The organism is bacterium SCSIO 12696 (genome assembly GCA_024397955.1).
GTDB lineage: Bacteria > Pseudomonadota > Gammaproteobacteria > Pseudomonadales > Porticoccaceae > SCSIO-12696.
Map to the genome: position 1 here is coordinate 2018270 of CP073744.1, position 57671 is coordinate 2075940.

The 57671-nt window shown below is 54.0% G+C and carries 56 protein-coding genes (2 of these 56 running past the window's edge); 26 read left to right on the plus strand and 30 right to left on the minus strand.

Annotated elements, in window-relative coordinates:
• Positions 1–450, plus strand: the 3' portion of a protein-coding gene (locus KFE80_09280) for a creatininase family protein (protein UTW44586.1). It extends 393 nt beyond the left edge of the window; the window shows 450 of its 843 coding nt (coding positions 394–843); the start codon falls outside the window, past its left edge; its stop codon occupies positions 448–450.
• Between the two features lie 8 nt (positions 451–458).
• Here the strand turns inward: KFE80_09280 and KFE80_09285 are convergent, their stop codons facing one another.
• On the minus strand, positions 459–1154 hold the full coding sequence (locus KFE80_09285) for a glucosaminidase domain-containing protein (GenBank protein ID UTW44587.1): 696 nt from the start codon (positions 1152–1154) through the stop codon (positions 459–461).
• A gap of 175 nt (positions 1155–1329) precedes the next feature.
• A complete protein-coding gene (locus tag KFE80_09290; GenBank protein UTW44588.1) occupies positions 1330–1698 on the minus strand; it encodes a hypothetical protein in 369 nt (122 codons plus the stop codon).
• Positions 1699–1801: 103 nt separating this feature from the next.
• Here KFE80_09290 and aroE point away from each other — a divergent pair, with 103 nt between their 5' ends.
• The gene (aroE, locus tag KFE80_09295; GenBank protein UTW44589.1) at positions 1802–2620 is read left to right on the plus strand and encodes a shikimate dehydrogenase; all 819 of its coding nucleotides are present in this window, start codon (positions 1802–1804) and stop codon (positions 2618–2620) included.
• Here the strand turns inward: aroE and KFE80_09300 are convergent.
• From KFE80_09300 to KFE80_09315, 4 genes are all read right to left on the minus strand, one after another.
• On the minus strand, positions 2598–2852 hold the full coding sequence (locus KFE80_09300; GenBank protein ID UTW44590.1) for a YheV family putative metal-binding protein: 255 nt from the start codon (positions 2850–2852) through the stop codon (positions 2598–2600). The genes aroE and KFE80_09300 overlap by 23 nt on opposite strands.
• Positions 2853–2897: 45 nt before the next feature.
• Positions 2898–4391, minus strand: a complete 1494-nt coding sequence (locus KFE80_09305; protein UTW44591.1) for a CRTAC1 family protein — start codon at positions 4389–4391, stop codon at positions 2898–2900.
• Positions 4392–6143: a gamma-glutamyltransferase gene (gene ggt, locus KFE80_09310; GenBank protein ID UTW44592.1), complete on the minus strand. Its 1752-nt coding sequence runs from the start codon at positions 6141–6143 to the stop codon at positions 4392–4394.
• A gap of 65 nt (positions 6144–6208) precedes the next feature.
• On the minus strand, positions 6209–7639 hold the full coding sequence (locus KFE80_09315) for a DASS family sodium-coupled anion symporter (protein ID UTW44593.1): 1431 nt from the start codon (positions 7637–7639) through the stop codon (positions 6209–6211).
• A gap of 151 nt (positions 7640–7790) precedes the next feature.
• Between KFE80_09315 and KFE80_09320 the strand changes: the two genes are divergently transcribed.
• From KFE80_09320 to KFE80_09330, 3 genes are read left to right on the plus strand one after another with little or no spacing between them, the layout of a single operon-like run.
• A complete protein-coding gene (locus tag KFE80_09320) occupies positions 7791–8327 on the plus strand; it encodes a gamma carbonic anhydrase family protein (protein ID UTW46685.1) in 537 nt (178 codons plus the stop codon).
• Between the two features lie 52 nt (positions 8328–8379).
• Positions 8380–8598 carry a hypothetical protein gene (locus KFE80_09325; protein ID UTW44594.1) on the plus strand — a complete coding sequence of 73 codons (219 nt, stop codon included), beginning with the start codon at positions 8380–8382 and terminating at the stop codon, positions 8596–8598.
• A 21-nt stretch (positions 8599–8619) separates the two neighbouring features.
• Positions 8620–9201 carry a YceI family protein gene (locus KFE80_09330; protein UTW44595.1) on the plus strand — a complete coding sequence of 194 codons (582 nt, stop codon included), beginning with the start codon at positions 8620–8622 and terminating at the stop codon, positions 9199–9201.
• Positions 9202–9215: 14 nt separating this feature from the next.
• Here KFE80_09330 and KFE80_09335 read toward each other — a convergent pair whose 3' ends face one another.
• Positions 9216–9872, minus strand: coding sequence for a hypothetical protein (locus KFE80_09335; protein UTW44596.1), 657 nt, complete (start codon positions 9870–9872; stop codon positions 9216–9218).
• A 98-nt stretch (positions 9873–9970) separates the two neighbouring features.
• Positions 9971–11332, minus strand: a complete 1362-nt coding sequence (locus tag KFE80_09340) for an MATE family efflux transporter (GenBank protein ID UTW44597.1) — start codon at positions 11330–11332, stop codon at positions 9971–9973.
• 288 nt (positions 11333–11620) lie between these two features.
• Between KFE80_09340 and coxB the strand changes: the two genes are divergently transcribed.
• The 4 genes from coxB to KFE80_09360 are packed head-to-tail and all read left to right on the plus strand — an operon-like array spanning position 11621 to position 15906.
• Positions 11621–12772 carry a cytochrome c oxidase subunit II gene (gene coxB / locus KFE80_09345; protein ID UTW44598.1) on the plus strand — a complete coding sequence of 384 codons (1152 nt, stop codon included), beginning with the start codon at positions 11621–11623 and terminating at the stop codon, positions 12770–12772.
• Positions 12773–12783: 11 nt separating this feature from the next.
• Complete coding sequence (ctaD, locus tag KFE80_09350) at positions 12784–14340, plus strand: cytochrome c oxidase subunit I (GenBank protein ID UTW44599.1); 1557 nt, start codon at positions 12784–12786, stop codon at positions 14338–14340.
• A gap of 4 nt (positions 14341–14344) precedes the next feature.
• Positions 14345–14944 carry a cytochrome c oxidase assembly protein gene (locus KFE80_09355; GenBank protein ID UTW44600.1) on the plus strand — a complete coding sequence of 200 codons (600 nt, stop codon included), beginning with the start codon at positions 14345–14347 and terminating at the stop codon, positions 14942–14944.
• 32 nt (positions 14945–14976) lie between these two features.
• The gene (locus KFE80_09360; protein ID UTW44601.1) at positions 14977–15906 is read left to right on the plus strand and encodes a cytochrome c oxidase subunit 3; all 930 of its coding nucleotides are present in this window, start codon (positions 14977–14979) and stop codon (positions 15904–15906) included.
• Positions 15907–15963: 57 nt separating this feature from the next.
• Here the strand turns inward: KFE80_09360 and KFE80_09365 are convergent, their stop codons facing one another.
• Positions 15964–16182: a twin transmembrane helix small protein gene (locus tag KFE80_09365; protein ID UTW44602.1), complete on the minus strand. Its 219-nt coding sequence runs from the start codon at positions 16180–16182 to the stop codon at positions 15964–15966.
• 59 nt (positions 16183–16241) lie between these two features.
• Here KFE80_09365 and KFE80_09370 point away from each other — a divergent pair, with 59 nt between their 5' ends.
• Genes KFE80_09370 through KFE80_09390 form a run of 5 tightly spaced genes read left to right on the plus strand, consistent with a single transcriptional unit; the run spans position 16242 to position 20237 of the window.
• Complete coding sequence (locus tag KFE80_09370; protein UTW44603.1) at positions 16242–16970, plus strand: SURF1 family protein; 729 nt, start codon at positions 16242–16244, stop codon at positions 16968–16970.
• Positions 16963–17565, plus strand: coding sequence for a hypothetical protein (locus tag KFE80_09375; protein UTW44604.1), 603 nt, complete (start codon positions 16963–16965; stop codon positions 17563–17565). Before KFE80_09370 ends, KFE80_09375 begins: the two co-directional genes overlap by 8 nt.
• On the plus strand, positions 17562–18605 hold the full coding sequence (locus tag KFE80_09380; GenBank protein UTW44605.1) for a COX15/CtaA family protein: 1044 nt from the start codon (positions 17562–17564) through the stop codon (positions 18603–18605). The genes KFE80_09375 and KFE80_09380 overlap by 4 nt, the downstream gene beginning before the upstream one ends.
• On the plus strand, positions 18602–19519 hold the full coding sequence (locus KFE80_09385) for a heme o synthase (protein ID UTW44606.1): 918 nt from the start codon (positions 18602–18604) through the stop codon (positions 19517–19519). The genes KFE80_09380 and KFE80_09385 overlap by 4 nt, the downstream gene beginning before the upstream one ends.
• Positions 19520–19565: 46 nt before the next feature.
• The gene (locus KFE80_09390) at positions 19566–20237 is read left to right on the plus strand and encodes an SCO family protein (protein ID UTW44607.1); all 672 of its coding nucleotides are present in this window, start codon (positions 19566–19568) and stop codon (positions 20235–20237) included.
• A gap of 268 nt (positions 20238–20505) precedes the next feature.
• Here KFE80_09390 and KFE80_09395 read toward each other — a convergent pair whose 3' ends face one another.
• The 4 genes from KFE80_09395 to KFE80_09410 form a co-directional block, all read right to left on the minus strand.
• Positions 20506–21168, minus strand: coding sequence for a helix-turn-helix transcriptional regulator (locus KFE80_09395; protein UTW44608.1), 663 nt, complete (start codon positions 21166–21168; stop codon positions 20506–20508).
• A 132-nt stretch (positions 21169–21300) separates the two neighbouring features.
• On the minus strand, positions 21301–22107 hold the full coding sequence (gene znuB / locus KFE80_09400; protein UTW46686.1) for a zinc ABC transporter permease subunit ZnuB: 807 nt from the start codon (positions 22105–22107) through the stop codon (positions 21301–21303).
• Positions 22100–22885, minus strand: a complete 786-nt coding sequence (gene znuC / locus KFE80_09405; protein UTW44609.1) for a zinc ABC transporter ATP-binding protein ZnuC — start codon at positions 22883–22885, stop codon at positions 22100–22102. Before znuC ends, znuB begins: the two co-directional genes overlap by 8 nt.
• Positions 22876–23355 (minus strand): transcriptional repressor, encoded by a 480-nt coding sequence (locus KFE80_09410; GenBank protein ID UTW44610.1) that lies wholly within the window; start codon positions 23353–23355, stop codon positions 22876–22878. Before KFE80_09410 ends, znuC begins: the two co-directional genes overlap by 10 nt.
• Positions 23356–23473: 118 nt before the next feature.
• Here KFE80_09410 and KFE80_09415 point away from each other — a divergent pair, with 118 nt between their 5' ends.
• Both KFE80_09415 and polA read left to right on the plus strand, forming a co-directional pair.
• Positions 23474–24379, plus strand: a complete 906-nt coding sequence (locus KFE80_09415) for a zinc ABC transporter substrate-binding protein (protein UTW44611.1) — start codon at positions 23474–23476, stop codon at positions 24377–24379.
• 106 nt (positions 24380–24485) lie between these two features.
• A complete protein-coding gene (gene polA, locus KFE80_09420; protein ID UTW44612.1) occupies positions 24486–27227 on the plus strand; it encodes a DNA polymerase I in 2742 nt (913 codons plus the stop codon).
• A 222-nt stretch (positions 27228–27449) separates the two neighbouring features.
• On the opposite strand, the gene KFE80_09425 is transcribed toward polA, so the two are convergent.
• Positions 27450–28583 carry a GGDEF domain-containing protein gene (locus KFE80_09425; GenBank protein ID UTW44613.1) on the minus strand — a complete coding sequence of 378 codons (1134 nt, stop codon included), beginning with the start codon at positions 28581–28583 and terminating at the stop codon, positions 27450–27452.
• 272 nt (positions 28584–28855) lie between these two features.
• On the opposite strand from KFE80_09425, the gene KFE80_09430 reads away from it, so the two are divergent.
• The gene (locus KFE80_09430; protein ID UTW44614.1) at positions 28856–30184 is read left to right on the plus strand and encodes a serine hydrolase; all 1329 of its coding nucleotides are present in this window, start codon (positions 28856–28858) and stop codon (positions 30182–30184) included.
• Between the two features lie 84 nt (positions 30185–30268).
• Here the strand turns inward: KFE80_09430 and glmS are convergent, their stop codons facing one another.
• The 15 genes from glmS to mnmG all read right to left on the minus strand — a co-directional run bounded on the left by glmS (position 30269) and on the right by mnmG (position 45361).
• Entirely contained in the window at positions 30269–32098 is a 1830-nt protein-coding gene (gene glmS / locus KFE80_09435; GenBank protein ID UTW44615.1) for a glutamine--fructose-6-phosphate transaminase (isomerizing), read from the minus strand.
• Between the two features lie 116 nt (positions 32099–32214).
• Entirely contained in the window at positions 32215–33573 is a 1359-nt protein-coding gene (gene glmU / locus KFE80_09440; protein ID UTW44616.1) for a bifunctional UDP-N-acetylglucosamine diphosphorylase/glucosamine-1-phosphate N-acetyltransferase GlmU, read from the minus strand.
• A gap of 109 nt (positions 33574–33682) precedes the next feature.
• A complete protein-coding gene (locus KFE80_09445) occupies positions 33683–34108 on the minus strand; it encodes a F0F1 ATP synthase subunit epsilon (protein UTW44617.1) in 426 nt (141 codons plus the stop codon).
• Between the two features lie 22 nt (positions 34109–34130).
• Entirely contained in the window at positions 34131–35507 is a 1377-nt protein-coding gene (gene atpD / locus KFE80_09450; GenBank protein UTW44618.1) for a F0F1 ATP synthase subunit beta, read from the minus strand.
• A gap of 45 nt (positions 35508–35552) precedes the next feature.
• Positions 35553–36413, minus strand: a complete 861-nt coding sequence (gene atpG / locus KFE80_09455; GenBank protein UTW44619.1) for a F0F1 ATP synthase subunit gamma — start codon at positions 36411–36413, stop codon at positions 35553–35555.
• 65 nt (positions 36414–36478) lie between these two features.
• Positions 36479–38023 (minus strand): F0F1 ATP synthase subunit alpha, encoded by a 1545-nt coding sequence (gene atpA / locus KFE80_09460; protein ID UTW44620.1) that lies wholly within the window; start codon positions 38021–38023, stop codon positions 36479–36481.
• 16 nt (positions 38024–38039) lie between these two features.
• Positions 38040–38576 (minus strand): F0F1 ATP synthase subunit delta, encoded by a 537-nt coding sequence (locus KFE80_09465; protein UTW44621.1) that lies wholly within the window; start codon positions 38574–38576, stop codon positions 38040–38042.
• 12 nt (positions 38577–38588) lie between these two features.
• Positions 38589–39059 (minus strand): F0F1 ATP synthase subunit B, encoded by a 471-nt coding sequence (locus KFE80_09470; protein UTW44622.1) that lies wholly within the window; start codon positions 39057–39059, stop codon positions 38589–38591.
• A gap of 59 nt (positions 39060–39118) precedes the next feature.
• On the minus strand, positions 39119–39358 hold the full coding sequence (gene atpE / locus KFE80_09475) for a F0F1 ATP synthase subunit C (protein ID UTW44623.1): 240 nt from the start codon (positions 39356–39358) through the stop codon (positions 39119–39121).
• 57 nt (positions 39359–39415) lie between these two features.
• Positions 39416–40453, minus strand: a complete 1038-nt coding sequence (atpB, locus tag KFE80_09480) for a F0F1 ATP synthase subunit A (protein ID UTW44624.1) — start codon at positions 40451–40453, stop codon at positions 39416–39418.
• Positions 40454–40491: 38 nt separating this feature from the next.
• On the minus strand, positions 40492–40869 hold the full coding sequence (locus KFE80_09485; protein ID UTW44625.1) for an ATP synthase subunit I: 378 nt from the start codon (positions 40867–40869) through the stop codon (positions 40492–40494).
• Positions 40870–41038: 169 nt separating this feature from the next.
• Complete coding sequence (locus tag KFE80_09490) at positions 41039–41926, minus strand: ParB/RepB/Spo0J family partition protein (GenBank protein ID UTW44626.1); 888 nt, start codon at positions 41924–41926, stop codon at positions 41039–41041.
• A 12-nt stretch (positions 41927–41938) separates the two neighbouring features.
• Positions 41939–42730, minus strand: a complete 792-nt coding sequence (locus KFE80_09495; protein ID UTW44627.1) for a ParA family protein — start codon at positions 42728–42730, stop codon at positions 41939–41941.
• A 3-nt stretch (positions 42731–42733) separates the two neighbouring features.
• Positions 42734–43369: a 16S rRNA (guanine(527)-N(7))-methyltransferase RsmG gene (gene rsmG / locus KFE80_09500; GenBank protein UTW44628.1), complete on the minus strand. Its 636-nt coding sequence runs from the start codon at positions 43367–43369 to the stop codon at positions 42734–42736.
• A 108-nt stretch (positions 43370–43477) separates the two neighbouring features.
• Positions 43478–45361 (minus strand): tRNA uridine-5-carboxymethylaminomethyl(34) synthesis enzyme MnmG, encoded by a 1884-nt coding sequence (gene mnmG, locus KFE80_09505; GenBank protein ID UTW44629.1) that lies wholly within the window; start codon positions 45359–45361, stop codon positions 43478–43480.
• 532 nt (positions 45362–45893) lie between these two features.
• Between mnmG and rpmH the strand changes: the two genes are divergently transcribed.
• From rpmH to gyrB, 9 genes are all read left to right on the plus strand, one after another.
• Complete coding sequence (rpmH, locus tag KFE80_09510; GenBank protein UTW44630.1) at positions 45894–46028, plus strand: 50S ribosomal protein L34; 135 nt, start codon at positions 45894–45896, stop codon at positions 46026–46028.
• A gap of 34 nt (positions 46029–46062) precedes the next feature.
• On the plus strand, positions 46063–46455 hold the full coding sequence (gene rnpA / locus KFE80_09515; protein ID UTW44631.1) for a ribonuclease P protein component: 393 nt from the start codon (positions 46063–46065) through the stop codon (positions 46453–46455).
• Positions 46455–46721, plus strand: a complete 267-nt coding sequence (gene yidD, locus KFE80_09520; protein ID UTW46687.1) for a membrane protein insertion efficiency factor YidD — start codon at positions 46455–46457, stop codon at positions 46719–46721. The genes rnpA and yidD overlap by 1 nt, the downstream gene beginning before the upstream one ends.
• A gap of 2 nt (positions 46722–46723) precedes the next feature.
• On the plus strand, positions 46724–48370 hold the full coding sequence (gene yidC / locus KFE80_09525; protein ID UTW44632.1) for a membrane protein insertase YidC: 1647 nt from the start codon (positions 46724–46726) through the stop codon (positions 48368–48370).
• Positions 48371–48477: 107 nt separating this feature from the next.
• Positions 48478–49863, plus strand: coding sequence for a tRNA uridine-5-carboxymethylaminomethyl(34) synthesis GTPase MnmE (gene mnmE / locus KFE80_09530; protein ID UTW44633.1), 1386 nt, complete (start codon positions 48478–48480; stop codon positions 49861–49863).
• A gap of 481 nt (positions 49864–50344) precedes the next feature.
• Complete coding sequence (gene dnaA, locus KFE80_09535; GenBank protein UTW44634.1) at positions 50345–51841, plus strand: chromosomal replication initiator protein DnaA; 1497 nt, start codon at positions 50345–50347, stop codon at positions 51839–51841.
• 96 nt (positions 51842–51937) lie between these two features.
• Entirely contained in the window at positions 51938–53038 is a 1101-nt protein-coding gene (gene dnaN, locus KFE80_09540) for a DNA polymerase III subunit beta (GenBank protein ID UTW44635.1), read from the plus strand.
• Positions 53039–53104: 66 nt separating this feature from the next.
• A complete protein-coding gene (recF, locus tag KFE80_09545) occupies positions 53105–54220 on the plus strand; it encodes a DNA replication/repair protein RecF (GenBank protein ID UTW44636.1) in 1116 nt (371 codons plus the stop codon).
• A 38-nt stretch (positions 54221–54258) separates the two neighbouring features.
• Positions 54259–56679 carry a DNA topoisomerase (ATP-hydrolyzing) subunit B gene (gene gyrB / locus KFE80_09550; GenBank protein ID UTW44637.1) on the plus strand — a complete coding sequence of 807 codons (2421 nt, stop codon included), beginning with the start codon at positions 54259–54261 and terminating at the stop codon, positions 56677–56679.
• A 411-nt stretch (positions 56680–57090) separates the two neighbouring features.
• On the opposite strand, the gene KFE80_09555 is transcribed toward gyrB, so the two are convergent.
• A protein-coding gene (locus KFE80_09555; GenBank protein UTW44638.1) for an energy-coupling factor ABC transporter permease crosses the window boundary here: on the minus strand, positions 57091–57671 show its 3' portion. The gene runs 88 nt beyond the window's last position; 581 of the gene's 669 nt are visible here — the last part of the coding sequence; its start codon lies off the right edge, out of view; the stop codon is at positions 57091–57093.

The following is a 57671-nucleotide window of genomic DNA, read 5'->3' on the forward strand; positions in this document are numbered from 1 at the left end:
GCAACCTATAAGAAATTATTGGAAGAAATTGCGCTCAGCCTGAAAATTCATGGCTTCGAAAATATTGTGTTCATCGGCGACAGTGGTGGTAACCAAACCGGGATGCAAGAGCTTACTGCCGAGCTAAATCAGCAATGGAAAAAGGAGAAAACTCAGGTTCACTATATTGCGGAATACTACGACAACCCCCGCTGGTCGAACTGGTTAGAAGCACGCAATATCGTGGAAGAAAAAGACGGCATTCATCACGATTTTCGTCACACCGCCTTGATGATGCTGGTAGACCCAATGAGTGTGCGCATGCCACAGCGCGTAAACAGCGGTGATTTCTCAGTGAATGGGGTCAGCCTGCTGCCATTAGAACGCACCTTGAAACTCGCCAACGAGCTCACAGATTACCAAGTGAATATCACTGTCGAGGCAATTAAAAACAGCATCGACAAACAATAATTGCCCTACTACCGCTGACTTACCTCAGGGTTATCCAATTGCTGCCAGCGGTTATAGCGAATCATCTGTTGCAACTCCGCCGTGTACTCGGTGCCACGTGCGGAGTACTCCACCAAACCTGCGGCCAGCGCTTCACCCTGCGGTGGAGATTGCCGGGCGCGAATATCGCGCAATTGGCGGTAGCCCGGGTGGGAATTTAAGGTTCGCATATAGGCCTGTACCGAGCCGGCAATGGATGTGAAGCTGGCGACTTCGTAAGTAGCGCCCTCTGGCCGATGTAAGGGCACCACCCCACAACCGGGGTTAAAACACCACAGGCCAAACAAGTTATTCCCCTCCCGGGCAAAACGGGACGTGCCCCAGGCACTTTCATTGGCACCCTGGGCCAGAGCCAAAGAGGGAGGCAGTTTATCGACCTTACTTAACAGCTCTTGCCAAGTGCCTTTATCATCCAAAGAAAAGCCTTTTACCCGATAATCGCCCGCCAGTTTTTGCAGCCATCGCTGTTCAGACGCAGAGAATGTTTGAGACTTGCGAAACAGGCATTGCAGCGCTTTTCTCTGTGCACCAATACGATTATTTTCTGCTTCCACTAACGGCAGCAAATAACCCACAAATGCCTGTTTGCGTTCTGTACCAGCAGGTAAACTTCGAAAGTCTGGAGTAGAAGATTGAGTCTGCGTGTGGCTATCGTCTAACGGCAAAGAAGGCAGGCATAGTGCGCTTGAAGGCCTAAGTAACAGAGCGCTAACGATGATAGACAACGGCAAAAATAGCGGAGCTAGACGAACGAATTGGGGTAGAGTAAATAAGCGAATGGCACAAATTCCTTACTTTTTATATTTATGCGCCCTATTTACCCTCTACTAGAAGAAAAAATCAAGATTCGCGGTTACGCTTTAGATACTCACACTTCTGTAGCAGTGATTCTATTTCTGCCACACCATCAGAATTTAAGTACAACTGACCGTCGATATCCTCTGAAATGTAACCTGACCCTTCATGCCACACTTCGTCACAGCGTTCACGAATAGTATTGAGCTGACGATCACGAAGAGGGGTAGACAAAAAATCTTCCCACCAGTATGCATCAATCTTCCCAGAAACCATACGCAGTAAAACCTTCTCTACTTCCTCTACAGTGGTATCTGCACCGCCGCGAAATAAACGCGCAAGCAACGCAAATGGCGCCAACAAAGGTAGGAACAGAAAAGTCAGTGCGTTTTTAATAGAGTGATTAGCATGCATCTTATTCAAAGCCTAGAAGGGTGTGGGAGCAATAGCAACTTTGCACTCAAAAAAAACTGCAGTTACCAGTACACTTCGACCACTAACGTTGAATGAGTTCATTATGACCGATCAATACGCTGTTTTTGGTAATCCTATTGGCCATAGTAAGTCACCGCTGATCCATCAGGCCTTTGCCAAACAGACTAACCAGCCCATCAACTACAACGCTCAGCTGGTGGCCCAAGACGGGTTTGAGGCGGCGGCCGATGATTTTTTTGCCACTGGGGGGCATGGCCTTAATATCACTGTGCCGTTCAAACAACAGGCGTTTGAATACGCCAATACGCTCAGCGAGCGGGCAAAGTGCGCTGGAGCCGTAAACACCCTGGCACGGCAAGAGGATGGCTCCGTACTGGGTGATAACACCGACGGCATTGGTATGGTGACGGATATTACCGCCAACCTGGGCTGGCAGATCAACGCCAAACGGGTATTACTACTGGGCGCCGGCGGGGCGGTACGTGGGGTGTTACAGCCATTACTGCAGCAGCAACCTACCTCCATCACTATTGCCAACCGTACCGTCGACAAAGCCCGCCAGCTCGCGGCTGAATTTAGCGGCTTGGGCTCCGTCAGTGGGTGTGGCTTTGAAGAATTAAATGGGCAGGCATTCGACCTGATTATTAACGGCACCAGCGCCAGTATTTCCGGCCAATTACCCCCACTTTCCAAAGAGTTGCTGGCACCAGGCTGTGGCTGTTACGACATGATGTACGGCAACGAGCCCACGGTTTTTATGAAGTGGGCAACCACTAATGGCGCAGCTAACGTGGCCGATGGTTTGGGGATGTTGGTGGAGCAGGCTGCAGAGTCCTTTGCCCTATGGAGAGGCGTGCGCCCAGGTACCGAAGAAGTCATCAATCAGTTGAGGGGTCAATAAGACGAACCACCTGGGTTTCTCGCTGCTTTTCTTCGGCAGTTCGATTTACCCGGGTATCCAGCTCGCGAGGAGGTGCCTGAAGGCGCAACTGCTCTTTAAAACCACAGCTTACGCATTCGCGGAAATTGTCATCGCCTTCTTTGTAGGCAACCACCTTATCCATCTCACCGCAACGGGGGCACACTGCCCCGGCAATAAACCGGGGCTTGGTTTTTTCAGGGGCGTTCGACATAAAAGGCTACAGGGCTAAATAGCCGTCGATTATAACCCGCTATTATCACAGCGGGCGATAAACCTGCCCGGAATAATCCGCAGGACGAATATTTTCAAAGCGCCTGACCACACGACCCTTGGCAGTAAGCTCGGTGACTTCTACAGTTACCGGTGACATCTTTGCCAAACCAAAATGCAACGGCGTATTGCTCTGCGAGCAGTAACCACTGCCGGTATCGACCATACGGGTAGCCAATACTTTGCCACTGGCACTGTCGTAAAGGCGCACTTCGGTACCCGGTTTGGCAAACTGGCCCTGTTGATCTCGCAGAGAAACTCTGAGCGAATGCCCTGCCCGCTTTTTAGGAAGCTGGTTGCGATAAAGCTGATGGGTTCCGCGCTTATGGTTGCTCGCCAGGGCAAGGTCCAGATCACCGTCGCCATCAAAGTCGCCCCAACGTATGCCGTGGTCGGCATCGCGACGGCGAATCAAGGCGCTTTTATCCGCGGGTAATACATCCACAAAGCCATTGCCAGTATTGCGGTACAGGTAATCCTGTTCGGCGAATACCCCACTGAGATAAGCGTTAACGTACAGATCGATGCGGCCATCGTTATCGTAGTCGCCCCAGTCCACACCAACCCCGTGAAAATCCCCATCCAGGCCCTGGCTGGCAGCCACTTCTACAAATTTGCCGGCACCCTCGTTGCGATACAGCAGGTTGTTGGCGTAGGTGGCCACAAACACATCCAAATCACCGTCGTTGTCGTAGTCAGCGACACCTACACCGGTGCTGCCCACATTCAACGGGCGGCGTGGGCGATCCATATTCAGCGAGGCGGCAATATCGGTAAACCGGCCGTTATCGTTACGGTAGAAACCGTCCCGGTCGCCACTTTGGTTGGCCAGGAACAAATCCAGGTCACCGTCTTTGTCCATATCAAACCAGGCGGCTCCCACACTGCGCCGAGGGTCCAACAAGCCCACGGCTTTGCTGACATCGGTAAAGCGTCCGTTGTCGTTACGGTACAAGCGATTGGCCCGGTCGCGCATGCAAATATAGATATCCAGGTCACCGTCGTTGTCGTAATCGATCCAACTGCTTTGCCGGGTGGTGCCAATCAGGTCCAGGCCAACATCTGCGGCAACATCGGTAAAACCACTGCCATTGCCATCGTTCCGATACAGGCGGTTGCGCGTCTGAGTATCGCGACCATAGCCCACGTACAAATCGAGGTGGCCGTCTGCATTGTAATCACCCCATGCAAGCACCCGGGCATCATCAATATCCTGGTGCCAACCTACCTTTTCAGCCACATCGGTAAATTTGCCGCCGCTGTTTTGATACAAGCGATTGGGGCGGTTTTTAAAGGTGACGGCCAAATCCAGATCACCGTCGTTGTCGTAATCTGCCCAGGCCACAGACTGAGCACCCGGTGCAGCAAACAAATCCGCCTGAACCGCCTCAAAGTCCGGTGTTGCGGAGCCGGCATAAGCCAACCCAATAACACTGTTCAGCAGCAGGCCTGACGCTATATGTCTTTTTGAGTAACGCATTTACTTCACCCCCACGGTTTCTGCGCCGGGTCTGCGAGTGTCTGAGTACCCAAAAAATAACCCGTCGCGATAAAGGATACTTTGCAAACTGCCCATGGTTTTACTGGCTTTCACCGGGTGGCCCATGGCTGTTAGTTTTTCGACAGTATCCGGACTGATGCCAGGTTCCAGGCTCAGGGTATCCGGCGACCACTGATGGTGAATGCGCGGCGCGTGGGTGGCATCCGCCAGGTTCATCTCAAATTCCAAGACATTCAGAATCAACTGCATTACCGTGGAAATAATTTTGCTGCCACCGGGGCTACCGGTAAGTAAAAGCGGCTTGCCATCGCGTATCACAATGGCCGGCGTCATTGAACTCACCGGGCGGCGGCCGGGGCGAATCAGGTTGTCTTCGCTGCCCTTGAGGCCGAAGGCGTCGGGGATGTCCGGGCTCAGGGTAAAGTTGCCCAGATTGTTATTCATAATGATGCCGGTACCTTCGGCGACAACACCGGAACCAAAAGAAAACATCAAGGTATAGGTGTTGGACACCGCGTTGCCGTCTTTATCCATCACCGAATAGTGAGTGGTTTCGTCGCTTTCATAAGGAGTCAAGTTGCCAGGTGCAATGTCGCTGGAGGGGCGAGCGCGCTGCAACGAGATGCCCTTAGCCAGGTCTGCCGCATAAGCTTTGCTGGTAAGCGCGGCAGTGGGAATATCCACATAGTCCGGATCACCCAGGTATTTGCTGCGATCCGCGTAGGCCAGCTTCATGGCCTCGGCCATTACGTGGTAAGCGGCAGCGCTGTTCTGGCCCATGGCCTTGAGATCAAAGTTCTCCAGAATATTGAGCATCTGTACAACATGGGTACCGCCAGAACTGGGAGCGGGCATGGCATGAACAGTAGCATCACCAAAGGTGCCGCTCACCGGTTTGCGCTCTGCCACCCGGTAGCTGGCCAAATCGTCCATGGTAATCAAGCCATTGTTAGCCGCCATATCCGCGACCATGCGCTTGCCAATGGCCCCCTGATAAAACGCCTTGGCGCCCTTTTTCGACAGCTGCTCCAACGACCAGCCCAAATCTTTTTGGCGCAGGATATCGCCAGCCTGGTAGCTGCTGCCGTCGGGTTTGATAAATATCTTGCGGGTGGATGGGTGACTGGACAGCACTTTGTGCTTGGTGCGCAGAATGCTGGCCAGGTCGTCGGTAACAACAAAGCCCTGTTTGGCAAGCTTAATGGCCGGGGCGGTAACTTGCTTCCAGCTCATGGTGCCGTATTTTTTCAGAATCCACTCAAAGCCAGCCACCGTGCCCGGCACCGCCGAGGAGCGGTAGCTAAAGTGATAGTCTTCGCGGGAAACTTTGACTTTGTTGCCGTTCTCATCAATCTCGAAAAACATATCCGAGTGCGCTGCGGCCGGCGCCGTCTCCCGGTAGTCCAGAGCAAAGGTGCGATTTTCTTCGGCGACGTGTACCAGCATAAAACCACCACCGCCGAGATTACCTGCCCTGGGCAGGGTGACCGCCAGCGCCAGGCCAACGGCCACAGCTGCATCAATGGCGTTGCCGCCATCCCGTAAAATTTGCGCACCCACCTGACTGGCCAAACTGTTTTGACTGGACACCATGCCGCCACGGCCGATAACCGGGTGGTGGCGAGTGGTGTAATCCACAATAGCGGGCTGGTGTTTGGCCTCTGCAAACACCAGCGATGGCACAGCCAGCAGCAACGACAGTGCCGTTGCAACAATGCGCTTACAAAACATATTACCTACCTCTTTTCTAATGATTTTTTCGAAGCTCTTGCTCGACCACGTTTTTCAAATAGGGATCAACCCACCAGCAATTTGGGCACCAACAGATAGCTCAGTACGCTGATGACCACAATGCCAGCTATATTCACCCAAACCCCCGCCCTGGCCATCTGCGGAATACTGACTCGGTCGGTAGCGAATACGATGGCATTGGGTGCCGTCGCCACTGGCAACATAAAGGCGCAACTGGCCGCCAGTGCCATGGGGGCCGCCAACAACATGGGATCGAGCCCGGCAACTGCGGCGATACTGCCCATTACTGGCAACAAGGTGGCGGTGGTGGCGGTGTTACTGGTGAGCTCGGTAAGGAAGATCACCAAGGTCACCAAAGCAAAAATTAAAATCAGCATGTGGAAGGTCGTCAGCGCGGCCAGGGCATCCCCCAACCACTCGGCCAGCCCGGTGGCACTGACCATACTGGCCAGGCTGAGGCCGCCGCCGAACAGCAGCAATACGCCCCATGGAATCTGGGCGGCGGTATTCCAGTCCAGCAGGCGGGTACCTTTCTCATTGGCGCAGCCGGAGGGAACCATAAACATGGCGATGGCACCGGCAATGGCAATAATGACATCACTGAGGCCATCCAAACCGGGCAGCTTTTGCAGCAGCGGGCGCGTCACCCAGGCCAGCGCGACACAGATAAACACAATCGCAGTACGGGTTTCTGGCACCGTTATCTTGCCCATTCCGGCCAGCTCATCACGTACCACATCGCCCACGTTGTCGTTGTGCTGGATATCGAATTTGAAGGCCAACCGGGTCAGCAGCCACCAAGCCAGCGGCACCAGTACCAACACCACCGGCACCCCCAGCAACATCCATTGCAGGAAGCCGATTTCCACGTTGTAGGTTTCCGACATATAGGCCGCCACCATCGCATTGGGTGGCGTACCCACCAAGGTGCCAAGGCCACCAATACTGGCCGAATAAGCAATGCCCAAAATCAGGCAGATAGTGAAGTTATCTTCTTTCTTATCGCCACCGATCAGCACCGAAGCCATAGACAGGGCAATAGGGATCATCATGATGGTAGTGGCGGTATTACTGATCCACATGGATAGAAATGCGCTAATGCCCATAAAGCCACCAATAATGGCGTAGGGGTGGTTGCCCACCTGACGCAAGATGGTCAGTGCCAAGCGGCGGTGTAGGTTCCAGCGCTGTAGGGCGGTGGCGATAATAAAGCCCCCCATCAACAGATAAATAACCGGGTGAGCATAAGGGGCTGTCGCCCCCTTCAAACTGACCAACCCCAACATAGGGAACAATACAATCGGCACCAGTGAAGTCATGGGCACCGGGATCGCCTCTGTGGCCCACCAACAAGCCATCAACAGCCCCACACCAGCGGTTACCCAGGCACTGTCGCTCATACCCTCTGGAGGCGGCGTCAATAAGGTCAGTAACAGCAGGCCAATACCCAAAGAAAAACCAATAATTCGTGCCATAAGGCCTACCCTTTTATTTTTTGTCTATGTGGATAACGTTTTTAACCGCTTTACACCTTAAATAATCGCGGCAGATTTTCACAGCGCCGGCCAATTGAATACTCCCAAGGACTTTGAAATACTGCGTTTGCCCAATCAACAGGACAATATCATGAACCCACTGCGCCCCTACCTGAATCATCGCCCACAGCTGGGCGATCGAGTGTACATCGACCCGGCCTGCACGGTGATTGGGGATGTGTTTCTCGGTGATGATTGTTCCGTATGGCCCGCCGCGGTGATTCGTGGCGATATGCATCGCATCCGTATTGGCCAACGCTGCAGCATTCAAGATGGCGCGGTGTTGCACATTACCCACGCCAGTGACTTTAACCCGGACGGCTGGCCGCTCACCCTGGGTGACGAAGTCACCGTTGGCCACCAAGCCGTACTTCACGGTTGCACTGTGGGCAGCCGGGTACTGATCGGGGTGGGCGCCATCGTGATGGACGGCGCGCTGGTACCGGATGAAACCATCGTCGGTGCAGGCTGTATGGTGCCACCGGGTAAACAATTGGAGAGCGGCTACGTTTATGTGGGCAATCCGGTAAAACAGCTGCGTCCGTTGAGTGATAAAGAACGGGCCTTTTTCACCTACACCGCGGGCAATTACGTCAAACTCAAAGACGAATACCTGACCGCGGTATAGGCAACCGCAAACAAAGGGATAAATTCAGTCAATTTCTTTTCAGGGAGGAAAAATGAAACAATTCATCACGCTGTTGATGCTGCTTTGCGTCACTTGCTGTTCTGCCCAGGCCGACAAGGGTTCGGCTTCGAAGCAACAGTGCCGCACATGGCTGCAACAACTGGACAAAGTTAACGACGAGCTGCGAGCCGGTTACAAAACCAAACGTGGCAACAAATTACGCAAACGCCGCCGGGCACTGCAATCCAAACTGCACCGCCAGTGCCACTGATTCCATACTGAGGACCTGTTCATGAAGTACCTGCACACTGCCATCGCCGCACTACTGCTGATAAGTGCCAATCTTGCCAATGCCGGGTGGACACTGAGCAATGAACTCTCCAGCGTCACCCTGGTGACCACCAAAGCCACTCATATCGCAGAAGTGCACCACTTTAAACAGCTATCAGGCTCGGTATCCCCGGGAAAGGCAAAGGTCGTGATCGACCTGGCCAGCATTCACACCAACATCGACATTCGCGACCAGCGCATGCGGGAAATGCTGTTTAATACCGCCACTTTTGCCAGCGCTACCATCAAAGCCAACGTGGATACCCAAGCCCTTGCCAGCCTCAAGGTGGGTGAACAATTGACACAAAACCTCACTGGCAGCCTCAGCTTACATGGTAAAACTCAAGATCTGGATTTGGGCCCCGTCAGCATTGTCCGCCTGACTGAAGGTCGGCTACTGGTGAACAATCAGCGACCCATTCTGGTGAATGCAGGTTCCTTTGATCTGGCAGCAGGGGTCGAAAAGCTACGCACGGTTGCCGGATTGCCCAGCATCAGCAATGCGGTGCCGGTAAGCTTCCATCTGATCTTTGAAAAGAAATAACGTCTCAGGATTCCTCAGGCCCTGCCACCCAGCATCAAACTAATTGACAAGCTGTCGGTCAGGCAGGGCCAGCGAATCAGTTCCCGGTCTATATCTCGCTGACGGCAGCGATCCACAAAGCTGGTAAGGCCGGACGTTTCACTCTCCCCCTGTTGAAGCCGGTTAACCGCCTTTTCCACGACACCGTCTAGGTGATTGGCAAACTGCTCACCGAGCAGCTGATGCACAATCAAATTAGAGCGAGTCATATCCATTGGTACCAGGGGCGCACCTAAGTGCGTCATATAACGGTCGTTGACTTCTTCGATCAGGCGGTGCGCCAGATAGGCCTCCGCCATCATTCCCATCAGACCGTCAGATATTTCCAGCCACTGACTTATTAGCTCGGGTGGGGACAGAAAAAAGTCACAGGCCGCTCCCATAACTGGCTCGATAGAACGCTCAATGCCGGCTTGCCTGGAGATATCCCCTGCGGCTTCAACAAACTCAGGCACATGCTCAATATAACGAATCACAAAGTTGAGCAAGGCAGGCACCGAGTTATCTACGGGCAACTGAATTGCCCGATGCAATTCGCCAACACGACTTTGCAGAAACTGCGATAGTCGGCCAGTTTCCACATCTTGCTCTCTGGCAACCCGAATAGCCTGCCGCAATCGGTCGATACTCATACTGTTAAGCTAGACAATAGCGACCACAAACACCAAACCAGAAGTTCATTGAACGTGACTGACACGGCTTACCAAGGTCGTAACTATTGTGTGGCGCGCTATGGGGTTTTGTGCAGGTGACGAAAAAGAAACCAACCCTGCTGTGATAACCGCCAAAAAGCCAGCCCCATAAACAAGCTGCGCGCGCCCATAAATACACAAAACGACAACCACAAACCGGTATTGCCCCAGGGTAACGTCAGCCACCAGCCGCCCAAAAATAACACCAGGGCGGCAAACATGGTGTTGCGCATTTCCCGGGTACGGCCCGCACCTAAAAACACGCCATCCAGGGTGTAGCAAACCGTTGCAAGCAGCGGCACTGCCACCAACCAAGCGTAATAAGTGTTGGCCAAGGTGGCGACTTCTGGCAGGTCGGTAAACACGCTCACAATGGCACCTTGGAAAACCCCATATAACCCGCTGGCCACAGCGGCAATAGTGACACCCCAGACTCCGCAGGCTCGACAAACACCATAAAAACGCTGCAGCTTGCGTGCACCAACCGCCTGGCCGGACAAGGACTCTGCCGCATGGGCAAAGCCATCCAGCCCATAGGACACCAGCAATACCAGCTGAATCAAAATCGCATTAGCGGCGACAACCTCACTGCCAAGGCGAGCCCCCTGAGCGGTAAAAAACGTAAACACAAACACCGCGCAGGCGGTGCGCAAAAACAAATCCCGGTTTACGACCAGCAAGCGCCTGTAACTGTGAAGCTGCAATAGTTGGCGGGGAGCCACATAACCACTGAGGTGGGCCAGCTGGTGGCGAACAAATAACAGCGCAACCGCCAATCCCAGATATTCCGCCAACAACGATGCCCAGGCCGCACCGGCGCTGTTCATCTGAAAACCCACAATAAACAAAAAGTCGAGGCCAATATTGGCGCCGTTAACCACCACCATAATGACCAGAGTTTGGCGCGCTCGCTGTAAACCCAACAGCCATCCAATGGCGGCGTAGCTGCATAATGTCGCCGGTGCCGCCCAGATGCGAATTTGGCAATACTCAAGAGCAATCCCGTAAATTTCGTCGCTGGGGCCCAGCAGCCACAGAATCAGCTGCAAAAGAGGCGCCTGGACAACAATCAACAGTGCACCCAAAGCAAAGGCCAACACCAGGGATTGCCACAACAACTCTCGACAACGCTGCTGGCTCCCCTGCCCCCAAGCCCTGGCCACCAAACCGGTAGTGCCCATGCGCAGAAACGACAACAACCACAAAACCAGAGTGAGCGCGCTGGCCCCTATTGCCACAGCACTGAGGTAACGGGCGCTGTCCAGGTGACCCAAAATGGCCGTGTCCACGACCCCCAGCAGCGGCCCACTGGCTCCGGCAATAATCATCGGCCAGGCAATCGCAATCACTCGGCGATGGATGGCGCGCTGATAACGTTGGCGAAGGCAGGAAGCAGACATATCAAGGTGGGGGGTTAAGCGGGCGAGGGATTGTAGCGGAAAGTCGGCGAAAACACCTTGTAAAAGCCGATTCTCACCAAAAATCAGTTGACTTATACGTACCAAGTTTTTGATACTCGACCCCTGTTTACTCAGGGCTATCAGAATGCCCTTGTGTGAGCAATACATAAAAAGAAGTACAGGGTGCACCAACACAAGACACCCGATATAAAAAAACAAAAAAGACAGTAAAGAACAAAAAAGATAGCGCCTCGCCGCGCTGAAAGTTCTACAACAGGAGAACGGGTAATGTTCGCACGAGCTAAACAGCTAACAATGCTGTTGCTGGGCTCTGCGTGTCTTTGGGGGGGCAGTGCCCTTGCCGCGGACAGCGCAGGCCGATCGGATGAAAACATGCCGATTGGTGTCACCCCGGTAAGCCAGACGGTTTACGACATTCATATGCTGATGTTCTGGATCTGCGTCGCCATTGGGGTACTCACCTTTGGCGCCTTGATCTTCAGCCTGATCAAATACCGCAAATCCAAAGGCGCTGTGGCCGCCAATTTCCACGAAAGCACCAAAGTGGAAATCGCCTGGACCGTTATTCCTTTTATTATCCTTATTGGCATGGCATGGCCGGCCACCACCGCACTGATCGAAGTGTACGACAGCGATGAAGCGGAACTGGACATCAAAGTGACCGGCTCCCAGTGGAAATGGCGCTACGACTACATCGGTGAAGATGTTGGCTTCCTGAGCATTCTTTCCACCCCACGAGACCAGATTGAAAACAAAACCGCCAAAGGCGAATTCTACCTGCAAGAAGTGGATGAGCCGCTGGTATTGCCAGTGGGCAAAAAAGTCCGCTTCCTGGTCACCGCCTCTGACGTTATTCACTCCTGGTGGGTGCCGGACCTGGCGGTAAAACGCGACGCTATACCCGGCTTTACCCACGAAAGCTGGGCCTATATCGAAAAAGCAGGCACTTATCGTGGCTACTGCGCCGAACTGTGCGGCAAAGACCACGCGTTTATGCCCATCGTGGTAAAAGCCGTACCCGAGGCGGAGTACAACGACTGGCTGGCTCAGAAAAAACAAGAAGCGGCGGAATTGCGCGCCCTCACCAGCAAAGTCTTTACCCTGGATGAGCTGATGGCTCGCGGCAAAGACGTATACAGCAAGAACTGTGCAGCCTGCCACCTGGAAAATGGCGAAGGGGTTCAAGGCGCCTTCCCTGCCCTCAAAGGCAGTCCAATGGCAATTGAAGCGGATCAGCTCACCGCCCACATCGACATCGTGGTCAACGGCAAGTCCGGCACCGCCATGCAAGCCTTTGGCGGCAATATTTCCGATGTGGATTTGGCGGCAGTGATTACCTACGAGCGCAACGCCTGGGGCAACAACACTGGCGAAATTGTGCAGCCCGTTGACGTTTACAACCACCGCAAAGGCGAATAGGAGAAAAGATCATGGCACATGGTCCTGCTAAAGGTATTCGCCGCTGGCTGTATACCACCAACCACAAAGACATCGGTTCCCTCTACCTCTGGTTCAGTTTCGCCATGTTTATCCTCGGCGGCGCGTTCGCCATGATAATCCGCGCCGAGCTGTTCCAGCCGGGCATGCAATTGGTGGAGCCGGAATTTTTTAACCAGATGACCACCATGCACGGCCTGGTGATGGTGTTCGGCGCCATCATGCCCGCCTTTGTGGGTCTGGCCAACTGGATGATCCCGATGATGATCGGCGCGCCGGATATGGCGCTACCGCGGATGAACAACCTGTCATTTTGGTTATTGCCACCAGCGTTTTTGATGCTGGCGGCTACCCTCTTTACTGAAGGCGGCGCACCGCAAGCGGGCTGGACGTTCTACGCACCCCTGTCCACCACCTACGCCAATCCCCTGACTGCGACCATCTTTATTTTCGCGGTGCACACCATGGGCGCGTCGTCGATCATGGGGTCTATCAACATCATCGCCACTATCCTCAATATGCGCGCACCGGGCATGAGCTATATGAAAATGCCCCTGTTCGTATGGACCTGGCTGATCACTGCCTTCCTACTGGTGGCAGTAATGCCGGTACTGGCAGGCGCGGTGACCATGATGCTGATGGACATTCACGGCGGCACCAGCTTCTTTGATGCGGCCGGCGGCGGTGACCCGGTACTGTTCCAACACGTGTTCTGGTTCTTCGGTCACCCGGAGGTGTACATCATCATCTTGCCAGCGTTTGGCGTGATTTCGCAGATTATCCCCACCTTTTCGCGCAAGCCGCTGTTCGGTTACTCCTCTATGGTGTACGCCACCGCGTCCATTGCGCTGCTGTCGTTTATCGTCTGGGCGCACCACATGTTTACCGTGGGTATGCCGCTGGCCGGTGAGCTGTTCTTTATGTACGCCACCATGCTGATTGCGGTGCCCACTGGGGTGAAGGTGTTCAACTGGATCGCCACCATGTTCAAAGGCTCCATTACCTTTGAAACGCCGATGCTGTTCTCGCTGGCGTTTCTGGTGCTGTTCACCATCGGCGGTTTTACCGGGGTGATGCTGTCCATCGCCCCGGCGGACTTCCAGTATCACGACAGCTATTTCGTGGTGGCCCACTTCCACTACGTGATGGTTGCCGGTGCGGTGTTCAGTATGTCGGCGGCGGTGTACTACTGGCTGCCCAAGTGGACCGGCCGCATGTACAGCGAACCGCTGGCTCAGGTGCACTTCTGGACCTCGTTTATCGGCTTCAACCTGACCTTCTTCCCACAGCACTTTGTGGGCCTGGCGGGTATGCCGCGACGCTACTCGGACTACGCCCTGCAATTTGCCGATTACAACATGATCTCCAGCTGTGGTGCCTTCCTTTACGGCATCTCCCAGATCCTGTTCCTGGTGATTATTATTCTGACCATCAAGGGCGGCAAGAAAACCACTGCCGACAAAACTTGGGAAGGGGCTGAAGGTCTGGAGTGGACAGTACCGTCACCGGCGCCTTATCACACCTTTTCAACCCCCCCAACAGTGAAATAAAGCCATGACCGAACACTCCACGGCAACCGACATTCACAAAGCAGGCAGCGCCAACCGGCGCATTGTGCTGTGGGCGTTGGCCATTGTCGTGGGCATGGGCTGCTTTTCGTTCGCCCTGGTGCCGCTGTACAACGTGTTCTGCGATATCACCGGCCTCAACGCCAAAATCGAAGAATCCTCCTATGAGGCCGTACCGGCTGCGGTGGACACCAGCCGCACCGTCAAAGTGCAGTTTCTGGCCACCAACAACGAGAGCATGCCTTGGCAATTCGGCCCCGCCCTTGAACAGGTGCGGGTTCACCCTGGCGAACAAACCACCATTGAATTCGTTGCCAACAACACCACTGGAAACGACATGGTGGCCCAGGCGGTACCCAGCGTAGTGCCCTTCAAGGCGGTGGATTACTTCCACAAAATGGAATGCTTCTGCTTTGAGCGTCAGCCGCTTAAAGCGGGGGAGTCGGCCAAGTTACCGATGGTATTTACCATCGACCCGGAACTCCCCAAACAGATTCACACCATCACCCTCTCCTATACTTTGTTTGACGTTACCGAAATGGATGCCAAGGCATCCAGCGGCACCATCGACTGGGGCAAAGGGTAAGTGAGGGACGATGAACATCGCGGAGAAAAATAATGTCTAGCGAAATCGCACAAGATGGCAATAACCAAGAGCATGGCGCAGCCAGCGAACATGAAAATTATTACGTGCCCGCTTCCAGCCGCCTGCCCATCCTCACGGCTCTGGGCCTCGGGGTTACCCTGTTTGGCGCCTCTCACTGGCTGGTGGGTTCAACTGTACTCGGTTTTACCGGGCAACAGATTTTTATCGTCGGCTGCCTGTTTTTTGCGGGCGTTATGGCCAGCTGGTGGAATACCGTTATCCAGGAAAACCTAGCCGGCCTGCCCAGCGACCAGCTGAAACGCTCCTACGTGTGGGGGATGGGCTGGTTTATCTTCTCCGAAGTGATGTTCTTCTTCATCTTCTTCTTCGCCCTGGCTTACGTGCGTATCTATTCCCTGGACTGGCTCGCCGCTGACCCGGAATGGGCGGGGTTTAACGCCGAATGGCCACTGATGACCACGCCAGATCAGGCGGCGAATGGCGACGACGCAAAATTCAAAGGGCCAGACGCCATTATCGACCCATGGCACCTGCCGCTGCTCAACACCATCATCCTGATTGCTTCCAGTTTTACCGTGCATATTGCCCATAACGCCATCAAAGCGGGCAAGCGCAACGCCTTTAACCTGTGGCTGGGTATTACTGTGATCTTGGGCGGCACCTTCTTGTACTTCCAAGTCGTGGAATATATCGAGGCCTATCAGGACTTGGGTTTGACTCTGGAATCCGGCATCTACGGCACCACCTTCTTTATGCTCACCGGTTTCCACGGTGCCCACGTCACCATGGGTACCATTATGCTGTTGATTCAGCTGCTGCGTTCCGTGTTTGGTAACCACTTCAAAAAGGACGATCACTTTGGTTTTGAAGCGGCCTCATGGTACTGGCACTTTGTAGACGTGGTGTGGATCTGCCTGTTCATCTTTGTGTACATCTTGTAATTGAAAGCCCGTCATTGCGGGGAGCATTGTTTAAACAAAGCTACTCGCAATGACGAATCAGTACCTGCCATGCCAGGGGGCCTGCAAACTCAGCTCCCCGGTATGCACCCCGTACACAATGGCGGTAACCAGCAAGGCTGCCAAGCCGATTCGGATACCCAGCGCATAGAGCGTGCGCTTGCGGCTTCCCAGATCTTTGAACAGAAATACCAGGCCACTAGTAAGGCTAACCACCATGGCTATTAGCAGTAGAACAATAACAATCTTGAGCCACATACTTGTTTTTATCCGTTTTTATCGTTGTTAATCGCCGGGAATAATCGCACTTCACCCCAATGCTGTCGAATCCGAATAAAAACAACCGCCACTTCGCCCCAAACTGGAAAATCCTGCTACTGGCCGCCCTGCTGCTGCCGGTACTCCTGTCCCTGGGCAACTGGCAGCTGAAGCGCGCCGACGAGAAGCGCGCCATACTCGCACAACTGCAACAGCGCGCCGCCCTGCCCCCTGCCCCCATCGAACAACTGATGGGCACTGAACAGTTTCGCTACCGGGCCACCACTGTCACAGGCCGCTACGACAACCAGCGTCATTTTTTGCTCGACAACCGGGTACGCCAAGGGCAACCGGGCTACGAAGTGATTACCCCGCTGCAAACTCCCGAAGGCAACTGGCTACTGATCAATCGCGGCTGGATAAAAGCACCGCGCCTACGCAGCCAGTTGCCCGAAATATCCACACCCGATACCACTGTCATGATAACGGCCAGCCTGTACGCACCACTGGACAAAGCCAGCAGCCTTTATGGCGCCGCAGAGGGGTGGCCCAAAGTCATACAAAACCTGAACTTCAGTGCCATGGCAAAAGACCTTGATGCTACCCTGCCCAGCTTGACCTTGCGGCTGCAAGCCAATCAGTCAGGAGCGCTGCAAACCGGGTGGCCTGTCATCACTGTGCAACCAGAGCGTCACACCGGCTACGCAGTGACCTGGTTTTCCATGGCAGTGGCACTTACCCTGCTGACGTTGATTACCTGTTTCCCCAAAAGAGCAACGAATGACTGAACCAATGCCCAAGACAAACCGTAAAGCCGTACTGCAAGGCAGCCTGGTTATCGGCCTGCCGCTGCTGGCTATGGCATTAGCCTATCTGTTCTTTCCCGCCAACTCGGAACAGCAAAAAGAACTGCTCAGCTGGCTGGGCACAACCAACCACGGCACCCTGATCGAGCCGCGGCAATCGATCAAAGGCGAGGTTTTTACGGCAGCTTCTGGCGAAACCTGGCAAGTAGGCGAAAACAGCAAATGGAAACTACTGGTGGCCGCCAACGGCCCTTGTGACGAACTCTGCCAGCAAGCCCTGTACCTGACCCGGCAGATACATACCTTGATCCCCAAACGCAAAAACCGCCTGGAAAGGGCCTACATCAGCGATCAGCCCGCCAGTGATTCCTTGCTGCAGCTGCTGCAAGAAGCCCACGCCGGTATGCCCGCACTGCTTGATAACGGCGCATTTAAAGCCCGGGTGGCAAAAACCAACGCCCCGCAAAACTGCCAGGGTTGCTATTACCTGGTAGCTCCCAATGGCGAACTGGTGTTGTTTTACACCCCTGAAAACGAATACAAAAAAGTGATTAAAGACCTCAAGGTACTGCTGTGAGCCCATCTTCAAACCGCCCTTTAGCTGCCCTGCCTGGCCGCAAGTTGGTTGTTGCCGCTGTGCTGCTGGCGGTGGTAGTGGTGGTGCTGGGAGCCTTTACTCGGCTGGTGGACGCAGGCCTGGGCTGCCCGGACTGGCCCGGCTGCTACGGCCACCTGCTGTGGCCAGACACCCCGGAAGAAATTCGCATCGCTGAACAGCGCTTCAACGAAACCGTGGAACACGATAAAACCTGGCCAGAAATGGTGCATCGTTACTTTGCCACTACCCTGGGGGCGGTCATTGTCGCGCTCACTATCGTGGCTTTCCGTGCCCGCAAACAATACCCTGACTACCCGGTGAAACACTGTATTGGGCTATTGGCACTGGTGATTCTACAGGGCGCTTTCGGTGCCTGGACGGTAACACTTAAACTATGGCCACAGGTAGTAACCGCTCACTTACTGGGTGGCTTTTCAGTGCTCGCCCTGCTCTGGCTGCTGTACTTGAGGCTGGGCAATAATGCGCCCGCAGCGCCTGACCGTAAAACCGATCGCTTTCGCGCTTGGGCCATTGGCGGCCTGGTGGTGGTGTTTATTCAAATTGCACTGGGGGGTTGGACCAGCTCCAATTACGCCGCCATTGCCTGTATCAATTTCCCCACCTGCCACGGCCATTGGCTGCCACCACTGGACATGGCTGAAGCCTTTGATATCACCCAGGATATTGGCCCCAATTACCTTGGCGGCACCATGGACAATGACGCCCGGGTAACCATCCACTTCGTACACCGGGTAGGTGCCCTGGTAGTCACTTTGTACCTGCTGGGGCTGTGCGCGGCCCTGCTAAAAGCGGGCAGTGCCAGCCTGCGCCCTTACGCCATCGCGGTACTGGCGGCGCTGGTGATTCAAGTGACACTGGGTATCAGCAATGTGATATATATTATTCCACTGCCGGGGGCGGTGGCCCACAACGCCGGGGGCGCATTACTATTGCTGACCCTGGTCACCCTACTCCACCAGCTCTATCGCTACCGACAGCAACCTGAGGGCACCCAATGAGTGATGTATCCACCGAAATCCATCAGGCGGGCTGGCGGGATTATCTGGAGCTGACCAAACCCAGGGTGGTCGCACTGATGATTCTGACTTCGGTCATCGGCATGCTGCTGGCGGTACCCAATGGCCTGCCCGCTCTGGATGTACTGATTATGGGCAATCTGGGTATCGCCCTCTGTGCCGGTGCTGCCGCTGCAGTCAATCACGTAGTGGACCGCCATGTGGACACCAAGATGATCCGCACCTTTAACCGCCCGGTGGCGGTGGGCCGCGTGGGCCCAAGCCAGGCAATACTGTTCGCCACTCTCACCGCGGCTCTGGGTATGGCCATTTTGATGTTGTTTACCAATCAACTCACTGCCTGGCTCACTCTGGCCTCGCTGATGGGCTACGCCATTATCTACACCATGTTTTTGAAGCGGGCCACACCACAGAACATCGTGATTGGTGGCCTCGCTGGTGCCGCCCCTCCCCTGCTTGGCTGGACAGCGGTGACCAATGACGTGGGCGGCCACGGGCTATTGCTGGTACTGATCATTTTCGCCTGGACACCACCACACTTTTGGGCGCTGGCGGTACACCGCAAAGCGGATTACGCCAAGGCGGGCATCCCCATGTTGCCGGTCACCCATGGGGAGGCCTACACCAAGCTGCATATTCTGCTCTATACCTTGATCCTGCTGGCAGTAACCCTGCTGCCCTATGTCACCGGCATGTTTGGCTGGCTCTACCTGCTGGGCACTCTGGCGCTGGATGTTGGCTTCCTGTACTGGGCAATGGTGATGATGCGCGGCAAAAAAGCCGACGCCGGTATGGCCACCTTCAAGTACTCCATTGTTTACCTGATGGCGCTGTTTGTACTGATGTTGTTGGACCACTACCTGATTCCAGCCCGAGTTGGGCTGGGTGGCCTGTAAAATAGCCGACCGCTGTATTGAGCGAAGTAATTTCCGGGAGCCATTGATGACTGATAACGCCAAAAAACGCAAAGACAACATTCGCCTGACCGTGATTGGGGTACTGCTGTTTGCCTTTGCCGGAGTTGGCCTGTTTTACAACAAAATCTCCACGCCACGGGTTTTATCGGAAAAAGAATTGCGCAATAACGGCGCGATCATCTTTGAAAAGCCAAGGATTTTCGGAGAAATTTCACTGGTTGACCATAACGGCCAGCCATTCACCAGCGAGCGCCTAAAGGGCAAATGGAGCATTCTGCTGTTCGGTTTTACCTTCTGCCCGGATATTTGCCCCACTGGCTTGTCGGAGCTGAACAAGATGGTCGAGCCGTTGACCGAAGATGAGAAAGCCGACCTGCAAATCATCATGGTCAGCGTCGATCCAGAACGGGACACTCCGGAAGCATTAAAGCAATACGTGCCCTACTTCAATGACCGCTTTACCGGCGTTACCGGCAACCCCCACTTTATTCGCAAACTGGCCGCAGAGCTGAATGTTGCCTACACCAAGGTCCCTTTGGAGAGCGACAACGCCGAATCCGACTACACCGTGGATCACAGTGCCCAATTGGTACTGGTAAACCCTTACGGCCACTATCACGGATTTTTTCGCTACCCGCAAAACCCCACGGAGATGCGCCTGACTTGGCGCTCTATCCGCTATACGTTTAAGGGGTAGTTGAGGGGCTTCGGGCTTCGGGCTTCGGGCTTCGGGCTTCGGGCTTCGGGCTTCGGGCTTCGGGCTTCGGGCTTCGGGCTTCGGGCTTCGGGCTTCGGGCTTCGGGCTTCGGGCTTCGGGCTTCGGGCTTCGCAGTATCTTAATTGATGTCACCCTGAGCGTAGCGAAGGGTCCCTTACTTGGTACTCACCACTTAGATCCTTCGCTACGCTCAGGATGACAAATTAGCTCCATCTGCCCGCTGCTCGAAGCTAGCGGCCCGCAGCCGTTATAAATTATCCCGCGCCCAATTACTGGCTTCGAGGCGGTTTTTAACGCCAATTTTCTTGAAGATATTGTACAAATGGCTCTTGATGGTGTGCTCGCTGACAAACAGCTCACCGGCAATAGCGGCATTGGTTTTACCGTCGAGAATATGTTGCAGAATCTGCCATTCCCGACGGGTCAGGCTAGCTGAAGAAGTGTCACTGCTGGGAATTCGGCGATTGCACTCCACAAAGCCATGAAGCAGGCGACGCGGTAACCAGTACTCCCCACGCAAAATGGTAGCGATGCCTTCCAGCAGCTTGGCATGGCCAGTGCTGTTGTAAAAAATACCATTCACTCGAGGCCACTGCATCAGGCCTTCGTGAGCACTGAATGCGGTGGCATTGAGTAGCGCCACATAAGGAGCTGGCAGCCAGTCCTGAGAGCCTTTTATGGCCTGCGCGGACTGCTCAGGTGTCAGCACGGCACAATCCAACAACAAACAACCGCCGCGAGCCAATTGACCAGGCTCCACCAACTTGCAGTGAATCCCCAACTGCTCTTCGAGTTTTTCAAGTAATAAGCTGTTTTGCAGGCTGGCGACATCAGACACCAGCACCAGGTCAGCCTCAGTTGCTACTTCTTTATTAGAAGGCTGAAATAATTCTTGATGAGTTTTTTCCATATTTGCTCCCAGCGGCCGCTGAAAAATCAGCCGCTTATGCTCCATCCCCATAGGTTTCGAGCATAAGCAGGTCAGCCTTTAGTTGCAACAGGATTCAGACAGTACGACCTTTGGCGGGCAAAAAAATCAGTCTTAATAATGACTCACAGAGCGACCGGCTGGCAGGCGACACAGTAAGCTCAACAAAAACAAACCGGTTGCGCTGATAACCACAGAAGGGCCTGCCGGCGTGTCCCAGTACCACGCCATGGCCAAGCCAGACACCACAGATAAAACACCGCACAACGCCGCCCCACAAGCCATTTGCTCCGGTGTGTGCGACAAGCGACGGGACGCCGCTGCGGGTATCACCAGCAATGCCGTCACCAGCAACGCCCCTACGACTTTCATGGCAATGGCGATGGTTAGTGCCACCAATAGCATTAATACGGTTCGCATGGCGGTCACCGGGATTCCGTCAACCCGAGCCAGGTCTTCATGGACGGTAACCGCCAGCAATGGCCGCCAAAACCACCAGAGTGTCGCCAGTACGATCAAGGCTACAGCCGCCATCATTCCCAAGTCTGCTTTGCTGACCGCCAACAGGTCGCCAAAAAGAAGGCTTTCCAGGTCCACCTGCACCTGGGGAACAAGTGCTATGGCGATCATCCCCAGCGCCAGGCCACTGTGGGCCATAATGCCCAGTAGCGTATCTACCGCCAGTTGCCTCTGGCGCATCAGTGCCACCAACAACAGCGCCAATAACAAGCACACGATCATCACCGAAATGGTAGGAACGACTTGCAAAACCACACCCAAAACAGTGCCCAAAAGGGCCGAATGTGCAAGAGTATCGCCAAAATAAGCCATTTTCCGCCAGACAATAAACGCCCCGAGAGGGCCGCTGGCAACAGCCACTGAGGTGCCCGCCAACAGTGCCAGCCACATAAACTCAGGCACTGTGCGGCCCTCCACCATCACCCTCTGGGCGATGCCCATGGTCGCAGACCACCTCACCACCCATCCCGTGGCTATGGTCGTGAACATGGTTATAAAAAGCCGTTTTTGCACCGAAAAGCTGCAAATAGGCTGGATTTGATGCAATACTCTGCGGGGAACCGTGACAGCATACGTGTTTGTTCAAACACACCACTTCGTCGGTGGCAGCCATCACCAGATGCAAATCGTGAGAAACCATAAGTACGCCGCAGCCCAATTCGTCCCGCAGCTGAACGATGAGTTGGTACAAAGCCTCCTGGCCGGCGATATCCACCCCTTGAACCGGCTCATCCAATACCAACAGGTTCGGCCTGGACAACAGCGCCCGGGCCAGAAGAACCCGCTGCATTTCACCACCGGACAGCCCCTGCACCGGACTGTTCAGTAAATGTTCCGCAGACACTCGGGATAGTGCTTGCACACAAAGGGTTTGTGCGGCTCCAGAGAGCCTGAGCAAGCGGCTGACACTCAATGGCATGGTACTGTCGATATGCAATTTCTGGGGCATATAGCCGATACGCAGACCTTTGGATCGTTGCACTTGCCCGGAAGAGGCCTTCAGCAAGCCCAACAAGACTTTGACCAGGGTTGTCTTTCCCGCTCCATTAGGGCCAATTAATGTAATTATTCGCCGCTTTTCAAGGCATAAGTCGACATTTTCGACGACGTTTTTCTTGCCGTATCGAACCCCTACCCCATTCAGATTTATCAGCACATCGTCGCTTTCAGTTACCGGCATTTCGGGCAAATTCCCATCAGTTCCAGGGACTGGGACTCAAGCTGAAAATTGGCATGCTGAGCTGCGGTGGTAATCGCATCACTGACGTTATCGGCACTGTATTCTGCCGCGGAACCGCAAATTCGGCAGATCAGAAACAGCTCTTTGTGGCTGCTGCCGGGGAAAGGGCAGCCAATGTAGGCATTCAAGGAGGCAATTCGATGAATCAGGCCCAACTCCAACAAAAAGTCCAGCGCTCGATACACCGTGGGAGGCATTACTCGCTTGCCGCGCTTTTCTGACAGCAAGTCCATAATTTTATAGGCGCCTAGCGGCTGGTGGCTTTGCCACAGCAGAGAAAGCACATCTTTGCGGGCTTGCGTAAAACGAGCATTGTGCTGTTCACAGACAGCCGCCGCACGGACAAGCGCTGCACTGATGCAACGTTCGTGGTCATGGTCGTGATAGGCAAGTTTGGAGTTTGTTATCATATGATATCACCGAAAGATCACTTCCATTTTGAGCAAAATCGCTTCATTTGAAGGGTATTTGTTGAAACTGCAAAATGTTATTATGTAACTTTCAACACCGTTGTAAAGAGACTTTTTAGTGACCCGGTACATTATCACTGTGTTGCTGGCTGTAGCCGCCAGTAACGTCTTGGCAAGCACCCCCAACAAGCCAACAATCATCGCCAGCATTAAGCCCCTGGCCCTGATCGCCCAAGATATTGCCGGTGACAACGCAGAGGTTTTACAGCTTATTCCCCCTGGTCGATCACCTCACACCTATACTCTGAAGGTATCGGACCGCCGCAAAATCCAGCGCGCGGATATTCTGCTTCATATTGGCAGCTCGATGGACGGTTTTGTGGGCAAGGTCGCCCATAAAGAGCAAGTGTTGATCAGTGCCGATCAATTACACGCTATCCAATGGCCAACAGGCGATATCGACCACGAGCACAACCACCATCACACTCAGGGCGACCCCCATCTGTGGCTTAACCCAGGCAATGCATTGGCCATTGCCTACGAACTGGCCACTCAGCTTGCACTTGTGGATGCCGACAACAGCAGTGAATACCGCAAGGCCGCCAGCCAGTTTGCCAAACAGATTTCCCGGTTCGAGCACCGCGCTGAGCACCAATTCGCAGGGTTACCCAAGCGCTCTTTTATTGTGCAGCACGATGCCTACCTGCATTTTGTCAATCGCTATCAATTACATCAGCTGGGATCATTGAGAACCACGTCCGGCGCAAAGGCTGGGGCCAAAACCATGCAACGGTTGCTCAAACAGGGAAGCGGGCAGGGCAGCGATATTGCTTGTGTGTTGATTGACCCCCAATTTGACACTCAGGTAGCCGACATCTACAGCGCCACAACCGGTATAAAACAGGTTGTCCTGGATCCTTTGGGCAGTCAGGTAACAGCAAAACCCCAGCAGCTGGGATACCTGAGTTTTCTCGATGGGTTCCTGGATGCTTTTCAGCGCTGCCTGACTGCTTCGATTTCATAGGTTGAAGCTGTACGGGGGATAACAGACCCTGGGAAACCGAAGTTGGGCCTTTGTCGACTCCCTGATAAGCTTGCCGCTTTGCCATTCACAACCAGGCCTACGTTCTATGTCTGACTCCTCCACCGCGCCTCTCGTCCTCGTAGACGGCTCTTCTTACCTCTACCGCGCCTTCCACGCCATGTACAAGGCAGACTTACGAACCTCAGCCGGTGCTCCGGTGGGCGCCGTGCGCGGGGTAACTGCCATGTTGCGTCGCCTGGTGAAGGATTACCCGGAGAGCTGCATTACCGTGGTGTTCGACGCCAAGGGCAAAACCTTTCGCGACGATATGTACCCAGAGTACAAAGCCCAGCGCCCGCCCATGCCCGACGATTTGCGCCCCCAGGTAGAGCCCATACACCACATCATTAAAGCCATGGGCATGCCATTGCTGGTGGTGGAGGGGGTAGAGGCGGACGATGTGATCGGCACGCTGGCGCATCAAGCCACAGAGCAGGGAATCGACGTGGTGGTGTCCACCGGCGACAAGGACATGGCCCAGTTGGTCAACCAGCACGTGACTTTGATCAACACCATGAAAGACCCGGTTGAGGTGATGGACATTGCCGGCGTTAAAAACAAGTTTGGTCTGCCGCCGGAGTTGATTATCGATTACCTGGCACTGATGGGCGACAAGGTGGACAACATTCCCGGCGTGCCCGGTGTGGGCGAAAAAACCGCGTTGGCGTTGCTGCAAGGGCTGGGTGGCCTGGACAGCATCTACGCGAACCTGGACAAGGTCTGTGAACTGGAATTTCGCGGCGCCAAAACCATGCATAAAAAGCTGGAAGACAACCGCGAACTGGCCTTTCTGTCTTACGAGCTGGCCACCATCAAGCTGGATGTGGCGTTGGAACAAGGGCCACAAGACCTGACCATGGAACCGGAGGATCGCGACCGGCTGCTGGCATTGTTTACCGAACTGGAATTCAAGACCTGGATCGCGGAGATAGAGGAGGGCAGCAGTGAGCACCCACTATCAGTCAAACCCAACAAGATAGAGACAAATTACACAACCATTCTCACTGAAGAGGAATTGGATAGCTGGCTTGAGAAGCTTCAACAAGCTGGCCTGTTTGCCTTTGATACCGAGACCACCAGCCTGGATTATATGCAGGCGGAACTGGTGGGTGTGTCGTTTGCGGTAACCGCTGGCGAAGCCGCTTACGTACCTTTCGGCCACGACTACCTGGGTGCCCCCGATCAGCTACCTCGCGATCGGGTGCTCGCCAAATTAAAACCGCTGCTGGAAGACCCAACGCTCGACAAGCTGGGCCAGAACCTCAAGTACGATATAAGCGTACTCGCCCGCTCCGGCATCCATATGCAGGGGGTGGCCTACGACACCATGCTGGAATCCTACGTGGCAGACTCCACCGCTGGCCGCCACGATATGGACAGCCTGGCAGAGCGCTACCTGAATCACAAATGCATCAAGTTTGAAGAAATCGCCGGCAAGGGGGCAAGGCAGCTCACCTTCAACCAGATTCCCCTGGAAGAGGCGGGCCCCTACGCCGCCGAAGACGCCGATATCACTTTGCGCCTGCACCAGCAGCTGTGGCCCACGCTGGAAAAAGACGCCCCTTTGAAATCGGTTTTTGAAGAGATCGAGTTGCCCCTGGTGCCAGTGCTGTCGCGCATTGAGCGCAACGGCGCGCTACTGGACGCGGGCCTGCTCACCGAGCAGAGCCAACAGCTGGGCCAGCGCATTGCCGAACTGCAGGCACAGGCTTACGAGCTGGCGGGGGAGGAGTTTAATCTGGCATCCCCCAAGCAGCTGGGTACTATCCTGTTCGACAAGCTCGGCATCCCGGTACTGAAAAAAACCGCCAAAGGCGCCCCCTCCACCAAGGAGGAAGTACTACAGGAATTGGCGCTGGATTACCCGCTGCCCAAGCTGCTGCTGGAACACCGCAGCCTCAGCAAGTTGAAATCCACCTACACGGATAAACTGCCCACCATGGTGAATTCCGTAAGTGGGCGCTTACATACTTCCTACCACCAAGCTGTTACGGCAACCGGACGGCTGTCGTCCTCAGACCCCAACTTGCAGAACATACCGGTGCGTACCGAAGAGGGCAGGCGCATTCGCCAGGCGTTTATTGCCCCAGAAGGCAGTGTGATCGTAGCCGCGGATTACTCCCAGATTGAACTGCGCATTATGGCCCATCTATCCGGTGACGAAGGCCTGCTGAAGGCGTTCGGTGACGGCCTGGATGTGCATACCGCCACTGCGGCCGAGGTGTTTGGTACGGCGCTGGATAAGGTCACCAGCGAGCAACGGCGCAGCGCCAAAGCCATCAACTTCGGGCTGATCTACGGTATGTCGGCGTTTGGCCTCGGTCGCCAGTTACATATCGGCCGCAACCAGGCCCAGGAATACATCGACCTGTACTTTGCCCGCTACCCCGGCGTACAGCGCTATATGGACGAAGCTCGCGCCACCGCCAGCGACAAAGGCTATGTAGAGACCCTATTTGGCCGCCGCTTACACGTACCGGAAATCAACGCCAGCAACGGCATGCGCCGCCAGGCAGCAGAGCGCGCCGCCATCAATGCGCCCATGCAGGGCACCGCGGCAGACATTATCAAACGGGCCATGATCGCGGTGGATCGATGGCTTAGCGACGAGGGGCTGGCATCAAAAGTGATTATGCAGGTGCACGATGAACTGGTGCTTGAGGTGCCCACTTCTGAACTGGAGCAAATCACATCAGGATTGAGCCAACAAATGGCCGGTGCTGCTCAACTGGCGGTGCCTCTGGTGGTGGACATTGGCAGCGGTGCCAACTGGGAGCAAGCTCATTAACGCCCATTGAAAATGGCCCGTTAAAAAAGATCGGGAAAATTTGCCTGAGCCGTGAACTTTTGCTGACCCCGGGTGCTCTAAAAAGCCGTAATCAGCTTAGTAAGGGTTCCCCCTTTTACCCTCTCTGGCAAGATACATTTGGCAAAAGCAACGCTTGTTTCCCCCAAGCACAGCAACGCAACCCCTGGCCACTCCCCTATGGCCAGGGTTTTTTTATGCTTATTATGGCTGGCTAAGCGCCACACAATTTCTACCAGAGTCCTTGGCCTGGTAGAGCGCTCGATCTGCTTCCTCCATCAGCTGCAAAGCATCGCATTCGTCACTGGGCGTACAGCAGCTGACACCAATACTAACGGTTATTGTGCTCGCACCGTCCAGCTGAATACCCGGTAAATTCACTTGGCGCACGGCCTGCAAGATATTCTCCGCCACTATTGCCGCACCATTGATATCGGTGTCCGGCAATAGCAACGCAAACTCCTCACCGCCAAAGCGACTGGCCAAGTCGCTGGGGCGCCGAAGCTGGCCAGCAATGGCAACCGCCACCTCTTTTAAGCAATTATCACCGGCACTGTGGCCAAAGCGATCATTGAAGCTTTTAAAGTGGTCAACATCCACCATAAGCAGTGATATGGCAGTTTGCTGGCGCTTGCTGCGGCCCCACTCGCGCTCCAATTGGTAGTCAAATGCCCGCCGGTTGGGTACCCCGGTAAGTACATCCTGAGTAGCCAGTTGGGTTAACTTGCGATTCGCCTCCTGCAAATGCATTTTCACCTCTATGGCCTCGACCAAAGTGGCGTTGTACCTGCGCGTGGTCATCAACACACAGGCAAAGAACACCACCATGATCAATAACATCATGCCGTATTCGCTATCATCGATGCTCAACAGCGCCCAGGCGCAACTGAGGATCAGGGGGACGACAAAGCTCACAAACGCCGGGAAATACGCCCCCAGAGCCATCACTGCTCCCGCCACCACTCCCGGATAAACAATCCAGGTCATAAACTGGTGAGGCAGTGGCCAGTCGCTGCTGTACATGGAAAGCAGCAGGCCCCACAAAAGGCCATTGACAAACACCATGACCAGAAAGCTGTTTATCCACCCCTGCAGGCTGGCACTGTCTGGGTGCTGTGAAAATCGCCTGAGCCAAAGCAATCGAATAATAGCCAAAACAAGGTGTGCAGCCCCCCAAACCAGCAGTTGTTGGGCAGGGGCTACCTCCCACAGTGCGATGACCGTAAACAGCATCAAGCCTGCCGACGATACCACCGCCCCCGCTGCACTTCGATAGAGCAGGGATACCTGCTCGCGAAGAACCGATTCGCGACAGTGGCTGGAAATAAGCTCTGACATAGGCCATCCGGTGTGGTTATTGTTATAACGCGCAGGCACAACCAATATGCATAAAAGCAGGCTATACCTTCATGCACAGCGACTATTAAAAGTTCGCAATCCCGCATGATATCTGGCGTTGCAGTAAGGTTGCGCCGAAAACTACAGCTCGTCAACCACAAGCCAAATCCAGCCCAAGGGTTAAAATCGCCCTTACGCTTTTCCATCCTTGCAGGTGCCCGAAACTGCGTATATAGTCCTTGGTCTTTTCGCAGTAAGGTAAGCTTCGCACTATGTCGAACCACCCAAATGAACCCTCTACCAGCAACGATCAAGAGTCGCCCGCCAAAGAGCCGGCAGACGTTAAGGTTACCTGGCAGCCCACTGCTGCTGAAATGGGGTTTTTACAAACCTCTGATGTAGAGGCAAAAAACCGTGTGCACCTTGGCAACTGGACCGAGGGAGCACCTGTGCGCTGGAGTTTTCAGAACGCCTGTCAGATAGTCCCCAGTGCTGAAATCTACCGTGGCCCCGGTAAGCCGACCCCTTTCAAAGAGGCACCGGTCGAGCTCAATCAACTGGCTTTTACCACCTATTCAGAAGAAGAAATTACCATCGAGCAAATGCTCGCTCAGACCTATACCGACGGCCTTCTGGTGTTGCATCAAGGAAAGCTGGTCAATGAGCAATATTTCAACGGTCTTCAGCCCCACAGTAAGCACCTGCTGCAATCGGTCACCAAATCACTGGTGGGTACGTTGGCCTGCGTCCTGATGGAACAAAAGCAGCTGAACCCCGACAAGCTGGTAGAAGACTATGTACCCGAGCTGGGTCACTCCGGTTACGGCGATGCCACTGTGCGCCAGGTACTGGACATGACCACCAGCATTCTCTATCAGGAGAATTACGGGGTGGTCAGTGAACTGACCATGCATGAGGCCTCCGCTGGCTGGCGACCACGCACTGGCCAGCTGGAAGGGCTGCCAGAATCCCAGGCGTTGTTCCTGCAATCCCTGCGCAAAGAGCCAGGTCACAAACACGGTGAGCGCTTTGCCTACATCTCCTGCAACACCGATGTGTTGGGTTGGGTAATGGAGCGCGCTACCGGTGAGCGTTTGCCGAAGCTGTTCAGTGACTTGATTTGGTCACACTTGGGTGCCGAAGAAAACTGCCACATGCTGGTAGACAGCTGGGGGCTTTCAGCGGCTTCTGGTGGCATGAATGCCACCATGCGTGACCTCGGCCGTTTCGGCCAGATGTTGCTCCAGGGCGGCACCTACAACGGTCACCAGTTCCTCAAGGAATCCACTATAAAAGACATTCGCACTGGCGGCAGCCGCAACCTCTGGAAGCGCGGAGACGGCAGCGGCATTGGCTACCTGATCCCCAAAGGCTCTTACCGCAACCAATGGTGGGTCAGCGACTTTGACAGCAAAGCCTTTTACGCCATTGGCATCCACGGCCAGCACATCTATATCGCCCCGGAAGCCGAGGTGGTCATCATCAAGGTGTCCAGCCAGCCCAATGCGATCACGCCGGAATTCACCCAAAACACCCTTTATGGGTTTGAGGCGATTGTGAAGCACCTGGCAGAGAAGGGCGGCAGGGCACTGTTTGGTTAATCAATAACAAGGCTCACAACCCTAAAAAAATGCCCCGACCAAGATCGGGGCATTTTTATATGGGTCGTAGATCCACTGACTGTGTTATTCCACTGTTACCGACTTCGCTAGGTTGCGGGGCTGATCCACATCAGTGCCTTTCACCAAAGCCACATGGTAGGACAGCAGCTGAAGGGGCAGGGTGTAGATAATCGCCTCCAGGCTCTCTGGCACATGGGGCAGGTCGATTACTGTTACTCCTTGCTGGCTGGTAAAGCCGGAATCTTTGTCGGCAAACACAAACAGTTGGCCGCCGCGGGCCTGCACTTCGTGGAGGTTGGATTTGAGTTTTTCCAGAAGTTCGTTGTTGGGGGCCACTGCCACCACTGGCATATCGTCATCCACCAGCGCCAGTGGGCCGTGTTTAAGTTCACCAGAAGGGTAGGCTTCGGCGTGGATATAAGAAATTTCCTTGAGCTTTAACGCGCCTTCCAAAGCTACCGGGAACTGCACGCCGCGGCCCAGGAACAAGGCATGGTGCTTATCATTAAAGCATTCAAAGGTCTGTTCAATCTGCTTGTCCAGCTGCAACACCTGTTCACACAACTGCGGCAATTGATGCAGAGCAGCAACCAGCGCCTGCTCGCACTCTTCACCCAGCCCATGGTAGCGGCCTATACCAATACTAAACAGCTGCAGCGCCACCAGCTGAGTGGTAAAAGCCTTGGTGGAGGCAACGCCGATCTCGGCCCCGGCCATCGTCATCAGCGCCAAGTCGCTCTCCCGCACCAGGGAGCTGCTGGGTACGTTGCAGATAGTCAGGGTACCCAGATAGCCCGACTGTTTGGCGCTTTGCAACGCCGCCAAGGTATCGGCGGTTTCCCCGGACTGGGAAATGGTGACAAACAAGGTGTTGGCGGGCACCACGACTTTGCGATAGCGGTATTCGCTGGCCACTTCCACCTGACAGGGGATACCAGCCCACTCCTCAAGCCAGTAGCGCGCTACCATGCCCGCGTGGTAGCTAGTGCCACAGGCAACAATGTGCACATTCTGCACCTGTTCAAACAGCTCACTGGCCTGCTGACCAAACGCTTGGGGCAGTACGTGCTTGTCGCTGATACGACCCTGCAGAGTATCGGCCAGCACTTTGGGCTGCTCAAAAATCTCCTTGAGCATATAGTGACGATAGCCACCTTTATCAGCGCTGCCGTCATCACCAGACAATTGCACCACCTCATGGTGGCTGGGGTTACCAGCCTCATCAACGATACGGTAGTAATCGGTGGTGATCTCCACCAAATCCCCCTCATTCAGGAAGATGAAGCGATCAGTAACTTGGCGCAGGGCCATCTGGTCGGAGGCAATAAAATTCTCTTCGATGCCAATACCCAATACCAGTGGGCTGCCCTTGCGTGCACCCACAAGCTTGCCAGGTTCGCGAGCGCTTACTACGCCCAGCGCATAGGCACCTTCGAGTCGAGCAATAGCCTGCTGCAGGGCAGTCGACAGGTCGCTGCCCTGCTCACTGTAGCTGTGTACCAAGTGGGCAACAACTTCGGTATCAGTATCGGAAATAAACTGGTAGCCTGCGGCCGTTAATTCAGCGCGTAGCTCGTCGTGGTTTTCAATAATGCCGTTGTGCACCAAAGCAATATGGCCGGAACAGTGCGGGTGAGAATTGACGTCGTTGGGCACCCCATGGGTAGCCCAGCGAGTGTGAGCCACCCCTTGCAGGCCGACCGCTGGGTTGGCTTCAAGGTTGGCTTGCAGTGCCGCTACCTTGCCCGCGTTTTTACGCAGCTGGATAGCACCATCGGTATCTACCACTGCCACACCAGCGGAATCGTAACCGCGATATTCCAGGCGCTTAAGGCCCTCAACCAGAATATTGGTGACATTGCGGTGAGCCACCGCGCCAACAATTCCACACATAATTTTTCCTTTTTGTCTTCGTCATTGCGAGCGCAGCAGAGCAATCTTCAGTAGGTTACTGCCACACTGACAAGGGTTGCCGCGTTGCCTGCGGCTCCTCGCAATGACGGTAAGCGTTATTTTTTCTTAACCGGCCGCTTCCAGCCTTCAATGTTTTTCTGCTTGCCACGAGCCAGTGCCAATTGATCACTGGGCACTTCATCGGTAATCACAGAGCCAGCAGCCACCGTTGCCCCAGCACCCACTTTAACCGGAGCAACCAGAGCTGTATTGGAGCCAATAAAGGCACCATCTTCAACTTGAGTCAGAAACTTATTAATACCATCGTAATTGCAGGTAATAGTACCGGCGCCGACGTTGACGTTATCCCCCAATACCGCATCGCCCACATAGCTGAGGTGGTTGATTTTACTGCCTTTGCCCACCGTGGCTTTTTTGGTTTCGACGAAATTACCGATTTTGGTTTCGCTTTCAAGCACTGTACCGGGGCGCAGGCGGGCAAATGGGCCAATAATGGCATTAACGCCTACCTGGGTATCTTCGAGAACCGTGTTGGCCTTGATCTCTGCGCCATCGGCAATGGTGGCATTGGCAAGAATGCAGCTGGGACCAATAGTGACGTTATTTCCCAGCTGCACTTTACCTTCAAATACGCAATTCACATCGATAAAAACATCATTGCCCACAGCCAGTTCACCGCGCACATCAAAACGATTCGGGTCTGCCAGGGTAGCGCCACTGCGCATCGCCGTTTCAGCCTGCAAACTCTGGTAGTGACGCTCCAGCTCTGCCAGTTGCACACGGTCGTTAATGCCCTGAACTTCCTGCTCGGTGGCCGGCTGCAGAGGCTCTACCTGATAGCCATCGTTGCGGGCAATTTCGATCAGGTCGGTAAGGTAGAATTCGCCTTGAGCATTATCGTTGCCAATTTGGGGCAACCAGCGTTTCAAGTCGTCGCTGTTAAGGGCCATTACGCCGGTGTTGATTTCGCAGATTTCGCGCTGCGCATCGCTGGCGTCCTTGTGTTCAACAATAGCACTTACATGGCCGTCGGCATCGCGAATAATGCGACCATAACCAGTGGCATCCGCCAGCTCCACGGTCAGCAGAGCCATGGATTTTTCAGCCACCAGCCCAACCATTTTTTCCAGTGTTTGCAATTCCAGCAGGGGAACGTCGCCGTACAGGATTAATGCAACGCTGCCGTCTGCCAAGCTTGGCAGTGCCTGTTCCACGGCATGGGCTGTACCCAGCTGCTCGGTTTGCTCTGCCCAATTGACCGGATTGGCAATGGACTCTCTCACCTGTTCGGAACCGTGACCAGTTACGACGGTAATAGCGGCTTCGGGCAGCTGTGAAGAAGTATCGATCACGTGCTGAAGCAGAGAGCGCCCGGCCAGCTTGTGCAACACTTTGGGCAGCGCCGATTTCATGCGAGTGCCTTTACCGGCGGCAAGAATAACGATGTCGATCATTTAATTCGTCCTGATTGAATACGGTCACTCTGTGTCCAGCACAGAATGACATAAACACAAACAAAAAAGGGCGGCACAAAGCCGCCCTTTTTATAACACAACTGCCGGCTTATTTACCGAGCTTCTTGCGCAGTTGCTCAATAGTACGCAGTTGTGCAACCGCTTCCGCCAGCTGGGCTGCTGCACGGGAGTAGTCGAACTCGCCGCTCTGGTTGGCCAGGGCCTGTTCGGCTTTTTCCTTGGCTTCCAGAATTTTGGCTTCGTCCAGGCTGTCGGCGCGGTTGGCGACGTCGGCCATTACGGTAATACAGTTGGGCTGCACTTCCAGGTAGCCGCCGGAGAGGTAGTACAACTCCTCGTCGCCGCCTTGCTTAACGATACGCACCGGTCCCGGCTTGAGATCGGTCAGCAGCGGTGCGTGGCCGAAGTTAATGCCCAGCTCACCCACAGAGCCGGTGGCAACTACCAGCTCTACCAGGCCTGAAAACAAACCCTCTTCGGCACTTACAATGTCACAATGGACTGTCATAGCCATTATTCAAACCTCGCTCAGCGGGTTACAGGTTCTTGGCGTTTTCAACCGCTTCTTCGATGCCGCCTACCATGTAGAAGGCCTGCTCCGGCAGATGGTCGTAGTCACCCTCGAGGATTGCCTTGAAGCTGGCAATGGTCTCTTTCAGGGACACGTACTTGCCCGGGGAACCGGTAAATACTTCCGCCACGTGGAACGGCTGGGACAGGAAGCGCTCAACTTTACGGGCGCGGGCAACTACCTGCTTGTCTTCTTCAGACAGCTCGTCCATACCCAGAATCGCAATGATGTCTTTCAGCTCTTTGTAGCGCTGTAGCACAGACTGTACGCCGCGAGCCACTTCGTAGTGCTCGGTACCAACCACCAGTGGGTCCAGCTGACGAGAGGTGGAGTCCAGTGGGTCTACCGCCGGGTAGATACCTTTGGCAGCAATATCACGGCTCAGTACAACGGTGGCGTCCAAGTGAGAGAACGTGGTTGCTGGAGACGGGTCAGTCAGGTCATCCGCCGGTACGTATACCGCCTGGATAGAAGTAATAGAACCGGTCTTGGTAGAAGTAATACGCTCCTGCAGGGCGCCCATTTCTTCCGCCAGAGTCGGCTGGTAGCCCACCGCAGAAGGCATACGGCCCAACAGTGCCGATACTTCGGTACCCGCCAGGGTGTAACGGTAGATGTTGTCGATAAACAACAGTACGTCTTTGCCTTCGTCGCGGAATTTTTCCGCCATGGTCAAGCCGGTCAGGGCCACGCGCAGACGGTTTCCGGGGGGCTCGTTCATCTGACCGTAAACCATGGCCACTTTATCGAGAACGTTGGACTCCTTCATTTCGTAGTAGAAGTCGTTACCTTCACGAGTACGCTCACCCACACCGGCAAACACAGACAGACCGCTGTGCTCTTTGGCGATGTTGTTGATCAGCTCCATCATGTTTACGGTCTTGCCCACACCGGCACCACCGAACAGACCAACCTTACCACCCTTGGCGAACGGGCAAACCAGGTCGATTACTTTAATACCGGTTTCCAGCAGCTCATTGGTAGCAGATTGTTCCGCATAAGTCGGCGCTTTGCGGTGGATTGGCATACGCTCTTGCTCGCCGATCTCGCCACATTCGTCGATGGGGTTGCCCAGTACGTCCATAATACGGCCCAGGGTTTCAGTACCTACGGGTACTTTTACCGGGGCGTTGGTGTTGGCAACCGCCAAACCGCGGCTAACACCTTCGGAGGAGCCCATGGCAATGGCGCGAACCACACCGTCGCCCAGTTGCTGCTGAACCTCCATGGTCAGGTCTTTGCTCTCAACAGTCAGGGCGTCATAAACATTCGGTACCTGATCGCGTGGGAATTCCACGTCGATCACGGCGCCGATAATTTGTACGATACGTCCGCTACTCATTTCCAATGTCCTCTATATATAAGAGATGTAACTTTTAAATTCTGTTTAAACCGCAGCTGCGCCGCCAACAATCTCGGACAGCTCTTGGGTAATGGCTGCCTGACGGGCTTTGTTGTACAGCAGTTGCAGTTCGTCGATCATGTTGCCGGCGTTGTCGGTGGCGTTTTTCATGGCCAGCATCCGCGCCGCCTGTTCACAGGCTTTGTTTTCCACAACCGCCTGGAACACCTGGGATTCGATGTAACGCACTAACAGGCCGTCCAACAAATCTTTGGCGTCCGGCTCATAGATGTAGTCCCAGTGGTGCTTCAGCTCTTCCTCATCAGTCGCTTCGAGAGGCAGCAGCTGAGCCACTTCCGGCTTCTGGGTCATGGTGTTGACGAATTCATTGCTCACCAGGAACAGGCGATCAATTTTGCCTTCGTCAAACGCATCCAGAGTCACCTTGACGCTGGACAACAGGTCAGCCGCAGAGGGCTCATCACCCAGGTCGGTGACCGCAGCGGTGATATTGCCGCCCATACTGCCGAAGAAGGCAGAGGCCTTGTTGCCGACAACGCACAGATCAACCTCAACGTCTTTGTCGCTCCACTCTTTCATGGCTTTGATGGTGGCTTTGAACAGGTTGATGTTCAAACCGCCACAAAGGCCGCGATCGGTGGATACCACAATAAAGCCGACCCGCTTCACCTCACGCTCCACCAGATACTGGTGGCGATACTCCGGCGTGGCGTTGGCAATATGGCCAATCACCGTGCGGATGCGCTGGGCGTAAGGCTTGCCCAGTTTCATGCGATCCTGGGCACGGCGCATTTTACTCGCCGCCACCAGTTCCATGGCGCTGGTGATCTTCTGTGTGCTTTGCACACTGGCGATTTTGGTTTTAACTTCTTTTCCGACTGCCATAGTTCGATCCTAATGGGGACAGGACACTTTCTGTTTATAAGAAAGTCTGTCCCCGTAAAGGTGGCTTACCAGGTTTGGGTGGCGACAAACTTGTCCAGCGCCGCTTTAAAGCTGGCGGCGATGTCGTTGTTGTAGTCGCCGGTGTCGTCAACCTGCTTCATCAGCTCTGCGTGCTCTGCTTTCATGTAAGAGAGCAGGGAAGCTTCGAAGTCGCCCACTTTGGCCACTTCCACTTCTTTCAGATAGCCTTCGTTAGCGGCGTACAGAACGATAGCGGTTTCAGCGATGGACAGAGGCGAAAATTGCTTCTGCTTCATCAACTCAACCACGCGCTGACCGTGCTCCAACTGGGCGCGGGTAGCGTCGTCCAGGTCGGAGGCAAACTGGGAGAACGCCGCCAGTTCGCGGTACTGAGCCAGAGCCAGACGAATACCACCACCGAGCTTCTTGATCACTTTGGTCTGCGCAGCACCACCTACCCGGGATACGGAGATACCGGCGTTGATCGCAGGGCGAATACCGGCGTTGAACATGTCCGCTTCCAGGAAGATCTGACCATCGGTAATGGAAATCACGTTGGTGGGTACGAACGCAGATACGTCACCGGCCTGGGTTTCAATGATCGGCAGGGCGGTCAAAGAACCGGTTTTGCCTTTCACTTCACCGTTGGTGAACTTCTCAACGTAGTCGGCGTTAACGCGGGCAGCGCGTTCTAGCAGACGGCTGTGCAGGTAGAATACGTCACCGGGGTAGGCTTCACGGCCTGGCGGACGACGCAGCAACAAGGAAATCTGGCGATAGCCCCAAGCTTGCTTGGTGAGGTCATCGTAAATAATCAAGGCATCTTCGCCACGATCACGATAGTACTCACCCATGGCACAACCGGCGTAAGGCGCCAGGAATTGCATGGAGGCGGGGTCAGCAGCACCGGCGGCAACCACAATAGTGTGGTCCATGGCGCCGTGCTCTTCCAGCTTGCGCACCACGTTGGCGATGGTGGACTGCTTCTGGCCAACCGCAACGTAGATACACTTAATGCCGGTGTTCTTCTGGTTGATGATGGTGTCGATGGCGATGGCGGACTTACCCACCTGACGGTCACCAATAATCAACTCACGCTGACCACGACCGATGGGGATCATGGAGTCAACGGACTTCAAACCGGTTTGCAGAGGCTGGTCAACGGACTGACGGTCAATTACACCGGGAGCGATGCGCTCAACCGGAGAGGTAACCGCGGCTTCAACCGGGCCTTTGCCATCAATGGGCGTACCCAGGGCATCAACCACACGGCCTTCCAGCTCTGGGCCAACCGGCACTTCCAGAATACGGCTGGTGCACTTGGCTTTCTGGCCTTCGGCCAGACCCAGGTAGTCACCCAACACAACCGCACCCACGGAGTCACGCTCCAGGTTGAGGGCCATGCCGTAGCTGCCGTTTTCAAATTCGATCATCTCGCCGTACATCACATCGGCGAGGCCGTGGATGCGAACGATACCGTCGGAGACGGATACAATGGTGCCCTCATTCTGGGCTTCAGTGGCAACATCCAGGCTTTCAATGCGCTGTTTGATGATGTCGCTGATTTCAGATGGATTCAGTTGCTGCATGTGCAGTTCCTCGATCTCAGGAATTTAACGCTTCGGCGAGCTTCGCCAGACGACCGCGAACGGAGCCGTCGAGCACGGTATCTCCGGCACGGATCACCGCACCGCCCAACAGGCTTTTGTCCACTTCCACCTGCAGGGTAACGTCGTGACCCAGGCGTGATTTCAGTGCCGCTGCCAGTTTGTCTTGCTGTTCCGAGCTGACCTCACCGGCGGAGGTGACTTCCACCGCCAGATTTTTCTCCAGGCCCGCTTTCAACACCTCAAACTGGCGGCTAACTTCCGCTAGCAGGGGCAGACGGCGATTGGCTGACAGAGTGTGAACAAAATTGCGGCCGCTCTTATCGAGGGCATCGCCACAAATATCGATCACGGTCTCAGCCTGCTGCGCCGCGGTGTGAGTGGGGGAGGCCAACAGGCGCTCCACCGCATCGTGCTGGGATACCGCAACGGCGGTAGTCAGCATTTTCGACCAGTCTTGCAGTGCGCCGGCATCAGCCGCGTGTTTAAACGCCGCTTTTGCGTAGGGCCGTGCCAGAGTGCTCAGTTCAGCCATTTCAAACCTCGTTTACAGCTGCGCTGCCAGTTTGTCGAGCATGTCGCGGTTGGCGTTCTCGTCGATCTGGGTTTCGAGAATTTTCTCAGCACCCTGAACGGCAAGCGCGGCCACTTTGCTGCGCAGCTCCTCTTTGGCGCGGTTCAGTTCCTGATCGATCTCGGCTTGAGCAGCGGCTTTCAGGCGGTTGCCCTCAGCGATGGCCTGCTCTTTGGCCTCGTCTACGATCTGGTTAGCCCGCTTGTTGGCCTGTTCGATGATGCCCGCCGCTTCTTGCTTGGCTTCTTTCATCTGGTCGGCCGCCTTGTTTTGCGCCAGTTCCAGATCGCGACTGGCGCGGTCAGCCGCTTCCAGTCCTTCTTCGATCTTTTTCTTGCGCTCTTCCAAGGCATTGATGATTGCTGGCCACACAGTCTTCATGCAGAACCACACAAAGATTGCGAAGACTGCCATTTGACCGAACAGCGTAAGGTTAATATTCACGCCAGTGTCCTCAAGTTACCTAAAGAAATTCGTTGTATTGCTGTTAACAGGGCGGCTAATTAAGCGCCAACGCCAGGAGCAACAACGAAGATCAGGTACATGGCGATACCAACACCGATAATGGGGATGGCGTCGATCAGGCCGGCCAACAGGAACATCTTGCCTTGCAGCATGGGGCCCAGCTCAGGCTGACGAGCAGTACCTTCGATCAGTTTACCGCCCAGCAGACCCATACCAACGGCCGCACCCAATGCGCCCAGACCCAGCATAATTGCCGCTGCGATGATGACGAGTTCCATTTGTTTCTCCTATTAAGAGGTTTAGATGAAAGTAAAAATTAAAGGTAAATCAAAAAATCAGTGATCTTCATGCGCCATGCTGAGGTAAACCACCGTCAGCACAGTGAAGATAAACGCTTGCAGTGTAATCACCAGGATGTGGAATACCGCCCAGCCCCACTGCATAAATCCACCACTGACAAAGCTCAAACCGCCGGCGAGGGCCAGTTGAACAATCAGCAGTAAAATGGTTTTCCCGGTGGCCAACTTGCCTTTCATGTTCAGCCAACAGGTAAAAATCACCACCGCCAGCACAATCAGCCAGTACACCAAGTTAAAGGTTTCGCCAAACAGGCTCTGGAAGCCGCCACCAATAGCACCAGCACCGAAGGCGGCGCCAAACATAACGGCAATCAGAATAAAGATCATTTCACCGGCGTACATATTGCCGAACAGTCGCAGGCCGAGCGAGAACGGCTTAGCCAACAGGCCCACCACTTCCATAAAGATGTTGATCGGCAGGAAGATGGTGAAGTCCAGGTACCACTTGCCAGAGTGGAACGGATTCATGGTCAATTCTTTGAGGAAGCCCCAACCCTTGATCTTGATGGAGTAGAACAGCATCAATACGAACACACCGAGGGCCATACCCAAAGTGATGTTGGGGTCGGTAGACGGAACAATTTTCTGGTAGTGAACCCCGAGCATGGTCAGCAGGTGAGGCACCAAATCCACCGGAACCAAATCCATCAGGTTCATCAGAAAGACCCAGACAAAGGTGGTCAGGGCCAGTGGCGCAACCAGCTTGTTGCGACCGTGGAAGGTGTCTTTTACCAAGCCTTCAATAAACTCAACACACCATTCCACCGCGTTTTGCAAACCGCCGGGAATGCCGGTGGTCGCCTGTTTGGCAGCGGCGCGGAAAATTCCCAGGAAAATAACACCCAAGCCGATAGACCAGAGAATGGAGTCCAGGTGAATAGCGGTAAAGCCCATGGCCTGTACATCGGCCGCGCTGTGAGCAATGCTCCAACCGTGCTCCGGATGGTTGCCGTAAACCAGGTTGGTCAAGTGGTGCTGAATGTACTCTACGGTGGTCGGGTTTTCGCCTGCCATCAATTTTCTCGCAAATCTTCGCGTTAAAAACGAACTGTTTAACGTGCCCTGTTGAGTATTTTTGTGGCACTCAACAACTGCACAAGAATCATCACACCAAAGGAAACAAACAGCGTTACAGGTTCTACCCAGCGGGCCATGCGAAATACTATGGCAAACATCGCTGTGGTTAACAGAATCTTCCCGCTTTCCCCTCGATACATCGCATTAACGATATTCCGCACCTGACGGGCGCCGGTATATCGATAGGCCTGACGTGTAAACCAGGCCTGCGGGATTATCTGAATCAATCCCCCCACGGCAGCGGATGCTGCCAGCTCCCAACTGATTGGCAACAGGGCCAAAGACAGAAGAAGCAAAACCAACAGCTGGATCAAGGCGACCTGATGTACCGGCGGGGGCGCAATCTTGGCCATTGCTGCCAGCTCCTGTCAGCCTTTCTCTCGCTCTTCAAGCATTATCACCCGAAGCGCTACAAACCCCAGACAGACTAGTCTGGGCGGCGCAATTATAGGTAGTTCAACTCGCTTATTCAACTTGCCAACGGTGGGTTTCTCCACCAATGGCTACCCAATTAAGGGATATTCATTTGATGTGGGCCAGAATGCCATCCAGCTCATCAAGGCTGTTGTACTTGAACACCAGCTTGCCTTTGCCTTTGGCACTGTGTTGCACCATCACCGGCACGCCCACTTGTTCCGACAGCTGATCTTGCAGGCGCACAATATCCGGGCTGAGGGCGCGAGATTCTTTTTGCGCCGTGCCCTGCTCCTGCAGGCGGCGCACCAATGCCTCCGCCTGGCGCACGGTCATGCCTTTGGCCACCACAGAGCGCGCCGCTTCAATTTGCTGGCCACTTTTCAGGCCCAGCAAAGCGCGGGCGTGGCCCATTTCCAGGTCGCCGTGTTCCAGCAGGCGGCGCACCTCCTCTTCCAGAGTCATCAGGCGCATCAAATTGGTGACCGCAGTGCGGGATTTGCCCACGGCAGTGGCCACCTCCTGCTGGGTGAGTTCAAACTCGTTCTGCAGGCGGATCAGCGCCTGGGCCTCTTCAATGGCGTTGAGGTCTTCCCGCTGGATGTTCTCGATCAACGCCATGGCGATGGCGGTTTCGTCCGGCACGTCTTTGATCAGGGTGGGGACTTCCGCCAGCTCCGCCATTTGCGCAGCGCGCCAGCGGCGCTCACCGGCAATAATCTCGTAACGGTTGTCGCCGATAGGGCGCACCACAATCGGCTGCATAATGCCCTGAGCGCGAATGGAGTTGGCCAATTCTTCCAGCGCCTCCGGGTGCATATCCCGGCGCGGTTGGTATTTGCCCCGCTGCAGGAACTCCACCGGCAACTGGCGCAGCTGGTCACCACTGGCGGGAACCGCAATATTCACCCCTACATTGGGCTGTTCAACAACGGTTTGTGCAATTTCCGGGCTGAGCAGGGCGTCGAGGCCGCGGCCGAGTTTGCGTTTTACCATGACCTTTTCCCCTTATGCGCTCATGGCCTGGCGGGCTTCAGCCCGGTGGCGATTGATGATTTCCCCGGCCAAACCGATGTAGGCCAGCGAGCCTTTGGAGTGCTTGTCGTAAACAATAGCGGGCTCGCCGTAACTGGGGGCCTCTGCCAAACGCACATTGCGGGGAATGTATACCCGGTACACCTTGTCGCCAAAGTGTTTGCGCAACTGCGTAGTGACTTCGTTGGTGAGGCTGTTGCGGGGGTCGTACATGGTGCGCAGGATGCCTTCGATCTTCAGGTGCGGGTTGATCACTTTGTTGATCTGCTGGATGGTTTCCATCAGCGCCGACAACCCTTCCAGGGCGTAGTACTCGCACTGCATGGGGATAATTACCCCGTGGCTGGCGGTGAGCGCATTGATGGTGAGCATACTCAGCGCCGGTGGACAGTCGACAATGATGTAATCGTAGCGGTCGCGCACCCGGGACAACGCGTAAAACAAGCGGCTCTCTTTGTTGGCCACGTTAAGAAGCTCCACCTCGGCGGCGGTGAGATCCGAGTTGGCAGGCAACACATCGAAATTGCCGGATTCACAGCGGCAAATCACCCGGTTGATATCCGCTTCACCGGTGAGCACATCCAGCACAGTTTCTTCCAGGGCGTTTTTATCGATGCCCGAGCCCATGGTGGCATTGCCCTGAGCGTCCATATCCACCATCAACACCCGCCGGCCAAAGCTGGCCAGGGAGGCAGACAAATTAACGCTGGTGGTGGTTTTTCCGACACCGCCTTTCTGGTTGACGATGGCTAATGTGCGACTCACGCGCTATTCCTCGGTGTGAGAGATTTCAATCAGATGGCGCTCGGCGTCGACACCGGGCACCTGCAGTTGATGAGAGGCAACGACCTTATAGTGTTTTGCCAGGGCACTCAACTCATCTGTTGGCAGTTTGCCCTTCATGGCGTAAAAGCGACCATTTTCTGATGCCAGGTGATGACACTTTTCCAACATATCCGGCACGCTGGTAAAGGCGCGACTAAGCACCCCGCAGTAACCGCCGGAACGACCCTGAAACTGCTCCACGCGAATCTGTTGCTCGGTCACATTATCCAGCTTCAATTTGAGGCAGGTCTGGAACACAAAGCGCATTTTCTTGCCATTGCTGTCGATCAGCTGAAAGGTTTTTTCCGGAAACACAATGGCCAGGGGAATGCCGGGAATACCCGGGCCAGTGCCCACATCGACAAAATGCTGCCCCTGCAACAATGGCATCACCGCCAAACTGTCGAGTATATGGAGGTGCAGCATCTGCTCCGGATCGCGGATGGCTGTGAGGTTGTAAGCTTTGTTCCAGCGATGAAGTTCGTCCAGATAAGCGAGCAGCAACCCGATTTGTTGGTCGTTTAGCTCAAGACCCAGCTCAGCGATGCCAGTGCGGAGTTGTTGTTCGAGTGTAATCATTTCATATCCCCCGTCATTGCGAGGAGCGTAGCGACGCGGCAATCTCGACCAGTGTGGCAGTGGCTTGCTGGAGATTGCTTCGCTGCGCTCGCAATGACAGGTAAGTTGTTAGGCACTACGCCGCTTGGCGCTGTGCTTCTTCAGGTAAACCAACAACAGCGAAGCCGCCGCCGGAGTCACACCGGGAATGCGAACCGCCCGCCCCAGTGTTTGCGGTTTGGCTTCACTGAGCTTTTGTTTCACTTCGTTGGAAAGCCCTTTTACCCCGTCGTAATCAAAGTCGGCGGGGATAGCCGTATTTTCCTGGGCTTTGAGGCGGTCGATATCTTCTTGCTGGCGATCGATATAACCGGCGTATTTGGCGTCGATTTCCACTTGCTCTGCCACCGCTTCTGGAATTTCCCGATCCAGGTCCAGGGCAGCGATATCGGCGTAGCTCATTTCCGGGCGCTTGACCAAATCGTGCAGGTTGTACTCACGGCTGATGGGGCTGCTGAGTGTGTCTTTCAGCTGTTCCGCTTCCGCAGAACCGGGTTGCACCCAGGTGCTTTTCAGGCGCTCCTGCTCGGCGGCAATGGCGTCGCGCTTTTCGTTAAAGTGCAGCCAGCGATTATCGTCCACCAAGCCCAGTTCACGACCTTTTTCCGTCAGGCGCAAATCGGCGTTGTCTTCCCGCAGCAACAGGCGGTATTCCGCGCGACTGGTAAACATGCGGTAGGGTTCGCTGGTGCCCAGGGTAATCAGGTCATCCACCAGTACGCCGATATAGGCTTCATCGCGACGGGGGCACCAGGGGTCTTTGCCCTGCACGGCCAGTGCCGCATTGGTGCCTGCCAGCAAGCCTTGAGCAGCGGCTTCTTCGTAACCGGTGGTGCCATTGATCTGACCCGCGAAGTACAAGCCGTCGACAAACTTGCTTTCCAGAGAGTAGTTGAGGTCTCTGGGGTCAAAAAAGTCGTACTCAATGGCGTAGCCCGGCCGGGTGATATGGGCATTTTCAAAGCCGCGAATGGAGCGCACCAGTTCCAGCTGCACATCAAACGGCAGGCTGGTAGAGATGCCATTGGGGTACAGCTCGTGGGTATTCAGGCCCTCCGGCTCCACAAACACCTGATGGCTATCCTTATCCGCAAAGCGAACAATTTTGTCTTCGATAGAGGGGCAATAACGCGGCCCCACCCCTTCGATCACGCCGCTGTACATGGGGGAGCGATCCAGACCACTGTGAATAATCTGATGGGTGGTTTCGTTGGTGTGGGTGATGTAACAGCACACCTGTTGCGGATGCTGTTCGCGACTGCCCAGGTAAGACATCACCGGTAAGGGCTGGTCTCCCCACTGTTCCTGCATCACCGAAAAATCCACACTGCGGGCATCGATACGCGGCGGGGTGCCGGTTTTTAAACGCTCCACTCGCAGGGGCAGTTCCCGTAAACGCTGAGCCAGGGAAACCGAAGGCGGATCGCCAGCGCGGCCACCGGAATAGTTCTGCAACCCCACATGAATCTGGCCGCCAAGGAACGTGCCGGCGGTCAGCACCACGGTTTTTCCGTAAAACGACAGCCCCATTTGGGTTTTGGCGCCCACCACCCGGTCGCCGTCCAAAATCAGGTCGTCCACTGCTTGCTGGAAGATCGACAGGTTGGGCTGGTTTTCCAGAATCTCGCGAATTGCTGCTTTGTACAGCGCCCGATCCGCCTGGGCGCGGGTAGCACGCACCGCTGGCCCCTTGCGAGCATTGAGTACCCGAAACTGGATACCCCCCAAATCGGTGGCAGTGGCCATGGCACCACCCAGGGCATCCACCTCTTTCACCAGATGGCTTTTGCCAATGCCACCAATGGCGGGATTGCAGGACATCTGCCCCAAGGTTTCGATATTGTGGCTTAACAGCAAGGTACGGCAGCCCATACGAGCCGCCGCCAGGCAGGCCTCGGTACCCGCGTGGCCGCCACCAACCACGATGACATCGAACTTGTCCGGATACTGCATGGAGCAATCACCACTGTTAAAAGGGGTGGCAATTATACGGAACTTTTGTTTTTTTAGTTAAATAAGCTGAATAACGTATTTTTTATATAGGTATGTAGAAAGGTTTTTATGTTAGTAGTTATTATTTAAGCCAAGAAATTCTGTTAATAACTCATTTTTTTTATTTTATATCAAATAGTTATCCCTATTAAAAGGCTGCGGATAAGGCCCCAAAAAGCCAGGGAAAAGCCCCTGTAAGGTTGTGGACGGATAGGGGGGTTATGCACAGGGGAACAAAAAACGTCTTTTTATCCACATTTATCCACAGTTCTACCCCCAGCTTTCGCCCGTGGTTTTACCGGCTACTATCGACAGCTTATTCACAACCTGCCCTATATAAATGAATAAAGAGACCCTACCTACAGGTTGAGTAAAATTTCATTTGCCACACTCAGTGGTTTTGTTTAGAATCCCCGGCCCTTTGAGGTCAACTGCCTCGTAGAATTACTTTGCAAAGCTGTTTTACAACGGCTGTTTTATAACGGTATTAGTCATGAAAAGAACATTCCAGCCCAGCGTTATCAAGCGCAAGCGTACTCACGGCTTCCGCGCCCGCATGGCCACCAAGAACGGCCGTTTGGTAATCAATCGTCGTCGCGCCAAGGGTCGTAAGCGTCTGGCTGCTTAATTCAGCTGCAGACAGCTACTGTCAGGGCGGCAGTGTGCCCGAGCCAACCCAGGTTAATCAGTCTGGCAGCGATTTCAGCCGGTCGAAACGATTACTGAATGGGGTCCAGTTTCAGCGTGTCTTCGATGGCGCTGAATTCAAGGTTGGCCACTCGCACTTGCTGCTACTGGCCACTCCAAACTCTCTTGACCACCCTCGCCTGGGATTGGTCGTTGCCAAAAAAAACGTTCGCCACGCCGTTGACCGCAACAAAGTCAAACGGGTCGCTCGCGAGTGCTTTCGCCACAGTCAACGATTGTTGGGTTCACTGGATATTATTGTGTTAGCCCGACGTGGCATCGGTGAACTGGATAACCGCCAGCTGCATAAACTGTTTGAAGGTTCTTTTAAACGCCTGTCTAAAAAGGCAATGGGAGCGAAGCAGTGATAAACAAGCTGCTTACAGGGCCTATTCGTGGTTACCGGCGCTTTATCAGCCCACTGCTGGGCAGCAACTGTCGTTTTCACCCCAGTTGCTCGGAGTATGCCCTTTGCGCCATTGAGCGCCACGGATCCCTAAAAGGGCTTTATCTATCGGGGCGACGCCTTATAAAATGCCACCCTTTTCACGAAGGTGGTTACGACCCGGTTCCCGGTGACGATAAAAAAGCTTCCACTTCCCCAAAACCCGAATTGACTGATACTGAGAATTAAAGATGGATTGGCAACGCACCTTACTGTTGGGCGGCATAGGCATAGTTGTGGTTATGTTGTTTCAGGAGTGGAACAAGTTTGAGCAACAACACAAGCCAGTGGAAGATACTCGGACCATTGTTGAGACGGTGACGCCAACAGAGACGCCGGATGTACCCAGTGATCAGCCTCCAGCCTCGCAGGACGATGTGCCTTCAGTGGCCACTGAGCAGCCCCAGGTAACGGCCCAAAACACAGATCACCAGCTTATTGCGGTGAATACTGATGTCTTGCAAATGTTGATTAACCCTCGTGGTGGCGACATTGTTAAGGTGGCTCTGCCCGAGTACCTCAAGCAGCTGGATTCCGAAGAACCCTACATTCTGCTCAACAACACCAATAGCCACACCTACATTGCCCAGAGTGGCCTGGTGGGCAAAAACGGTACCGATAAGAGCGGTGGTATTCGCCCGCTGTTTAGCAGTTCATCCAGCCGCTACGATATCAGCGGCGATGAGTTGGTGGTGGACCTCAACTACCAGCAGGGCGAAGTGGCAATTACCAAGCGATTTACGTTCCGCCGCGGCGACTACCTGGTGGACATCGACTATCTGGTTGATAACCGCAGTGCAGAGCAATGGCAGGCAAATATCTACGCTCAGATAAAGCGTGACGCCAGCAAGCCAGACAGTGACGCGGGTTTTGGTATGCAGCCCTATGTGGGCGCGGCGATCACCACCCCGGAGGAAAACTACGTCAAACTCTCTTTCGAGGATATTCGAGAAAAGCGCTTTGACGAAACTTATACCGGTGGCTGGGTTGCTATGCTGCAGCACTACTTTATGAGTGCCTGGGTACCGCAGCAGGATGACAACAACAACTACAAACTGCGTCAGCTGAGTAATGGGGATTACTCTCTGGGCTATGTAGGCCCAAGCCAATCGGTGGCGGCTGGACAAAACGGTGTTTTAAAAACCCGCTTCTATGCAGGCCCCAAAGACATTAAACAGCTGGAAAGCATTCACCAACATCTGGACCTGACCATCGATTACGGTTGGGCCTGGTGGATATCCAAGCCGCTGTTCTGGCTGTTGGACTTCCTGCACAACTTTGTCGGCAACTGGGGTTGGGCGATTCTGCTGTTGACCCTGTGTGTGCGTATTCCCATGTATCCGTTGTTTGCCAAGAGTGCCCGTTCGATGGCGGGGATGCGCAAGATCCAGCCGGAGATGCAGCGCCTGAAAGAGCTCTACGGCGACGACCGTCAAAAGATGTCCCAGGAAATGATGGGCTTGTACAAAAAGCACGGCGTCAACCCCATGGGCGGCTGCCTGCCGATGCTGTTGCCCATGCCGATTTTCCTCGGCCTGTACTACATGCTGTTTGAAAGTGTGGAACTGCGCCACGCGGACTGGCTGTGGGTGGCCGACCTGTCGGTAAAAGACCCGCTGTTTATCCTGCCGCTGATTATGGGCCTGACCATGTGGATTCAGCAAAAACTCAACCCACAGCCCGCAGAAGCCAGCATGGCCACTGCCATGAAAATCATGCCGATCATGTTTACCTTTATGTTTATGTGGTTCCCGGCTGGCCTGGTGCTGTACTGGACCGTGAATAACGTGTTCTCTATTGCCCAAAGTTGGTTTGTGAATAAAAAACTCGGTGTTTAAATAAAGCAGTGAGTGAAAGGGCGGCGTTAGCCGCCCTTTTTGTTTGTGCTCTTAGTATTATGCTCACTGCTTTTCCGTGGGCCGTCATACTTTTAAAATGCTTTGCCATGACTGATCAAAACCCTATGACCACTATCGACACGGACACCATTGCCGCTATTGCTACCGCCTCAGGTCGCGGCGGGGTCGGGATTATTCGTATCAGTGGGCCGCGCACCCGGGAAGTTGCCGAACAGGTAATTGGCAAGGTGCCCCAACAAAGGTTGGCCAGCTTTGCCCGTTTTAAAAATGCGTCGGGAGATCCTATTGATGAAGGTGTGGCACTGTTCTTCCCAGGACCCAATTCCTTTACCGGTGAAGATGTGTTGGAGTTACAGGGCCACGGCGGCCCGGTGATTCTGGACACCTTGTTGAATACGCTCACCGAGCTGGGTGTTCGCCTGGCGAGACCGGGGGAGTTTTCCGAGCGCGCCTTCCTCAATGACAAACTGGATCTGGCCCAGGCGGAAGCCATTGCCGATTTGATCGATGCCTCTTCCGAACAAGCGGCCCGCTGTGCGTTGCGTTCCCTGCAAGGAGAGTTTTCGCAACAGGTTCACGCCCTTGTTGAAGGCTTGATCCAATTGCGCATTTATGTGGAAGCGGCGATCGACTTCCCGGAAGAAGAAATCGATTTTCTGGCCGACTCCAAGGTAGGCCAGGACTTGCAATCATTACTGGATCATTTGGCAGCTATTTTTACCCAGGCTCAACAGGGGGCATTGATTCAGGAAGGCATGACCGTGGTGATTGCCGGTAAACCCAACGCCGGTAAATCCAGCTTGCTGAATGCTCTGTCCGGAAAAGACAGCGCCATTGTTACCGATATTGAAGGTACTACTCGCGATGTTCTCCGTGAGCGTATTCATATCGACGGTATGCCATTGCATATTATCGACACCGCCGGTTTGCGGGACAGCGAAGACGCGGTGGAACAGGAGGGCATCCGCCGCGCCTGGAAAGAAATCGATAGCGCCGACCGCATTCTGTTTGTTATCGACAGCAGCAAAGATTACTCGCTGGATGCCCGGGCCAATTGGCCGGAGTACTTTGCTCGCCATCCAGAGCGGGACAACATTACCTTTGTGCTCAACAAGGTGGATGTTTCCGGTATTGGCACGGAAACCAGTGAGGATCAGGGCCACCCGGTGATTCGCTTGTCCGCCCGTCAAGCCCTGGGTATTGATACCCTCACCGACCACCTCAAACAGTGCATGGGGTTTGCGGGAGTAGGCGAGGGCAGTTTTACCGCTCGCCGTCGCCATATTGTGGCACTGGAAAAAGCCCGGGAATTTATGCTCAATGGCCAGCAACAATTGAATCAGGCGGCTGCTGGTGAACTGTTGGCGGAAGACTTACGTCAGGCTCAGCAGGCGTTGGGGGAAATTACCGGTACCTTCACCAGCGACGATTTGCTGGGGCGGATTTTCAGCAGCTTTTGTATTGGTAAGTAGATGCTTTGCACCGCTCAGACCCTCAAAACAGAGGGTGGATTTTTATGACTGGCCGATACTGGCAAGTCAAAAAAATACCAGGTATGTAACTGCTAACCTGCACAGCTTTAAATTGCGTTTTTTCGACAGATAATCCCCATAAAAAACACAGCTTATCCACAGGATTTTTATTTTTCTGGTTGTTTTTTGTTCAATATAAATCCGTTTTTCTGTGAATAGTTTTACGCTGTTAAAAATCAATAGTTGTTTGATTTTTAATAAAAAAAAGTCTTTTTCGTTGCATTGTAAAAATAAATTTGTGGTGTGGATAACAGGCGAAACAGGCGTTAGACTGGCTGACCTAAAAATGAGGTTGGGGATAACTGGCTGTCGGCAGCTCGCTGACTTTGTCAGATTCTAAAGCTGTCAGGCTCTAAAACTGCCAGGTTCTAAAAATAGTCTCAACAGAAACAATAAACACAGAATATAAGGGGGAGCGGCATTGGCCCAGGTTCTTTGGGATAAATGTCAGAATTATCTTCGTGACGAATTGCCCGATCAGCAATTCAACACTTGGATTCGACCACTGCAGGTGGATGCCACCGCCTGCCCGAAAACCGCAGATACCATTCGCCTGGTAGCGCCCAATCGCTTTGTCCAAGATTGGGTTTCGGACAAATTTTTACATCGCATTCGTCAGTTGCTTCAGGAAGTGGGTGAACACAATTACCAGGTAGTGGTTGAGTCTCGCAGCTTGCAGGCCCCGGCTTTTGTGCATACGCCCCAGCAGCAACCGGTGAATAACAAACCACTGGACAACGACGGCAGCCAAACTGCTGATACCTTGGCAGAACCCAGTGCTGGAAATACGGTTTTGGCCCCTGAGTCAAAGCTACAAAAGCCAGTGTTGCAAAAACCAGTAGTGCAAAACGACAGTGCCGATATTGATGATGTTGAGGTAGAAGGCGGCCTGCGCCACAAGAGCAACCTCAATGGGACTTTCCGGTTTAACTCATTTGTCGAGGGTAAGTCCAACCAGCTGGCTTTAGCGGCGGCTCGCCAGGTGGCGGAAAACCCCGGTGGCTCTTACAACCCGCTGTTTATCTATGGCGGTGTTGGCCTGGGTAAAACTCACTTGATGCACGCGGTGGGCAACGCCCTGCGTCAGCAAAAACCCAACGCCAAAGTGGTGTATCTTCATTCTGAGCGCTTTGTGGCCGATATGGTGAAAGCGCTGCAGCTGAATGCCATTAACGACTTTAAACGCTTCTATCGTTCCGTAGACGCTTTGCTGATTGATGATATTCAGTTTTTTGCCGGTAAGGAGCGCTCCCAAGAAGAGTTTTTTCACACCTTTAATGCCTTGCTTGAAGGTGGGCAGCAGATGATTCTCACCTGTGATCGCTACCCCAAAGAAATCGACCAGATGGAGGAGCGCCTCAAGTCTCGCTTTGGCTGGGGATTAACCGTCGCGGTTGAGCCACCGGAACTGGAAACCCGGGTGGCGATTCTGATGAAAAAGGCCGATCAGGCAAAGATGAATCTGTCTTCCGAAGCTGCCTTTTTCCTCGCCCAGCGGGTTCGCTCCAATGTGCGTGAGCTAGAAGGTGCGCTTAAGAGAGTGATAGCAAGTGCTCACTTCACCGGTAGGCCAATCGATATTGATTTGATTCGGGAATCCCTGAAAGACCTGTTGGCCCTGCAAGACAAGTTGGTGACTATCGACAACATCCAGCGGGTCGTGGCTGAATACTACAAGCTGAAAATGTCGGACCTTTTGTCCAAGCGCCGCAGTCGTTCAGTGGCCCGTCCGCGACAGGTGGCGATGGCCTTGGCCAAGGAACTGACCAACCACAGTTTGCCGGAAATTGGTGAAGCCTTTAATGGTCGCGATCACACCACAGTGCTTCACGCCTGCCGGAAAATCAAAGAACTTCAGGAAACTGACCGCGACATGAGTGAAGATATGAAACATCTGCTGCGCCTGTTGACCACTTGATTTATTATTACGGGTCTGGCTGTTGCCTGCCTGGGTTGCGCAAGTCAGGTATTGGATAAAACTATAAATCTACCAGTTTTCATAAAGAAGGGCATCATGAAATTTACCGTATCCCGCGAAACATTTCTGAAACCGTTACAGTTGGTGTTGGGTGTGGTGGAGCGTCGTCAGACCCTACCAATTCTCTCCAATGTCCTGATGGTTTTGGACGATAAAAAACTCTCTCTGACAGGCACCGATCTTGAAGTAGAAATTGTCGGTCATATTGAATTGGAGCAGAGTGCCGAAGGCGGTGAAATTACGGTGCCAGCTCGTAAGCTGATGGATATTGTTCGTTCTCTTCCCGAGGGGGCGGAAATTAAATTGTCGGAAAAAGATGGCCGTGCGATTCTGCAAAGTGGCCGCAGCCGCTTTACCCTTTCCACGTTACCGCCCAGCGATTTCCCCAGTGTCGATGAGGGACAGGGTCGTCTTGAACTGAACGTGTCGCAAACCGAACTGAAGTACTTAATTGACAGTACTGCGTTTGCCATGGCCCAGCAGGATGTTCGCTACTACCTCAATGGTATGTTGTGGGAAGCGGATGGAAAAACCCTGCGCGCAGTTGCCACAGACGGTCACCGCCTGGCCATGTCTACACGCCCACTGCAATCTTCCGCGGATGAAAAAATTTCTGCCATTGTGCCTCGCAAAGGCGTGATGGAGCTTTCCCGGTTGCTGGGAGAAGGTGATGATGTCAGCGTGGTCATTGGCAGCAACCATGTTCGCATCTCTGGCGATGACTTCCGCTTTACCTCAAAACTGGTGGATGGCTCTTACCCGGATTACGAACGAGTCTTACCTCGTGGCGGCACTAAAGAAGTGATTGGTGATCGCGCCGGTCTCAAGCAGGCATTTAGCCGTGCGGCAATCCTATCCAATGAAAAGTATCGCGGAGTGCGTTTGATGCTCAGCAACGATTTGCTGAAAATTGTTGCCAACAACCCAGAGCAGGAAGAGGCCGAAGAAGAGATAGCGGTTAACTACGAAGGAGATGAGTTGGAGATTGGTTTCAACGTCAGTTACCTTCTCGACGTACTCAACGTACTGCCCGGCAACAACACCCGCTTTACCCTGTCTGACTCGAACAGTTCGGCGTTGGTGAATGATCCGGAAAATGAAGACAGTGTTTACGTTGTTATGCCCATGAGATTGTAAGTTTGATTCGTCATTGCGAGCGCAGCGAAGCAATCTTCCAACGTAACGACAAACTCTAAACATCGTATGTATATCAAAAAGCTGGATGTGCACCGGTTGCGAAACCTGGAGCAGATCCAGCTTTCTTTTTGTCCGTCTGCCAACCTTATCTACGGTGTAAACGGCAGTGGAAAAACCTCTCTGTTAGAAGCACTGTATTTGTTGGGCCGCGGCCGCTCATTTCGCAGTCGCAATATCCGCACAGTTATTCAACACGACACCAGTGATTGCGTTGTGTTTGCTCAGCTGTTTGATCCGCAGTCGGAGCGAGCAATTCCTATCGGTGTTCAGCGTACACGAAAAGGTGAGTTCCACTTTAAGGTGAATGGAGAATCTGTACCTACCGCTGCGGGTTTGGTGGAAGAACTGCCCATACAACTGCTCAATAGCCAGAGCTTTGATCTGTTGGAAGGCGGTCCATTACAGCGCCGTCAGTTTTTGGATTGGGGTGTGTTCCACGTGGAACATGATTACCCAGGCCTTTGGAAAGCCCTTCAACGTTGCCTCAAGCACCGCAATTCATTGCTTCGGCATGATAGAATGGGCGGTCGTCAAGAAGATAGAGCACTGCTCGAAGAGCTGGCTGTTTGGGATGCTGAATTTTCCCGACTGAGTGAACAGGTAGACGGGAATCGCCAAGCCTATTTGAGTCAGTTCAAGCCGGTTTTCCAAGATATTCTGCAACGCCTTACCAACGTTGCGGACATCGATTTTGCCTATCAACCTGGGTGGGATCACGGGCGTCCGCTGCTGGACGTGCTGGCAAGCAGTAGAGAGCGGGACCTGAAAAACAGGACAACTCATTATGGCCCTCATAGAGCGGATGTACGCCTTAAAGTATCGGGCTGTCCAGCAGGAGATGTGCTATCACGGGGGCAAATAAAAACCGTGGTTTGTGCATTGCGTATCGCGCAAGGGTACCTCTATCACCAGATAACTGATAAACAATGTGTTTATCTTCTGGATGATTTGCCCGCTGAGTTGGACAGCGAACACCGCAAGCGAGTAGGGCAATTACTGAATGAATTAGGCGCGCAGGTATTTATTACCGGCGTTTTTAAAGAAGATTTGCAGGCCGCATGGCCGCAGGATGGGGAATTTGCCATGTTCCACGTGGAACATGGGGTGGTTTCACCGCAATAAAAGCCCTGGAATCAACGATTGGAAGGTAGCAGCAAGCAATGAGCGAAGAACAGGATTACGGCTCCGATAGCATTAAAGTACTAAAAGGCCTTGATGCCGTGCGCAAGCGCCCGGGCATGTATATCGGCGATACCGATGATGGCACAGGCCTTCACCACATGGTGTTTGAGATTGTTGATAACTCCATCGACGAGGCTTTAGCGGGCCATTGCAGTGAAATTCGCGTCACCATCCACCCGGATGAATCGGTCTCTGTGTCCGATAATGGCCGGGGTATTCCCACCGATGTGCACGAAGAGGGTGTATCTGCGGCGGAAGTCATCATGACCGTGCTTCACGCTGGCGGTAAATTTGATGACAATAGCTACAAGGTATCCGGTGGTTTGCATGGCGTGGGTGTATCGGTTGTTAACGCCCTCTCCAAAAAGCTGCGCCTGACCATTCGCCGCAATGGCCAGGTACACGAACAAATCTATCGCCACGGTGTTCCCGATGAACCACTGAAAGTCATTGGTGAGACCAGCGAATCCGGCACTGAAGTACAGTTTTGGGCATCAGAAGATACCTTCAGCAACATTAACTTCCACTACGATATTCTGGCCAAGCGCCTGCGGGAGCTGTCGTTTCTGAACTCTGGGGTACGTATCGTCCTCGCGGATGAGCGCAGTGGTAAAGAAGAAGTGTATGAATACGAAGGTGGTTTGAGTGCCTTTGTTGAGTATCTCAACAAGAATAAAAACCCGGTAAACCAAGTATTCCACTTCACCAGTCAGCGCGAAGAAGACGGCATTGGCGTGGAGGTTTCCCTGCAGTGGAATGACGGCTTCCAGGAAAATGTGTACTGCTACACCAACAACATCCCCCAGCGAGACGGTGGTACCCACATGGCGGGCTTCCGCGCCGCTTTGACCCGTGGGTTGAATAACTACATCGAAAAAGAGGGCTTGGGTGCCAAAAGTAAGGTCTCCACCACCGGCGATGACGCTCGTGAAGGCCTGACAGCGATTATTTCCGTAAAAGTGCCGGACCCCAAATTCAGCTCTCAAACCAAAGATAAACTGGTGAGTTCAGAGGTTAAATCCGCCGTAGAGCAGGAGATGGGCGAAAAATTTGCCGATTACCTGCTGGAAAACCCTCAGGAAGCCAAGCTGGTGGTTACCAAAATGATTGAAGCTGCGCGCGCTCGTGATGCTGCTCGCAAGGCACGTGAGATGACCCGTCGCAAAGGTGCACTGGATATCGCGGGCCTGCCAGGCAAGCTGGCAGACTGTCAGGAAAAAGATCCGGCACTTTCTGAAATCTACCTGGTGGAGGGTGATTCTGCCGGTGGCTCTGCTAAACAGGGCCGCGACCGTCGCACCCAGGCGATTCTGCCCCTCAAGGGTAAAATCCTCAATGTGGAAAAAGCCCGTTTCGACAAGATGCTGTCCAGCGCAGAAGTGGGTACGCTGATTACCGCTCTGGGCTGTGGTATCGGCGCCCAGGAGTTTGACCCGGACAAAATTCGCTATCACAACATTGTGATTATGACCGACGCCGATGTGGATGGCTCACACATCCGTACCTTGTTACTGACCTTCTTCTTCCGCCAGATGCGTGAGTTGATTGAGCGCGGTTACGTATACATCGCCCAGCCGCCACTGTACAAAATCAGTAAAGGCAAGCAGGAGCAGTACCTCAAAGACGAAGCCGCCCTGGAAGCCTTTTTAACCAATTCTGCTATGGAAGGCTCCAGCTTACACGTTAATCCGGAAGCGCCCGGTATAGCTGGCACGGCACTGGAGACCATGGTGTCCCACTACCGCAAAGTGAACGGCATTATCGAGCGCATGTCGCGGGTGTACCCGGAAGAAGTGCTGCAAGAAATGGTCTACCTGCCAGCGGTTTCAGAGGATATGCTGAAAGATAACGACGCAATGACAGCTTGGTGCCAGAGCTTGTCTGAGGCCGTAGCGGCTGAAAACAGTGCTGGAAGTCATCGTTATAATATAACAGTAGCTAACGACAGCGAGCGCGGTTTGTTCCTGCCGCAGATCGAAATCATTGCCCATGGGGTCCCTCATCAGTACCGCATCAGTCAGGACTTTATTGCCAGTGGTGAATACGCCGCCATTGTTGAACTGGGCAAAGAGTTGCAAGGGCTGTTGGAGGACGGGGCCTTTATCAAGCGTGGTGAGCGCACACAGGCGGTTACCAGCTTTGCTGAGGCATTGGCCTGGTTAATGAAAGAATCCAGCCGTGGCTACAACATCCAGCGCTACAAAGGCCTCGGTGAGATGAACCCCGACCAACTGTGGGAGACCACCATGGACAAGGAAAACCGTCGCCTGCTGCAAGTGTCCATTGAAGACGCCATTGCCGCTGACCAGATGTTTACCTGCCTGATGGGCGATCATGTAGAACCGCGTCGGGAGTTTATTGAAACCAATGCCTTGGCTGTGACTAATCTGGATGTGTAAGTGAGTACTTACTTTGATTGGGTGCCTTGCTATATAAGTGACTAAGCTTATACACCACGGACAATGCCACTGCGGGGCTGTTGCCTTTGAGCTAAGCGACAGCCCCGAAAAACTGGTGGACTGCAATTGCTCCATCTGCCGCCGTATAGGCGCTCTTTGGGGGCACTTGCCCGTTGGGCATGTTCGGATATCTGCGCCTGATAATGGCACCATCCGTTATGTGCAAGGTGATCAAACTCTGGCTATCCATAGCTGCAAAACTTGTGGTTGCACTACTCACTGGGAAAATTTACAGCCTGGTGGAGAACATATGGCGGTTAACTTCCGCATGTGTCATGCCAAGGTGATTGCCCAGTTTAAAATTAGACAATTTGATGGAGCGGATACTTGGGCATTCTTGGATTAACCGCTTTACCCCAAATACCTCTCTTCATCAAAACTCCTCACCCAGTGTGGGCAATACACCGTTACCCCCGAAATAATCATCCCGTTAATAAAGCCCTCTGGAAAAGTGATTAACAACATCCAGGGTAAGTAGGTATCGGCGATTTTTACCAGCGCAGGTTCATTGGAGACCACCATTAATCCATACACCAAAAGCGTGGTTATTAACCGTGCCGCAATGGCGCCAGCAAAGCCGACGCCGAGCATATAAGCAAACAAGTTTTTTTGTGGCAACCGGCTAACGATCTTCAGGCAGGCGCCGCTGGCCAGTATCGGCGGCAGCAGACCCAGGGAGAAATTAACGGCGTAGGTAGACCAACCGATAGCTGGCTCGATTAAGGTGTACAACACCAAAGCCAGGGCACTAATGATCAGTGCCGGACTAACCCCCACCAACATCACTACAGCGGTAACGGCAAACAAGTGAATGCCGAAGTCGTAATCCTGCAGGCGAGCAGCCAATTTCCATATCAACACCAATGCAATCACAGAGCCCAGTACCAGATGCTGGCGAAGTGGCACTGCCAACACCTTCCGTAACGGGAACT

What these genes read in the sequence shown, in the direction of transcription:
- KFE80_09290 (UTW44588.1), bottom strand. Translation starts at nt 1,698, where the DNA reads ATGCATGCTAATCACTCTATTAAAAACGCACTGACTTTTCTGTTCCTA.
- aroE (UTW44589.1), top strand. Translation starts at nt 1,802, where the DNA reads ATGACCGATCAATACGCTGTTTTTGGTAATCCTATTGGCCATAGTAAG.
- KFE80_09300 (UTW44590.1), bottom strand. Translation starts at nt 2,852, where the DNA reads ATGTCGAACGCCCCTGAAAAAACCAAGCCCCGGTTTATTGCCGGGGCA.
- KFE80_09305 (UTW44591.1), bottom strand. Translation starts at nt 4,391, where the DNA reads ATGCGTTACTCAAAAAGACATATAGCGTCAGGCCTGCTGCTGAACAGT.
- ggt (UTW44592.1), bottom strand. Translation starts at nt 6,143, where the DNA reads ATGTTTTGTAAGCGCATTGTTGCAACGGCACTGTCGTTGCTGCTGGCT.
- KFE80_09315 (UTW44593.1), bottom strand. Translation starts at nt 7,639, where the DNA reads ATGGCACGAATTATTGGTTTTTCTTTGGGTATTGGCCTGCTGTTACTG.
- KFE80_09320 (UTW46685.1), top strand. Translation starts at nt 7,791, where the DNA reads ATGAACCCACTGCGCCCCTACCTGAATCATCGCCCACAGCTGGGCGAT.
- KFE80_09325 (UTW44594.1), top strand. Translation starts at nt 8,380, where the DNA reads ATGAAACAATTCATCACGCTGTTGATGCTGCTTTGCGTCACTTGCTGT.
- KFE80_09330 (UTW44595.1), top strand. Translation starts at nt 8,620, where the DNA reads ATGAAGTACCTGCACACTGCCATCGCCGCACTACTGCTGATAAGTGCC.
- KFE80_09335 (UTW44596.1), bottom strand. Translation starts at nt 9,872, where the DNA reads ATGAGTATCGACCGATTGCGGCAGGCTATTCGGGTTGCCAGAGAGCAA.
- KFE80_09340 (UTW44597.1), bottom strand. Translation starts at nt 11,332, where the DNA reads ATGTCTGCTTCCTGCCTTCGCCAACGTTATCAGCGCGCCATCCATCGC.
- coxB (UTW44598.1), top strand. Translation starts at nt 11,621, where the DNA reads ATGTTCGCACGAGCTAAACAGCTAACAATGCTGTTGCTGGGCTCTGCG.
- ctaD (UTW44599.1), top strand. Translation starts at nt 12,784, where the DNA reads ATGGCACATGGTCCTGCTAAAGGTATTCGCCGCTGGCTGTATACCACC.
- KFE80_09355 (UTW44600.1), top strand. Translation starts at nt 14,345, where the DNA reads ATGACCGAACACTCCACGGCAACCGACATTCACAAAGCAGGCAGCGCC.
- KFE80_09360 (UTW44601.1), top strand. Translation starts at nt 14,977, where the DNA reads ATGTCTAGCGAAATCGCACAAGATGGCAATAACCAAGAGCATGGCGCA.
- KFE80_09365 (UTW44602.1), bottom strand. Translation starts at nt 16,182, where the DNA reads ATGTGGCTCAAGATTGTTATTGTTCTACTGCTAATAGCCATGGTGGTT.
- KFE80_09370 (UTW44603.1), top strand. Translation starts at nt 16,242, where the DNA reads ATGCTGTCGAATCCGAATAAAAACAACCGCCACTTCGCCCCAAACTGG.
- KFE80_09375 (UTW44604.1), top strand. Translation starts at nt 16,963, where the DNA reads ATGACTGAACCAATGCCCAAGACAAACCGTAAAGCCGTACTGCAAGGC.
- KFE80_09385 (UTW44606.1), top strand. Translation starts at nt 18,602, where the DNA reads ATGAGTGATGTATCCACCGAAATCCATCAGGCGGGCTGGCGGGATTAT.
- KFE80_09390 (UTW44607.1), top strand. Translation starts at nt 19,566, where the DNA reads ATGACTGATAACGCCAAAAAACGCAAAGACAACATTCGCCTGACCGTG.
- KFE80_09395 (UTW44608.1), bottom strand. Translation starts at nt 21,168, where the DNA reads ATGGAAAAAACTCATCAAGAATTATTTCAGCCTTCTAATAAAGAAGTA.
- znuC (UTW44609.1), bottom strand. Translation starts at nt 22,885, where the DNA reads ATGCCGGTAACTGAAAGCGACGATGTGCTGATAAATCTGAATGGGGTA.
- KFE80_09410 (UTW44610.1), bottom strand. Translation starts at nt 23,355, where the DNA reads ATGATAACAAACTCCAAACTTGCCTATCACGACCATGACCACGAACGT.
- polA (UTW44612.1), top strand. Translation starts at nt 24,486, where the DNA reads ATGTCTGACTCCTCCACCGCGCCTCTCGTCCTCGTAGACGGCTCTTCT.
- KFE80_09425 (UTW44613.1), bottom strand. Translation starts at nt 28,583, where the DNA reads ATGTCAGAGCTTATTTCCAGCCACTGTCGCGAATCGGTTCTTCGCGAG.
- KFE80_09430 (UTW44614.1), top strand. Translation starts at nt 28,856, where the DNA reads ATGTCGAACCACCCAAATGAACCCTCTACCAGCAACGATCAAGAGTCG.
- glmS (UTW44615.1), bottom strand. Translation starts at nt 32,098, where the DNA reads ATGTGTGGAATTGTTGGCGCGGTGGCTCACCGCAATGTCACCAATATT.
- glmU (UTW44616.1), bottom strand. Translation starts at nt 33,573, where the DNA reads ATGATCGACATCGTTATTCTTGCCGCCGGTAAAGGCACTCGCATGAAA.
- KFE80_09445 (UTW44617.1), bottom strand. Translation starts at nt 34,108, where the DNA reads ATGGCTATGACAGTCCATTGTGACATTGTAAGTGCCGAAGAGGGTTTG.
- atpD (UTW44618.1), bottom strand. Translation starts at nt 35,507, where the DNA reads ATGAGTAGCGGACGTATCGTACAAATTATCGGCGCCGTGATCGACGTG.
- atpG (UTW44619.1), bottom strand. Translation starts at nt 36,413, where the DNA reads ATGGCAGTCGGAAAAGAAGTTAAAACCAAAATCGCCAGTGTGCAAAGC.
- atpA (UTW44620.1), bottom strand. Translation starts at nt 38,023, where the DNA reads ATGCAGCAACTGAATCCATCTGAAATCAGCGACATCATCAAACAGCGC.
- KFE80_09465 (UTW44621.1), bottom strand. Translation starts at nt 38,576, where the DNA reads ATGGCTGAACTGAGCACTCTGGCACGGCCCTACGCAAAAGCGGCGTTT.
- atpE (UTW44623.1), bottom strand. Translation starts at nt 39,358, where the DNA reads ATGGAACTCGTCATCATCGCAGCGGCAATTATGCTGGGTCTGGGCGCA.
- atpB (UTW44624.1), bottom strand. Translation starts at nt 40,453, where the DNA reads ATGGCAGGCGAAAACCCGACCACCGTAGAGTACATTCAGCACCACTTG.
- KFE80_09485 (UTW44625.1), bottom strand. Translation starts at nt 40,869, where the DNA reads ATGGCCAAGATTGCGCCCCCGCCGGTACATCAGGTCGCCTTGATCCAG.
- KFE80_09490 (UTW44626.1), bottom strand. Translation starts at nt 41,926, where the DNA reads ATGGTAAAACGCAAACTCGGCCGCGGCCTCGACGCCCTGCTCAGCCCG.
- rsmG (UTW44628.1), bottom strand. Translation starts at nt 43,369, where the DNA reads ATGATTACACTCGAACAACAACTCCGCACTGGCATCGCTGAGCTGGGT.
- mnmG (UTW44629.1), bottom strand. Translation starts at nt 45,361, where the DNA reads ATGCAGTATCCGGACAAGTTCGATGTCATCGTGGTTGGTGGCGGCCAC.
- rpmH (UTW44630.1), top strand. Translation starts at nt 45,894, where the DNA reads ATGAAAAGAACATTCCAGCCCAGCGTTATCAAGCGCAAGCGTACTCAC.
- yidC (UTW44632.1), top strand. Translation starts at nt 46,724, where the DNA reads ATGGATTGGCAACGCACCTTACTGTTGGGCGGCATAGGCATAGTTGTG.
- mnmE (UTW44633.1), top strand. Translation starts at nt 48,478, where the DNA reads ATGACTGATCAAAACCCTATGACCACTATCGACACGGACACCATTGCC.
- dnaN (UTW44635.1), top strand. Translation starts at nt 51,938, where the DNA reads ATGAAATTTACCGTATCCCGCGAAACATTTCTGAAACCGTTACAGTTG.
- recF (UTW44636.1), top strand. Translation starts at nt 53,105, where the DNA reads ATGTATATCAAAAAGCTGGATGTGCACCGGTTGCGAAACCTGGAGCAG.
- gyrB (UTW44637.1), top strand. Translation starts at nt 54,259, where the DNA reads ATGAGCGAAGAACAGGATTACGGCTCCGATAGCATTAAAGTACTAAAA.